40 protein-coding genes (1 of these 40 running past the window's edge) are annotated in these 42,990 nt (G+C 73.9%); 26 read left to right on the top strand and 14 right to left on the bottom strand.

What is annotated here, in order from left to right; genetic code table 11:
• Positions 1–178: 178 nt before the first annotated feature.
• Both ACF07V_RS21450 and ACF07V_RS21445 read right to left on the bottom strand, forming a co-directional pair.
• Entirely contained in the window at positions 179–820 is a 642-nt protein-coding gene (locus ACF07V_RS21450; protein ID WP_392156428.1) for a DedA family protein, read from the bottom strand.
• 46 nt (positions 821–866) lie between these two features.
• Positions 867–1,646: an MBL fold metallo-hydrolase gene (locus ACF07V_RS21445; protein ID WP_392156257.1), complete on the bottom strand. Its 780-nt coding sequence runs from the start codon at positions 1,644–1,646 to the stop codon at positions 867–869.
• A 109-nt stretch (positions 1,647–1,755) separates the two neighbouring features.
• Between ACF07V_RS21445 and ACF07V_RS21440 the strand changes: the two genes are divergently transcribed.
• The 5 genes from ACF07V_RS21440 to ACF07V_RS21420 all read left to right on the top strand — a co-directional run bounded on the left by ACF07V_RS21440 (position 1,756) and on the right by ACF07V_RS21420 (position 6,568).
• Positions 1,756–2,160, top strand: coding sequence for a hypothetical protein (locus tag ACF07V_RS21440; RefSeq protein WP_392156256.1), 405 nt, complete (start codon positions 1,756–1,758; stop codon positions 2,158–2,160).
• A gap of 164 nt (positions 2,161–2,324) precedes the next feature.
• A complete protein-coding gene (locus ACF07V_RS21435) occupies positions 2,325–4,439 on the top strand; it encodes a phage holin family protein (protein ID WP_392156427.1) in 2,115 nt (704 codons plus the stop codon).
• Between the two features lie 65 nt (positions 4,440–4,504).
• Positions 4,505–5,896, top strand: coding sequence for an amino acid permease (locus ACF07V_RS21430; protein ID WP_392156254.1), 1,392 nt, complete (start codon positions 4,505–4,507; stop codon positions 5,894–5,896).
• A gap of 66 nt (positions 5,897–5,962) precedes the next feature.
• On the top strand, positions 5,963–6,340 hold the full coding sequence (locus ACF07V_RS21425; protein WP_392156253.1) for a hypothetical protein: 378 nt from the start codon (positions 5,963–5,965) through the stop codon (positions 6,338–6,340).
• Positions 6,341–6,397: 57 nt separating this feature from the next.
• The gene (locus tag ACF07V_RS21420; RefSeq protein ID WP_392156252.1) at positions 6,398–6,568 is read left to right on the top strand and encodes a hypothetical protein; all 171 of its coding nucleotides are present in this window, start codon (positions 6,398–6,400) and stop codon (positions 6,566–6,568) included.
• A gap of 49 nt (positions 6,569–6,617) precedes the next feature.
• On the opposite strand, the gene ACF07V_RS21415 is transcribed toward ACF07V_RS21420, so the two are convergent.
• Positions 6,618–7,370 carry an IclR family transcriptional regulator gene (locus ACF07V_RS21415; protein WP_392156251.1) on the bottom strand — a complete coding sequence of 251 codons (753 nt, stop codon included), beginning with the start codon at positions 7,368–7,370 and terminating at the stop codon, positions 6,618–6,620.
• Between the two features lie 364 nt (positions 7,371–7,734).
• Positions 7,735–8,889 (bottom strand): low temperature requirement protein A, encoded by a 1,155-nt coding sequence (locus ACF07V_RS21410; protein WP_392156249.1) that lies wholly within the window; start codon positions 8,887–8,889, stop codon positions 7,735–7,737.
• A gap of 280 nt (positions 8,890–9,169) precedes the next feature.
• Here ACF07V_RS21410 and ACF07V_RS21405 point away from each other — a divergent pair, with 280 nt between their 5' ends.
• Positions 9,170–9,586 (top strand): hypothetical protein, encoded by a 417-nt coding sequence (locus tag ACF07V_RS21405; protein WP_392156247.1) that lies wholly within the window; start codon positions 9,170–9,172, stop codon positions 9,584–9,586.
• On the opposite strand, the gene ACF07V_RS21400 is transcribed toward ACF07V_RS21405, so the two are convergent.
• Positions 9,567–10,382 carry a helix-turn-helix domain-containing protein gene (locus ACF07V_RS21400; RefSeq protein ID WP_392156245.1) on the bottom strand — a complete coding sequence of 272 codons (816 nt, stop codon included), beginning with the start codon at positions 10,380–10,382 and terminating at the stop codon, positions 9,567–9,569. The two genes, ACF07V_RS21405 and ACF07V_RS21400, sit on opposite strands and share 20 nt — an antisense overlap.
• A gap of 100 nt (positions 10,383–10,482) precedes the next feature.
• On the opposite strand from ACF07V_RS21400, the gene ACF07V_RS21395 reads away from it, so the two are divergent.
• Positions 10,483–10,788 (top strand): 4a-hydroxytetrahydrobiopterin dehydratase, encoded by a 306-nt coding sequence (locus tag ACF07V_RS21395; RefSeq protein WP_392156243.1) that lies wholly within the window; start codon positions 10,483–10,485, stop codon positions 10,786–10,788.
• A 21-nt stretch (positions 10,789–10,809) separates the two neighbouring features.
• Positions 10,810–11,556, top strand: a complete 747-nt coding sequence (locus tag ACF07V_RS21390) for a class I SAM-dependent methyltransferase (RefSeq protein WP_392156242.1) — start codon at positions 10,810–10,812, stop codon at positions 11,554–11,556.
• Here ACF07V_RS21390 and ACF07V_RS21385 read toward each other — a convergent pair.
• Entirely contained in the window at positions 11,543–12,001 is a 459-nt protein-coding gene (locus ACF07V_RS21385; RefSeq protein WP_392156240.1) for a hypothetical protein, read from the bottom strand. The two genes, ACF07V_RS21390 and ACF07V_RS21385, sit on opposite strands and share 14 nt — an antisense overlap.
• Positions 11,998–12,477, bottom strand: a complete 480-nt coding sequence (locus tag ACF07V_RS21380) for a hypothetical protein (protein ID WP_392156239.1) — start codon at positions 12,475–12,477, stop codon at positions 11,998–12,000. The genes ACF07V_RS21385 and ACF07V_RS21380 overlap by 4 nt, the downstream gene beginning before the upstream one ends.
• A 39-nt stretch (positions 12,478–12,516) precedes the next feature.
• On the opposite strand from ACF07V_RS21380, the gene ACF07V_RS21375 reads away from it, so the two are divergent.
• Positions 12,517–13,467, top strand: coding sequence for a helix-turn-helix transcriptional regulator (locus tag ACF07V_RS21375; RefSeq protein WP_392156237.1), 951 nt, complete (start codon positions 12,517–12,519; stop codon positions 13,465–13,467).
• Between the two features lie 5 nt (positions 13,468–13,472).
• Here the strand turns inward: ACF07V_RS21375 and ACF07V_RS21370 are convergent, their stop codons facing one another.
• Complete coding sequence (locus ACF07V_RS21370; RefSeq protein ID WP_392156235.1) at positions 13,473–14,318, bottom strand: NmrA family transcriptional regulator; 846 nt, start codon at positions 14,316–14,318, stop codon at positions 13,473–13,475.
• A gap of 99 nt (positions 14,319–14,417) precedes the next feature.
• On the opposite strand from ACF07V_RS21370, the gene ACF07V_RS21365 reads away from it, so the two are divergent.
• Both ACF07V_RS21365 and ACF07V_RS21360 read left to right on the top strand, forming a co-directional pair.
• Positions 14,418–15,350, top strand: a complete 933-nt coding sequence (locus tag ACF07V_RS21365; protein ID WP_392156233.1) for an AraC family transcriptional regulator — start codon at positions 14,418–14,420, stop codon at positions 15,348–15,350.
• A gap of 70 nt (positions 15,351–15,420) precedes the next feature.
• Positions 15,421–16,335 (top strand): class I SAM-dependent methyltransferase, encoded by a 915-nt coding sequence (locus ACF07V_RS21360; RefSeq protein ID WP_392156232.1) that lies wholly within the window; start codon positions 15,421–15,423, stop codon positions 16,333–16,335.
• Positions 16,336–16,353: 18 nt separating this feature from the next.
• Here ACF07V_RS21360 and ACF07V_RS21355 read toward each other — a convergent pair whose 3' ends face one another.
• On the bottom strand, positions 16,354–16,818 hold the full coding sequence (locus tag ACF07V_RS21355; protein WP_392156230.1) for an RICIN domain-containing protein: 465 nt from the start codon (positions 16,816–16,818) through the stop codon (positions 16,354–16,356).
• A 153-nt stretch (positions 16,819–16,971) separates the two neighbouring features.
• Between ACF07V_RS21355 and ACF07V_RS21350 the strand changes: the two genes are divergently transcribed.
• The gene (locus ACF07V_RS21350; RefSeq protein ID WP_392156229.1) at positions 16,972–18,246 is read left to right on the top strand and encodes an SUKH-4 family immunity protein; all 1,275 of its coding nucleotides are present in this window, start codon (positions 16,972–16,974) and stop codon (positions 18,244–18,246) included.
• A gap of 167 nt (positions 18,247–18,413) precedes the next feature.
• On the opposite strand, the gene ACF07V_RS21345 is transcribed toward ACF07V_RS21350, so the two are convergent.
• Together ACF07V_RS21345 and ACF07V_RS21340 are read right to left on the bottom strand one after the other, a co-directional pair.
• Positions 18,414–19,208 (bottom strand): aldo/keto reductase, encoded by a 795-nt coding sequence (locus tag ACF07V_RS21345; protein ID WP_392156425.1) that lies wholly within the window; start codon positions 19,206–19,208, stop codon positions 18,414–18,416.
• 169 nt (positions 19,209–19,377) lie between these two features.
• Complete coding sequence (locus ACF07V_RS21340; protein WP_392156227.1) at positions 19,378–22,509, bottom strand: tetratricopeptide repeat protein; 3,132 nt, start codon at positions 22,507–22,509, stop codon at positions 19,378–19,380.
• 146 nt (positions 22,510–22,655) lie between these two features.
• Here ACF07V_RS21340 and ACF07V_RS21335 point away from each other — a divergent pair, with 146 nt between their 5' ends.
• Positions 22,656–23,561, top strand: a complete 906-nt coding sequence (locus tag ACF07V_RS21335; protein ID WP_392156226.1) for a hypothetical protein — start codon at positions 22,656–22,658, stop codon at positions 23,559–23,561.
• Positions 23,562–23,707: 146 nt separating this feature from the next.
• On the opposite strand, the gene ACF07V_RS21330 is transcribed toward ACF07V_RS21335, so the two are convergent.
• A complete protein-coding gene (locus ACF07V_RS21330) occupies positions 23,708–25,531 on the bottom strand; it encodes an AMP-dependent synthetase/ligase (RefSeq protein WP_392156225.1) in 1,824 nt (607 codons plus the stop codon).
• A 495-nt stretch (positions 25,532–26,026) separates the two neighbouring features.
• Positions 26,027–26,893, bottom strand: a complete 867-nt coding sequence (locus tag ACF07V_RS21325; protein WP_392156223.1) for a LysR substrate-binding domain-containing protein — start codon at positions 26,891–26,893, stop codon at positions 26,027–26,029.
• A gap of 113 nt (positions 26,894–27,006) precedes the next feature.
• Between ACF07V_RS21325 and ACF07V_RS21320 the strand changes: the two genes are divergently transcribed.
• The 3 genes from ACF07V_RS21320 (at position 27,007) to ACF07V_RS21310 (ending at position 29,457) form a co-directional block, all read left to right on the top strand.
• A complete protein-coding gene (locus ACF07V_RS21320) occupies positions 27,007–28,077 on the top strand; it encodes a bile acid:sodium symporter family protein (protein ID WP_392156221.1) in 1,071 nt (356 codons plus the stop codon).
• A 478-nt stretch (positions 28,078–28,555) separates the two neighbouring features.
• A complete protein-coding gene (locus ACF07V_RS21315; RefSeq protein WP_392156220.1) occupies positions 28,556–29,077 on the top strand; it encodes an isochorismatase family protein in 522 nt (173 codons plus the stop codon).
• Positions 29,074–29,457 carry a (2Fe-2S) ferredoxin domain-containing protein gene (locus ACF07V_RS21310; protein ID WP_392156219.1) on the top strand — a complete coding sequence of 128 codons (384 nt, stop codon included), beginning with the start codon at positions 29,074–29,076 and terminating at the stop codon, positions 29,455–29,457. The genes ACF07V_RS21315 and ACF07V_RS21310 overlap by 4 nt, the downstream gene beginning before the upstream one ends.
• On the opposite strand, the gene fdhD is transcribed toward ACF07V_RS21310, so the two are convergent.
• The gene (gene fdhD / locus ACF07V_RS21305) at positions 29,454–30,290 is read right to left on the bottom strand and encodes a formate dehydrogenase accessory sulfurtransferase FdhD (protein ID WP_392156217.1); all 837 of its coding nucleotides are present in this window, start codon (positions 30,288–30,290) and stop codon (positions 29,454–29,456) included. The genes ACF07V_RS21310 and fdhD overlap by 4 nt on opposite strands.
• Before the next feature lie 236 nt (positions 30,291–30,526).
• Here fdhD and ACF07V_RS21300 point away from each other — a divergent pair, with 236 nt between their 5' ends.
• From ACF07V_RS21300 to ACF07V_RS21255, 10 genes are all read left to right on the top strand, one after another.
• Positions 30,527–31,471: a beta-ketoacyl-ACP synthase III gene (locus ACF07V_RS21300; RefSeq protein WP_392156216.1), complete on the top strand. Its 945-nt coding sequence runs from the start codon at positions 30,527–30,529 to the stop codon at positions 31,469–31,471.
• A gap of 394 nt (positions 31,472–31,865) precedes the next feature.
• The gene (locus ACF07V_RS21295) at positions 31,866–32,420 is read left to right on the top strand and encodes a hypothetical protein (protein ID WP_392156215.1); all 555 of its coding nucleotides are present in this window, start codon (positions 31,866–31,868) and stop codon (positions 32,418–32,420) included.
• A gap of 94 nt (positions 32,421–32,514) precedes the next feature.
• Positions 32,515–33,225 (top strand): class F sortase, encoded by a 711-nt coding sequence (locus ACF07V_RS21290; protein ID WP_392156213.1) that lies wholly within the window; start codon positions 32,515–32,517, stop codon positions 33,223–33,225.
• 159 nt (positions 33,226–33,384) lie between these two features.
• A complete protein-coding gene (locus ACF07V_RS21285) occupies positions 33,385–34,566 on the top strand; it encodes an ROK family protein (RefSeq protein ID WP_392156212.1) in 1,182 nt (393 codons plus the stop codon).
• 496 nt (positions 34,567–35,062) lie between these two features.
• Positions 35,063–36,550 (top strand): sugar ABC transporter ATP-binding protein, encoded by a 1,488-nt coding sequence (locus ACF07V_RS21280; RefSeq protein ID WP_392156424.1) that lies wholly within the window; start codon positions 35,063–35,065, stop codon positions 36,548–36,550.
• On the top strand, positions 36,547–37,548 hold the full coding sequence (locus ACF07V_RS21275; RefSeq protein ID WP_392156211.1) for an ABC transporter permease: 1,002 nt from the start codon (positions 36,547–36,549) through the stop codon (positions 37,546–37,548). Before ACF07V_RS21280 ends, ACF07V_RS21275 begins: the two co-directional genes overlap by 4 nt.
• A gap of 135 nt (positions 37,549–37,683) precedes the next feature.
• Positions 37,684–38,721 (top strand): substrate-binding domain-containing protein, encoded by a 1,038-nt coding sequence (locus ACF07V_RS21270; protein ID WP_392156209.1) that lies wholly within the window; start codon positions 37,684–37,686, stop codon positions 38,719–38,721.
• A gap of 41 nt (positions 38,722–38,762) precedes the next feature.
• Positions 38,763–39,947 carry a Gfo/Idh/MocA family protein gene (locus tag ACF07V_RS21265; RefSeq protein ID WP_392156207.1) on the top strand — a complete coding sequence of 395 codons (1,185 nt, stop codon included), beginning with the start codon at positions 38,763–38,765 and terminating at the stop codon, positions 39,945–39,947.
• A gap of 1 nt (position 39,948) precedes the next feature.
• Positions 39,949–40,953, top strand: coding sequence for a sugar phosphate isomerase/epimerase family protein (locus ACF07V_RS21260; RefSeq protein ID WP_392156206.1), 1,005 nt, complete (start codon positions 39,949–39,951; stop codon positions 40,951–40,953).
• A 197-nt stretch (positions 40,954–41,150) separates the two neighbouring features.
• Positions 41,151–42,990: the 5' portion of a ThuA domain-containing protein gene (locus ACF07V_RS21255; protein ID WP_392156205.1), read on the top strand. It continues 1,886 nt past the right edge of the window; only the first 1,840 of its 3,726 coding nucleotides appear in the window; its start codon is at positions 41,151–41,153; its stop codon lies beyond the right edge, outside the window.

Raw genomic sequence — 42,990 nt, 5'->3', positions numbered from 1 at the left:
GTGCTCGTGCCCTGACGCGCCGGTCGGCGTCTCGCGGGTGCTCGTGCCCTGACGCGCCGGTCGGCGTCTCGCGGGTGCTCGTGCCCTGACGCGCCGGTCGGCGTCTCGCGGGTGCTCGTGCCCTGACGCGCCGGTCAGCGTCTCGCGGGTGCTCGTGCCCCGACGCGCCGGTCGCGTCTCACCGGTGCTCGTGCCCCGACGCCGCCTCACGGGGAGTGCCCCGCAGTCGCCGCCACAGCGCCGGGACCGCGCTGATCAGCAGCGTCAGGCCCACGGCCGCGAGCACTCCCTGCCAGGGCTCCGGGAAGAGCGAACCGCCCAGGATCCCGATCAGCTGGTACGTCGCCGCCCACGCCAGACACGCCGCCGCGTCCCCCCGGACGAAGCGGCGCAGCGGCATCTCCGCGAGCAGGCACGCCAGCATCACCGGGATCCGCCCCGCCGGCACGAGCCGGGACAGCACGAGCACCGACACCTGGTGCGTGTCGAGCCGCTCCTGCGCGTGCGCGAGCCGGTCCGGCGTCACCCGGGACCGCAGCGCGGCGAGCCACCGCGAGCCGTTGCGGGAACGGACCCCGCGCTGCCCGAGCCAGTACAGGGCCGTGTCGCCGAGCAGCGCGGCGCCCGCCGACACCAGGAAGACGAAGAGCAGCGAGAACGGCGAGGACTGGTGGAAGGCGACCACCGCCGCCGAACTGACGATCGCGCCCGTCGGCACGACCGGCACCAGCGCGCCGAGCGCCACGAGCAGGAACAGCGAGGGATAGCCGACCGCCTGCTGCGTCGACTCCGGCGGCAGCTCGCGCACCGCCGTGACCATGCCGGTGAGACCACCGATCACCGGGCGCCCTCCCGCAGCTCTCCGGTCACCGCGCGACCTCCGGCCGCACCCGGTCGCCGTGGCCGAGGAGGTGGACCGCCACCTTCGGCGCGAGCCGGGCCGCGTGCCGGACGAACTCGTCGCCCGGCGCGTGGAACTCGTGCGGCCGCACCCCGTCGAGCCCGATCGGCCAGTACGTGCCGTAGTGCACCGGCACCGCCGCCGCCGGCGAGAGCGCGGCGAGCGCCTCGGCCGCCCGCCCCGCGTCCAGATGCCCGTGGCCGAGGTAGGGGCCCCAGCCGCCGACCGGCAGCAGGGCCACGTCCACCGGGCCCACCGCGTCCGCCATGCCGTCGAACAGACCGGTGTCCCCGGCGAAGTACGTGCGCGCCTCGCCCTCGACGACGTACCCGAGCGCGGGGGAGCGGTGCGGCCCGACCGGCAGCCGCCGCCCGTCGTGGAGCGCCGGGACGGCCCGGACCGTCACGCCCTCCACCGTCACCGCGTCGCCCGGCTCGACCTCGGTCAGCCGCAGCCCGTTCCTGTCGAGCCTGCGCAGCCCGGGTACGGAGGCGGGCGCGCCGCGCGGCACCAGGATCCGCGTCCCCGGCGGGAGCTGGGCGAGCGAGGGGAGGTGGAGGTGGTCGGCGTGCAGGTGCGAGACGAGGACGGCCTCGGCGCGGGCGGCCTCCGGCGGCGGCAGGGCGCCGCGCCGCCGGCGCAGATGGGCGAGCCGCCGCGCGAACAGCGGATCGGTGAGGAAGCGGACCCCGGAGTCCTCGACCGTGCAGGTCGCGTGACCCCACCAGGTGACCTCCACCGGCATGCCGCCCTTCTGCTCTGCGTCGTCCGTGCTCGTTCCGTAACGAGAGTAAATGTCCGGAGCATGCTCCGGAGGATGTTCGGGCGTCACCTTCCGGCAGTAGGGTCGGCCCATGGACGACGTTCGGGTGGCGGCGATCGCCAGCCTCACCCCGCTCGAAGAGCTGGACAGCGACCCTTTCCTTGTCGACACGCGCGGCCAGCACGCGCTGTGTGCCCGCTGGGCCCAGGACAAGGGGTACGTGCTCGCCCGCCAGCTGTTCTGTTACGGAATCCGCCCGGATCACGCGGAGCTCTGGGCCGACGTGGAGGCCGGGACGGTGGACCTCTTCGTGGCCCCGAGCGAGCGGGTCCTCGCCCGCGCGCTGACCTCCGTGCCGGGCTTCCGCGCCGAGTGCGAGCGGCGCGGTGTGCGGGTGGAGACCGTCGGACTTGACGAACCCCTGTACGACACGGCGGCGAAGGCGGGGGTGCACCGGCGTCTTTCGATGCCCACCGCCGGATACGACGGCTCCTGAGCCCCCTTGCTCACCCCCGGCTCCCGGCGCGCACCTTTCCCGCCCGATCGCGGGCGTTGTGCCACGCTTGAGGCAGGAAACGGGCGAAAGGTGAAGCGGGCGTGGGTGACGGGCGATGGGGTGGCGCCGACCGCTGGCGGTCCGCGGGCAGAGCGGTGTGGCGGATGGTCGCGGTGTGGGCGGTCTCCACGCTCACGATGCTCCTCCTCGCCGGACTCCTCCCCGACTTCCAGCTCCAGTCCGCCAACGGCGACAGCTTCACGAGAACCGCCCTCACCGCCGCCACGGCCGCGGGCGTCTTCGGTCTGCTCGGCGCGCTCGTCTGGCCGGTGATCGTGCGGGCCCTGCTGCTCGTCCCCGCGCTCGTCCTCGGCCTGCTCGTCTTCTTCCTCAACGGCTCGCTGCTGCTCGTCGCGCTCTGGCTGATCCCCGACGGACGCGGCACCGCCGACCCCGAGACCGCCGTCGTGGTGGCCGCCGTCATGTCCGCCGTCGCCTCCGGCACCTCCACGGCCCTCGCCGTCCGCGACGACGCCGCCTACCGGCGCCGGCTCTACCGGCTCACCGGCCGCACCCGCCCCCGCGACCCCGTCGACACGGCGGGGGTGGTGCCCGGCACGGTCTTCCTGCAGCTCGACGGGGTCGGCCACCACGTGCTGCGGGGCGCCGTCGCCGACGGCCTCATGCCGACCGTCGCCGGCTGGCTGGACGCCGGCCACCGGCTCACGCCCTGGCGCACCGACTGGTCCAGCCAGACCGGCGCCAGCCAGCTCGGCATCCTGCACGGATCCAACGAGGACGTGCCCGCCTTCCGCTGGTACGAGAAGGACACCGGCCGGATCATGGTGTCGAACCGCCCGGCGAGCGCCGTCGAGCTCCAGCGCCGGGCCGTGCGCCGCACCGGGGACGGCGGACTCCTCACCGTCGACGGGGCCTCCCGGGGCAACCTCTTCAGCGGCGGCGCCGACCAGCTCGCCCTCGTCCTGTCGATGGCCGCCCGACGGGGCCGCCGCAACCGCTCCAGGGCCGGCTACTTCGCCTACTTCTCCGACCCGGCCAACGCCGTCCGCACCGCCGGATCGCTCGTCACCGAGTGCGTCCGCGAGATGTACCAGTCGACGCGGGCCCTGCTGCGCCGGGAGACCCCGCGGGTCTCGCGCGGTGGCACGTACCCCTTCGTCCGCGCCTTCGCGACGGTCGTCGAGCGGGACGTCGTGGTCTCCGCCGTGATGGGCGACATGCTGGCCGGGCGGACCGCGGTCTACGCCGACCTGGTCGCGTACGACGAGGTGGCGCACCACTCGGGGCCGCACGGCCGGGACACGGACCAGGTCCTCAAGCGCCTCGACCGGGCGATCGCGCTCATCGCCACCGTCGCCGAGCACGCCCCGCGTCCGTACCGGATCGTGCTCCTCTCCGACCACGGGCAGTCCCCGGGCGAGACCTTCGAGTCGGCGTACGGGCTCACGCTCAAGGACCTCGTACGGGCCGGGTGCGGGCTTCCGGTGTCGCGCCGGGTGCGGCGCACCCGCTGGGGACACCCGCGGACGGAGTCCGGGGGCGGGTCGGAGGCGCGGGACGCGGCCAGGGACGCGCTGCGCAACGCGCTGCACCGGCCGGTGGACGAGCGCGGCGAGACGGCGCGGGAGCTGCCCGCCCGGCTCTCCGAGCCGGTGGTCCTCGCCTCGGGGAACCTGGGGCTCGTCTCCTTCCCGGACGTGCCGCACCGGATGACCCGGGAGGAGATCGACCGGCGCCATCCGGCGCTCCTCCGGACCCTCGCGCACCATCCCGGGGTCGGTTTCGTGCTCGTGGCGAGCGCCGAGCACGGTTCCGTGGTGCTCGCCCGCGACGGGGTGGAGGTGCCGGTCGCCGAGCTCGCGGACGACGGGCCGCTCGCGGTCTTCGGGCGGGGCGCGGCGCGGGCGGTGCGGCGCACGGACGGCTTCCCGCACGTCGCGGACATCATGGTCAACTCCATGTACGACCCGGCGACGGGCACGGTGCACGCCTTCGAGGAGCAGATCGGCTCGCACGGCGGTCTCGGCGGGGAGCAGTCGCACGCCTTCCTGCTCTCGCCGCCGGACCTCTCGCCGCCGGTGGGGGAGGGGGAGGAGCTGGTGGGGGCGGAGCAGGTGCACCGGGTGCTGCGGCGCTGGCTGCGAGAGTCCTCGGGTCCTCAGGTGCCGCTGGGGCCGCTGCAGATTTCCCCGTCCGCGAGCTCCTCGGAATCACTTCTTCCGGTTGATGACCCGGTCGCGCAGGACAAAAAGCACTGATTTGGACGCCTGTTCGCGTTACCGGACGATGGTCCGGATTTGCGCGACGGAAGGCGCACCACCCCATGAGCACGGCCACCACAACTCCACAGCGGGACGAGGCACAGCGGGAGGGCGCCCAGCACGCCCGCCGCTTCGGACTCCCCATCGCGACCGCCCTGGTCATGGGCAACATCATCGGCGGCGGAATCTTCCTGCTGCCCGCCTCCGTCGCCCCGTACGGCACCATCAGCCTCGTCGCCTTCGGCGTCCTCACCCTCGGCGCTATCGCCCTCGCCCTCGTCTTCGGACGGCTGGCCCACCGCCTGCCGCAGACCGGCGGCCCGTACGTGTACGCCCGCGCCGCCTTCGGCGACTTCGCCGGCTTCCTCGCCGCCTGGTCGTACTGGATCACCGCCTGGGTCTCCAACGCCGCCCTCGCCGTCGCCGCCGTCGGCTACCTCGACGTCCTCGTCCCCGTCCACGCGTCCAAGCCCGCCACCATCGCCGCCGCCCTGGCCTTCCAGTGGCTGCCCGCGCTCGCCAACCTGGCCGGCACCCGCTACGTCGGCGCGGTCCAGCTCGTCGCGACCGTGCTCAAGTTCGTCCCGCTGATCCTGGTCGCCGTCGGCGGCCTGTTCTTCTTCGACAGCGCCAACCTCGGCCCCTTCCACCCCGGCGACGGCGGCGCGCTCGGCGCGGTCTCCGCCTCCGCCGCGATCCTGCTCTTCAGCTACCTCGGCGTCGAGTCCGCCGCCGTCAGCGCCGGAGAGGTGCGCGACCCCCGCCGCAACGTCGGCCGCGCCACCGTCCTCGGTACCCTCGGCGCCGCCGCGGTCTATCTGCTCGGCACCCTCGCCGTCTTCGGCACCGTCGCCCACGACAGGCTGGTCACCTCCACCGCGCCCTTCTCCGACGCCGTGAACGCCATGTTCGGCGGCTCCTGGGGCGGCGCCGCCGTCGCCTGCATGGCCATGGTCTCCATGCTCGGCGCCCTCAACGGCTGGACCCTGCTCAGCGCCCAGGCCCCCTACGCCGCCGCCCGCGACGGACTCTTCCCGAAGGCCTTCACGGTCAAGCGACGCGGCGTGCCGACCGTCGGCGTCCTCGTCACCGTCGTCCTCGCCTCGCTCCTGACGGTCTACAACTACACGGCCGGCACGAAGGGCGTCTTCGAGATCCTCGTCCTCGTCACCACCTTCACCGCCACCGTGCCCTACCTGCTGTCCACCGCCGCCCAGATCTACTTCCTGCTCTCCGGGCAGACCGAGAAGGTGTCCCGGGCCCGGCTCGCCCGCGACGGCGTCCTCGCCCTCGCCGCCTTCGGCTTCTCCCTCTGGCTCGTCGCCGGCTCCGGCTACGCCGCCGTCTACCAGGGCGTCCTGTTCCTCTTCGCCGGCGTGCTCGTGTACGCGGGGATGGCGGCCCGCAAGCAGCGCCCGGGGGCCCGGGGAGTGAATCCGGAGCTCCAGGCGTAGGCCGCCCGGGCGGATCTCCGGCCGGGCGCGGCGTACCCCCCGTACGGCGGGGCAGTACGGATCACCGTGAGCCCCGCGCGCCAGACGACCGCCGCGCCCGCCGCCCCGGCGGGGCACCGGGCGCGCCCGGACCGCGGCGGGCACCGGTGGATCGCGCTCCTCCTCGTCCTCGCCGCGCTGTTCGGCACCGGGGCCGCCGCGCACCCCGTCGCCGAGACGCGCGCCGCGGCCGCCGCCCCGGCCTCCGACCCGGGCGGCGAGACCCACGACCACGCCGCCCCCGAGGCCGGACTGCCAGGCAGGACCCGGCGTCCCGGCACGGGCCTCCGCCCCGCCGGGACCGGGCCCGCGCCCCGGCCCCACGGCCCGCGCCCGGCCCCTGTGTCCGCTCCCGTACCCGCCCCGCGCGAGGACGCGCTCCGGTGCGTGGTGATGCGCTGCTGAGAGGCCCCGCCTCCCCGCAGTCACCCCCATCACCCCCGCACCACGAGGAGCTTCGCCATGCCCGTCGACCCGTACGCCGTCCTCCAGGCCCTGCTGCGCGCCGAGGCCTCCCGCGCCCGGCGCACCGAACGCACCGCCCCCGAGCCCGTCACCCCGGCACCCGCGCCGGCGCCCGAGCCGCCCGCCCGCCGGGAGGACGGCCTCCGCCGGGAACGCCCCCTGGGCTGACCCCCGGCACCGGCCTCCCGGAGCGCGCCTCCGGGAGGCCGCCGGACCGTCAGGCCAGCACCGTGAAGGCATGGGCCGTCAACGCCCGTTCGAGCCGCACGCGCAGCCGCAGCGCCGTCTCCTCGAGACGGTGCTCCTCGTCCACCGGCAGCGAGAAGCCCACTGCCGAGTGGACCCCGCCGACCGTGATCGGCACGGCCCCGCACACCGTGCCGAGCACGTACTCCTCCCGTTCGATCACCGGCGCGCCCCGGCGGAGCCCGGCCAGCCGGCGCATGAGCGCCTCCTCGTCCGGGACCGTCCGAGGCGTCAGCCGGCTCACCGGCCGCCGCGCCAGATACGCCCGGCGGGCCTCCGGATCCAGCTGGGCGAGGAGACACTGACCGAGCGCGTGCGCGTGCGCGGTGGCGCGGAACTCCACCCACTCCGCGACGGCCGGCCGTTCCGGGGCGTCCACACTCATGACGAACTCGACCTCGCCGTCGTCCATGACCGCGTAGTAGACGGGGGCGTCGAGCTCCTCGCCCAGCACCCGCAGCCACTCCGGCAGCCGGGCGCCGGGCCTGCGGCGCCCCTGGCCCGCGAGCCGGGGCGCGGCGGGTCCGAGCCGGAACGCCCCGCGCTCATGGCGCAGATGGCCGTCGTGGACGAGGGTGCGCAGCAGGTGGTACGTGGTGGCCAGGGGGAGCCCGGCCATCCGCGAGAGGCGCTTGGCGGTGAGTTCGCCGTGCTCGGCGACGAGTTCGAGCAGAGCGAGCGCGCGACGGACGGAACCTATGAGAGTGGGGCTGGTGGGGGCCATGGGGCCAGTGTGACGACGAGCCCGCGCCTGCGGGCCCAACTTCTGGATCTTGTACGTTCAGCCCGCCGGTGCCGGGGCGAAGGCGCACGATCCTCCAGCCCGAGCCCTCTGACCTGCCCTTCCGCCCTGCCCGCCCCGCCCGTCCCGCCCTTCCCGCCCTTCCCGGCCTCCGGCCGACCGCGCCCGCCTCAGGCCGCTTCCACCTCGGGCCGCTTCAGCCTCGGGCCGCGCCCGCCTCGGGCCCCCGCCGCCTCGGGCCCCCGCCGCCTCGGGCCGCCTCCGCCTCAGGCCGCTTCCGCCTCAGGCCGCTTCCGCCTCGGGCCGCTTCCGCCTCGGGCCCCCGCCGCCTCGGGCCGCCTCCGCCTCAGGCCGCTTCCGGCTCGGGTGACGGGACCGCGCCCCGCCTCGTGTGCAGACCCACCAGGACCGTCGCCGTCGCGGCCAGGACCGTCAGGGCCACCAGGGCCGGGACGAGGGCGACCAGCGGGCCCGCCGCCAGGCAGCACGCACCGCCCACGGCCAGGGCGGTCGGCCGTCGGCCGGACATGCGCAGCACGATCGCGGCGGAGCCGAGCAGATAGACGCCGACACCGCCGGTCAGCGACCAGGCCACGGCCCCGTGCAGCGGCTCGGCGAGACCGTAGTGCCCGGTGTCGGCGACCTGCTGGAGGACCTTCTTCATCCCGAGCGCGCAGAGCACCACCCCCGCCACCAGCGGCAGGTGCAGGAACGTGTAGACGTCCCGCGCGAAGCGGGTGCGCTCGTCGCCGTCGAGCCCCGTGAGACGGTGCTCCGCGGCCTCCCCGAGCTGCCGGAAGTACAGCCGCCACAGCCCCGCCGAGAGCAGCAGCCCCGCGGCCGAGGCGCCGAGCACCGCGTACGAGAGCGGAAGGCCGGAGACGCCGACGCCCATCGCCACGATGGACTCGCCCAGGGCGATGATCACGATCAGGCCGTGCCGCTCGGCGAAGTGCCCGGGGGAGTTGACCCGCCAGCCGGAGGAACCGGTGATGTAGATCCCGCCGTAGTCGACGGCCACCGCCCCCAGCCACCACAGGAGCTGGGCCCGGCCGTCGTACGCGCAGCCGATCAGCAGCAGCACGAGCGGCGGCAGCACGGACGACAGGGCCGTGCGCCGCAGGGTGACCCGCAGCGCGGCGTCCCCCGGGCTGGAGAGCCAGTACGAGGTCAGGTGCAGGGTGCGCACCGCGCCGTAGCAGAGCACGAACACCAGCGATGCCGAGAGGCCGTCCGGCTTGTCCGCGAAGACGTCGGGCACGGCCAGGGACACGATCAGGACGACGGCCATCACGGTGACCAGCACGCCGAACAGGGCGCCGGAATCGGCCCGTACGACATTGCCCAGCCAGGCGAAGGCGCACCAGCACCACCACAGCAGCGCGAGCACCACCATCGCGCCCACCATCCGCACCGGCGAGGGCGCGGCCGCCATCAGGGCGGTGACCTGAGTGATCGCATACACGAACACCAGGTCGAAGAAGAGTTCCGCGGGCGTCACCTTGTGATCGTCCCCCGTGGCCACCAAGGCCCGTTCCCTGTTCCACGCCATCCGTGTTCTCCCCCCTCAGGGGCACCGGTTCCGGCCACCCCGGCGCGAAGACTACCCACCCCGGGGGAGCGGCGGCCCGGCCGCCCGCGAACCGGCATTACCCAGGAGGTAATCGACCCCCTCCGCGCCGCCCGGCATGCTCATGGACACCGGAACCCGGGCGGCGCACTCCGCCCGGGCTCCGGGCCCACCACCAGCACCAACGTCCCCTTCTGGAGGGTGATCCGTCATGTCCCAGACCCTGCTCGCCGGCCTCGCCCGCACCACCCGGCCCCAGTCCGCGGTGCGCCGCTTCCTCGCCCTCGACGCCGTCGTCACCGGGGCCAACGGGATCGCCTACCTCGCCGCCTCCGGTCCCCTCGGCGAACTCCTCGGCGTCGACGCGGGACTCCTCGTCGAACTCGGCCTCTTCCTCACCGTGTTCGCCGCGGGCGTCGGCCTGCTCGCGAGCCGCCCGCAGCCCCCGGCGCTCGCCGTCAAGCTCGTCGTCGACGCCAACGTCCTCTGGGCCGTCCTCAGCGTCGTCGCCCTGGTCGCCTGGCTGGAGCCGACCACCGCCGGCCTGCTGTGGACCCCGATGCAGGCCGCGACGGTCGCCGGTTTCGCCGGACTCCAGTGGGCCGCCCTCAGGGCTGTCGCGCGGTGAGCGAACGCAGGTACGCGACCGTCTCCGGGTCGGCCGGGAGGAACGTCTCGATGGCCAGCTCGGCGACGGTCACGTCCATCGGCGTGTTGAACGTCGAGATCGACGACACGAACGACAGCACACGCCCGTCGTGCTCGATCCGCAGCGGCAGCGCGAAGTACGGGTACGGCTCCGCGTCCGGCCGGTCCTCCGGGTCGACCCGCTCGGGCAGCGGATAGGCCGCCACCTCCTCGTACAGCTCCCGCAGCGGCTCCGAACGGGCCAGCGCGATCTGACGCTCCATCTGCGCCAGGAGGTGGCCCCGCCACTCCCGCAGGTTCCGGATCCGGGGCGCCAGGCCCTCCGGGTGCAGGGTGAGCCGCATGGCGTTCATCGGCGGCGTCAGCAGATGCGGCGGAAGCCCGCCGAGCAGGAGCTCGATGCCCCGGTTCGCCGCCACCACGGTGTAGGTGCCGTCGACCACGAGCGCCGGATACGGCTCGTACCCGTCGAGCAGCTGCTGGATGCCCCACCGCAGTGTCTCCAGGCGCGGCGCGTCCAGCGGCGACTCCGCGTACCGAGGCGCGTATCCCGCCGCCAGCAGCAGCGCGTTCCGCTCGCGCACCGGCACCTCCAGGTGCTCGGCCAGCTTCAGGACCATGTCCTCGCTCGGTCGGGAGCGGCCCGTCTCCACGAAGGAGATGTGCCGCGCCGAGGAGTCCGCGCGCAGCGCCAGCTCCAGCTGGCTCAGTCGCCGCTGCTCGCGCCAGCCGCGCAGCAGCGGCCCCACCCCCGTGTCGCTCACGACAGTCGTCATGGCCAGACGGTATCCCAGAGGGGGACGCCGGGTAGCTTTCCCCCGGGGCCCCTGTCCGTCACCCCGTCACCCGCACCACCCGACCGGAGGGAGCACCGCCGTGCCCACACAGCCGCTGTCGCAGAAGGAGATCGAGGACCGCCTGAGGGAGCTCCCCGGCTGGTCCGTCGACGCGGACCGGCTCACCCGGACCTACCGGCTCGGCGACCACTTCGCGGCGACCGCGCTCGTCGTCCACGTGGCCCAGATCCAGCAGGAGCTCGGCCACCACTCCGACCTCACCCTCGGCTACAACACGGTCGCCCTCGCCGTGAACACCCACTCCGCGGGCGGCGCCGTCACCGAGAAGGACTTCGAACTCGCCGACCGCGTCGAACGGATCGCCCCCGGCCACGGCGCGAACTGACCCTTCGTTAGGCTCACGGGCATGGCGGAGACCGTGCTCGACTACGAGGCCGAGGCAGCGCACTACGACCGGACCCGCGGCGGGGTGCCGCGCGCCGAGGCGGCCGCCGGGGCCGTACTGAGCCTCGTGCCGCCCGGCGCCCGCACGCTGCTCGACCTCGCCTGCGGCACCGGCCTCGTCACCGAACGCCTCGCCCGGCCCGGTCTGCGCGTCTACGGGGCCGACGCCGCCCACGCCATGGTGCGGGTCGCGGCCGGCCGGGCCCCCGGCCGCGCCGTACGCGCCGACGCCCGGCGGCTGCCGCTGCCCGACGCCTCCCTGGACGCCGTCACCGCCGTCTGGCTGCTGCACCTCGTGCCCTTCGCCGCGGACATCGTCGCCGAGGCGGCCCGGGTGCTCCGCCCCGGCGGTGTCCTCGTCGCCACCGTCGACAAGGACGCCGCCCACGACGTCGGCAGCGACATCGACGCGGTCCTCCGCCCGTACCGCTGGACCGAGACGGCCTCCGACCGCGCCGATCTCGTCACCGCCGCCGCGGCCGCCCACGGCCTCGACCCCGCCCCCGGCGCCCGCTTCACCGGCCACGGACAGGGCGCCACCCCGCGCGACACCGTCCGGAAGCTGCGCGCCGGATACTTCGCCTCCTGGTTCGACGGCGACCCGGCGGCCACCGAGACGCTCGCCGCCGAGCTGTCCGCCCTCCCGGACCAGGACCGCCCCCGAGCCGACCCCCGGTACCGGCTCGCGAGCTTCGTCAGGCGCGGCTGAACTCCATCACCCAGTTCGTCACCCACGCGTCGGTGTCCACGGCCGCGAACGCCTGCTCCCAGCGGGCCGTGTCCGCCGTGATCCCCGACCACCGGAACCGTACGCGGACCGGCCGCCCCTCGTAGGCGTCGGTGCCGTGGAACTCGCCCGTCCCGTCCTCGGCGAACCGGCCCCGGACCGGCGGGTCCAGCCTCCCCGTACGGCTGTTGGACCAGTTCAGCGTCCACTCGCCGGTCTCCGGCTCGTACAGCCGCAGCGTCAGCCCGCTGAACCCCTCGGAGGGGAAGACGATCTCGTCGACGTGCGCCCGGCCGTCCCAGAACAGCGAGCCGGTCGTGTGCCCCTCGAACTCCTTCCACCCGCTCTCCGCGTCGAGGAAGTCGGTGAGACGGCGGTTGCGGACCCGCCACCGCCCGTCGAGGAAGGCGAAGCCGTCGGCGGTCACGCGCGGCCTCCCGTCGTGCCGGAGGGCAGCGCGTCGCCGAGATAGCCGGCGAGGTCGGGGGTGTCCGGCGTCAGCATGTGCCGTACCCAGGCGTCCCGTTCGTGCCCGAGCGGCACCAACTCCCACACACAGCCGATCCACGACCGGTCGACCCGGACGAAGTGCGTCGGATCCGTGTCGGGGCAGTCCAGGGCGGGCTGGCCGGCCGCCCCGCCGCCGAAGTGCAGCACGTTGTCCCACACCCAGCTGTACACGTTGAGGTACGCGCCGCTGTCACCGCCCCGGTGCAGCACCACGAAACCCGCCGCCGGCGTGCCGTCCAGCGGCGGAAGCAGCTCGGGAAGCAGCGCGTACGCAGCCTTCTCCACCTCCGGTTCGATGCCCTCGGCGGCGGAGGTGACGTGGTAGCGCTTGAGGTGCCGCCCGGCGATCTCGACCGGCGGCAGCGCGAGGAGATTCTTCTCTGCGAAAGCCATGGCTGGACTCTAGGAACCCTTCACTGACACCTTGTGTCAGTGAAGTCCAGCCGTCTCCTCTCGATCCTCCTGCTGCTCCAGACCGGCGGCCGGATGACCGCCGGCCGGCTCGCCGAGGAGCTCGGGGTCTCCGTCCGCACCGTCTACCGCGACGTCGAGGCGCTGCACGCCGCCGGCGTGCCCCTCTACGGCGACGCCGGGCACCGCGGCGGCTACCGGCTCCTGCCCGGCAGCCGCACCCGTCTCACCGACCTCTTCGCCCGCGAGGCCGAGGCGCTGGTCCTCGCCGGCATGCCCGGGGCCGCCGAAGGACTCGGACTCGGCCCGCACTTCGCCGACGCCCAGCTGAAACTGCGCGCCGCCCTCCCGGCCGCCCTGCGCGAGCACGTCGACCGGCTGCGGGGCCGCTTCCACATCGACGCGCCCGGCTGGTACGACGAGGGCGACGAGGCCCCCTTCCTGCCGGAGGTCGCCGACGCGGTCCGCACCGGACGCGTCCTGGAGGTCCGCTACCGGCGCTGGAAGGAGCCGACGGACGTCGACCGGCGCCTGGAGCCGTACGGTCTCGTCCTCAAGGCGGGCCGCTGGTACCTGATCGCCGGGCCCGGACCGCGCACCTACCGCGTCGACCAGATCCTCGCCCTCACCGTCACCGACGAGGAGGCCACCGTCCCGGAGGGCTTCGACCTCGCCGCGCACTGGCGTGCCGGCCAGGAGGACTTCCACCGGCGGCTCCACCAGGGCGAGGCCCTCGTACGGATCTCCCCCCGCGGCGCCGCGCGCCTCACCGGCGCCGCCGCCCGGGCCCTCGCCGCCACCGGCACCCCCGAACCCGACGGCTGGACGCGCGCCACCCTCCCCGTGGAGACGCCCGAACACGCGCACGACACCTTCCTCGGGCTCGGCGCGGAGGTGGAGGTCCTCGCACCCGAGGACCTCCGCGACCGCATCGCCGCGACCGTACGGACCCTGGCCGCGCGGTACGCCTGAACCCCTCAGGCCCGCGGCCCGCCCCAGGTCTCCGCCGCGAACTCGGCGAAGGAGCGAGGCTCACGGCCCAGGATCCGCTTCACCCCGTCCGTCGCCGAGGCGTTGTGCCCGTCGAGGAGCGTCGCGAACAACGCCGCCAGCCACTCCGCCTCCGGGGCCGGAAGCCCGAACCCGCCGAGCAGACCGGCGTATTCGGCCTCGGAGACCGCCTGGTACACCACCGGGCGGCCCGAGGCGCGGGAGATCTCCGCCGCCACCTCCGCGAAGCCCACCGGCCGGGGGCCCGTCACCTCGTGCACCCGGCCCGCGTGCCCGTCCGCCGTCAGGGTCTCGACGACGACGTCCGCCAGGTCGTCCGCGTCGATGAACGGCTCCGCCGTGTCACCGGCGGGAAAGACGACCGCGCCCTCCGCGACGCCCTCCGCCATCAGCCCCTCGGAGAAGTTCTGCGCGAAGAACGAGGCCCGTACGACGGTCAGTTCGGCCCCGGGCGCCGCCGCCCGCAGGGCCTCCTCCGCCTGGACCGCCACCGGCTCCCCGCGACCGGAGAGGAGGGTGAGCCGCCGCACGCCGTTCTCCTCGGCCAGCCGGCCGAAGGTCTCCATCGCCTCGATCACCCCGGGGGCGGACAGGTCCGGGTAGTAGGCCACGTACGCGGCGTCCGCGCCCCGCAGCGCGGGCCCCCACGTCTCCGGGGCCTCCCAGTCGAAGGCGGTCGTCCCCCTCCGGGACCCCGCCCGGACGGTCAGGCCGCGGGCCGCCAGCCGCTCGGCCACCCGCCGCCCGGTCTTGCCGGTGGCGCTCGTCACCAGGACCGTCGTGTTCTGCGTGTCGTTCGTCTGCGTCGTCATGGCTCAAGACTCCCGCCCCGGGCGCCGCCCGCCCATGCTGCACAGTCTCACCTGCCTACGCCTGCGTCTCAGGCCCCCGACGCCCTACCCTTGCGGACCATGGACGCACTCGCCGGACTCCTCGACGGGCCACGCGCCAAGGGCGCCTTCCTGCTCCGCATGATCATGGAGCCGCCGTGGTCCGTACGCATCGAGGACGAGGCCCCGATCTGCCTCATGTGCGTCACCGACGGCGAGGCCTGGATCGTCCGCGACACCGGCGACCCCGTCCTGCTGCGCCCGGGGGAGATCGCCGTCATCCGCGGTCCCGAGCCGTACACCGTCGCCCACGCCCCCGACGCCCCGGCGCAGGCCGTGGTCGGCCCCGACGGCGTATGCGCCACCCTGTCCGGGGTGCCGCTCGCCCAGTCCATGAGCCTCGGCGTCCGCACCTGGGGCAACGCCCCGGACGGCGGCACCACCGTCCTCGTCGGCACCTACCTGATGGACGGCGAGGTCGGCCGCAGGCTCCTCGACGCCCTGCCGGGCCTGGTGCACCTGCCCGCCGACCTGTGGAACTGCCCCCTCATGCCCTTCCTCGACGAGGAGATCTCCCGCGACGAACCCGGCCAGAGCGTCGTCCTCGACCGGCTCCTCGACCTGCTGCTCATCGCCGCCGTCCGCGCCTGGTTCTCCCGGCCCGGGGCCGAGGCACCCGCCTGGTACCGCGCGATGGGCGACCCGGTGGTCGGCCGGGCGCTCCGGCTGCTCCACAACGACCCCGCCCACCCGTGGACCGTCGCCTCGCTCGCCGCGAAGTCGGGCGTGTCCCGGGCCGCGCTCGCCCGCCGGTTCACCGAACTCGTCGGGGAGCCCCCGATGGCGTACCTCACCGGGTGGCGGCTCGCGTTCGCCGCCGATCTGCTCCGCGAGACCGACGCCACGGTCGAGTCCGTCGCCCGGCAGGTCGGCTACAGCGGTGCGTTCGCCCTGAGCGCCGCCTTCAAACGCGTACGGGGCATCAGCCCGCAGGAACACCGGAGCGGCGCCTGAAACAGACCGGGACTTTGCCGGACCGGCAACATTTCTCGCGCCCCGGGCCGTCCCGCCGCACCCTGGAGCCATGAGCCAGCATCGCGAGTCCCACCACGGCCACCAGCACGGCGCCGGTCACGGCCACCGTCACCACGACCACACCCACCTCGACTGGAACGAGTTGGCTCCGCTCCTGGAGCGGCAGGCCGAGATCGCGAGCCCCGCCTACGCGGAGGCCGCCGCCTGGCTGGGCACCCTCGCGCCCGTGCAGGGCGTCCGCCGGGTCCTCGACGTCGGCAGCGGCCCCGGGGTCGTGACGAGCCTCCTCGCCGAGGCCTTCCCGGCCGCCGAGACGGTCGCCGTCGACGGCTCCCCCGAACTCCTCGCCCGCGCCCGGGCCCGTGCCGAGGCCCGCGGCCTCGGCGCCCGGGTCTCCACCCTCCACGCCGAACTCCCCGAAGGGATCGGCACCCTGGGGCCGGCCGACCTCGTCTGGGCGGGCAACTCCCTGCACCACATCGGCGACCAGGGCGCCGCGCTCGCCGAGTTCGCAGACCTCCTGAACCCCGGCGGTCTGATGGTCCTCGTCGAGGGCGGTCTGCCCACCCGGCACCTGCCCTGGCACATCGGGATGGGCCGCCCCGGCTTCGAGGCCCGGCTCGACGCCGCCCACGCCGACTGGTTCGGCGAGATGCGCGCCGAGCTCCCGGGCTCCAAGGACGAGCCGGACGACTGGCGGGCCCTGCTCGCCGGCGCCGGACTCACCCCCTCCGGCACCCGGACCTTCCTCACCGACGTCCCCGCGCCGGTGTCCCCGGTCGTCCGGGAGCTGGCCGTCGCCCACTACGAGCGCCTCCGGGACGGCCTCGGCGCCGTCCTGGACGCGGACGACAAGGCGACCCTCGACCGGCTCCTCGACCCGGCCGACGAACTGTCCCTGCACCACCGCACGGACCTGTTCCACCTCACCGCCCGCACCGTCCACACCGCCCGCAAGGGCTGACCCGCACCGGGCCCGGCGTCAGGACACCGGCTCCAGCCGCCACCACTGGAACGGCGAGTCGGTGTCCTCCCACTGCCGGACGTTCCCCCCGTCCTCCGTCGACGCGTCGGCGACCTCGAGGAGGAGGCCGCTGACGAAGCTCACCAGGGCCACCGTCCCCGGCGACTGGAGGTCCTGCTCGATGATCCACTCCTGCGCGCCGAAGTTGTTGGCCCGCCACTGCTGGATGCCTGCGCCGTTCTCCGTGGACGCGTTCGCGACGTCGAGCCGTTTGCCGCTGGCCGCGTTGACCAGGTGGTGGAGCCCGCCGCCGTTCGGCACGGGCGCGATGTGCCAGTGCTGTCCGGGAGTCCCGTTCCCGGTGCCCTGCTGCACCTTCGCGCCGCTGCGGCTCGACCCCTGGTACACCTCCAGGAGCAGCCCGCTGGCCACGTTCCGCACCCGGTAGAGGCCCTCCCTGACGGGCTCCGGGGCACCGCTCACCGTACCGACTCCTTCTCCTCGCCCGGCAGTTGCACCGCGCGGCCGACACCGCCGCGCGCACCCCTCGGGGGCCGTCTCCGACTCTACGTCCCGGGTACGACAACGGCCCCGGGCCGCCGCCCCGCCCGGTGCGGCGGCTGACAGGATGGGCCGGTGACCGATCCCGATCTCCGTACCCTGCTCGACGACCCCGCCGAGGTCCTGCGCCACGACCGCGCCGAGCTCCGTGCCCGTCTCGACGCCCTGCCGGAGGAGCACGGCGGCGTAGGCCGCGAGGTGTTCACCCAGGCCGAGGCGGTGTTCGGGAGCACCCCGGTGACCTCCGCCGAGTTCGCCTCCTGGCTGCACTTCGCCGCGACCGTCCTCGGCCACCGTGAGTACGCCGAGCGGGTCGCGGCCGCCGAACCCGGGCTGCCGTGGCGGACGGTGTGGGCCTGGTGGCGGCCGGTCGGCGCCCACGAGGCCGCGCCGAACCTCAGCGGCGACCGCTCCGCCGAGGTGTACGAGGCCGACGGCACGCCGCTCCTGAAGGTCTGGGCCCTGTGGTGCGAGGACACCTGGTTCGACCTCGCCACCGGCCGGCGCCGGCCCGCCCCCGCCGAGGGCACGGCCGAACCGTACGAGGAGACCGAGCCGGACGGGCCCTGGCTGTTCGACGGCGACGAGGGGTCCTGGGCGCTGCGCGGCCCGGACGCCTGGGAGGAGCCGATCCCGCTGGACGGCGGCCGCTACGTCTTCCTCGACGCCCGCGGAGTGGCCGTGGTGGAGCAGAACGACACGGCCCTCGCCGACTGGCCCACGGGCGGGGCCGACTGCTCCGGACCGGCACCGGCGGACGGCGGTCCGTGGTTCCGGCCCGGCACGAGGAACGCGGCCGGGCCGCTCACCGCGGACCGGCTCGACGAGGTCTTCGGCCCCGCCTGGGTCCTCCGCGTCCCGGCGGCCGGCCTGCCCGCCGCCCTCACGCACGCGCCGACCAGGACGCTGCTCGCCGAGGCAGGACTGCCCCGCCACTGGGCGGCCGGCGTCACGTCCTTCGCGCTCGCCGCCGAGCCGCTGGGCCCGGGCCCCGAGGGCATGCTGCGCGTCGGCGAGTTCGACCTCGGGTACTGCGACCCCGGGGAGGTCTTCGTCCACCCCGGGACCGGTGCCGTCGGCATGCGCCAGCCGGACGGCAGCCACGGCCCCGGCGGCGACGAGGTCTTCCCGCTCGTCCGGGACCTGGAGTCCTTCGTCCGGTTCCTGGAGGGCGTCCGCCGTCACATGGGCGCCTGCTGGGACCCGTACCCGGGGGAGGACGGGGTGAAGGCGTTCCTCCGGGCGATGGACGAGGTCGACGCCGGGGCACTGGCCGACGGCGCTCCCGGCGCCGAGGCGTGGGAGCACCTCTTCGCCTCGATCACCGAGCTCGGCGTGGACGGCTACTGAGCCGGCGCACCGCCGAAGGGCCCCCGTGCGCGGCTACCGCCGCGACGCACGGCTGCCCAGCCGGCGCACCGCCGAAGGGGCCCCGTGCGCGGCTACCGCCGCGACGCACGGCTGCCCAGCCGGCGCACCGCCGAAGCGGCGCGCCGGCGCCACCCCCTCCGACTCCTTCAGGCGCCGACGTTGAACTCCGCCGGGTTCGGGCCCAGCCGGCGGCTCTCGTCGAGGGCGGCGATCGCCGCGAGGTCCTCGGCGTCCAGCTCGAAGCCGAAGACGTCGATGTTCTCCCGGATCCGCGAGGGGGTGACCGACTTCGGGATCACCACGTTCCCCAGCTGGAGGTGCCAGCGCAGCACCACCTGGGCCGGCGTCCGGCCGTGCTTGCGGCCGATCGCGACGATCGCCGGCACCTCCAGGAGGCCCTTGCCGGAGCCGAGCGGCGACCACGCCTCGGTCGCGATGCCGTACCTGGCGTGCGCCGCGCGCGACTCCGCCTGCGCGAGCTGCGGGTGCAGCTCGATCTGGTTGACGGCGGGCACGACCGAGGTCTCGCCGATCAGCCGCTCCAGGTGCTCCGGGAGGAAGTTGGAGACGCCGATCGCCCGGGCGCGCCCGTCCGCGAGGATCTTCTCGAACGCCCGGTACGTGTCGACGTACGCGTCCTTCGCCGGCACCGGCCAGTGGATCAGGTACAGGTCGACGTAGTCGAGGCCCAGCTTGTCGAGGGAGGCGTCGAAGGCACGCAGCGTCGAGTCGTGGCCCTGCTCGCTGTTCCACAGCTTCGTGGTGACGAACAGCTCCTCACGGGCGATCCCCGACGCGGCGACGGCACGGCCGGTGCCCCGCTCGTTCCCGTAGATCGCGGCGGTGTCGATCGAGCGGTACCCGGCCTCCAGGGCCGTCGTCACGGCCGCCGTCGCCTCGTCGTCCGGCACCTGCCAGACACCGAAGCCCAGCTGCGGCATGCTCACGCCGTTGTTCAGGCTGACCGAGGGAACGCTGTTGTCCGTGCTCACGTGGGGTGGATCCTTACGTCGTCGTCACTGGCTGTACGGAGGTACTCCCATGGTCAACGGGCGAGCGGCCGTACGCATTCCGGCGGACCGGTCCGCTCTCCGGGGCGCCGGCGCCGGCTCACCCCTCCGTGAGCCGCGCCAGCTCCGCCCGGGCCGTCCGTGTGGCCGGGTTCTCCTCCCCGAGAACCCGCGCCCGGTCGGCGCACACCTCGCGGAGGAGCGCCACCGCCTCCTCCGTCGCGCCGAGTCGCGCGAGGATCCGGGCCCGCCCGAACCGGGTCGTGATCACTTCGGGGTGGTCCGGGTTCCCGTACCGGGCCAGACGCTCCTCGAGGAGACGGTCCAGCTCCCCGAGCGCCGCCGCCGGATCACCCAGCTCGGCCTTGAGCATGACGAGGTTGTAGCGGGTGATCATGACGGCGGGATGGGTCGCGCCCAGTGCCTCCCGCTGGTCCACGAGGAGCTCCTCGTGCAGGGTCCGGGAGGCCACCGCGTCGCCCAGTTCCCAGGTGAAGCGCGCGGTGTTCAGCCGGACCAGGAAGGTGTTCGGGTGGTACCGGCCGCGGACCCGGGTGGCCAGCGGCAGCAGTTCGCGGTACCCGTCCAGCGCCTCCTGCTGCCGCCCCGACTCGCCCAGGAACCTGCAGATGTTCATCCGGCTGAAGACGATCTGTTCGTGCTCCTCGCCGAAGACCGCGATCCGGTCCCGCAGCAGCGTGGCGTGGAGGGACAGGCTGCGCTCGTGGTCGCCGAGGGCGCCGTGCCAGTACGCGATGTAGTGGCGCTCCTCGAAGACGGCCGTATCCGTGGGCTCCAGGACCCGCTCCAGGTCCGGCAGCAGCTCCTGGTGCATCCGCAGCGCCTGCTCGCCCGCGCCCGCACGGCCCGTCCAGTACGCGATGTGGTGACGGGTGTGCAGGGTGCGCGGGTCGTCCGCGCCGAGCACGCGCCGCTGGTCGGCGAGGACCTCCCGGTGCAGCTCCAGGGCCCGCGCGAAGTCGCCGTTCTCGCCCGCCGCGTACGCCAGCCTGCCCCGGGTCTCCAGCACCTCGGGGGAGTCCGCCCCGTACACCCGCAGCTGGTCGGGGAGGAGCTCGGCGTGGAGTTCGGCACTGCGGCGGTACGCCCCCGCCTTGCTGGTCCAGTAGGCGGCCCGGGCCCGCGCGCGCAGGGTCACCGGCGTGTCCGCGCCCAGCTGCTCCCGCAGCCGCTCCGCCCAGCCCGCCCAGCGCGCCCGGTTCACCGCCGCCTCGGGCGCCGGACGCAGCTCCAGGGAGTCCAGCAACCGGTCGTACAGCGGCCCGGCCTCCTCGCCTCCGACGGCCGTCGCCAGGTGCCAGAGGTGTTCGGGTTCCGCCTGCTCGGCGTAGCGGTGCAGGGCGTCGTCGCGATCGTGCCGTTCCATGGGAGCCATGATCTCCAATGCGTCGCGGAGCGCGCGATGTCCCTCCGCCACCGACTGCCGGCCGGCGACGTACTCGATCAGCGAGGAGTGGTGGATGCCGAACAGTTCGGTGCCGGCCGGGTCCGGCGCCCGGCCCACCAGTCCCACCAGCATGTCCACCACGCGCCCGCACGCCTCCTCGTCGGCGGGGCGCCCCGGCCGGCCGGCCGCGTGGGCGAGCAGGGGGCTCGGCAGCGTCGTCCCGAGCCCGGCGGCGGCGAGGACGAGCAGCACCCGGTCCAGCAGCCTCGGGTCGCCGTCCCGGGCCTCGCGCATCGGGGCGAGGACCGCGTCGTAGACGACCCGGACGCCCTTGCCCACCATCCGCGCCACCGAGGTGTGGTGCTCGGCCAGGACACTGGTGAGCTGCCAGTTCCCCGCCGTGCTGTCGAGGAGCACGCGCTGGACGTCCGCCGACACCTGCCGGGCGTCCAGGAAGGTCCGCAGGCTCCGGGCCTCGGGAGCGGCCGGTTCCACCCGCTCCCACGCCGGGGGCAGCGGCACTCCTTCCCGTACGGTGGCGACCAGGCCGAACCAGTCGGGTGCCGCGTCGCACAGCGCCGTCAGCTCCGCGAGCAGTTCGGCCCGGCTCGTCGCGACGGTCACCTGCTCGATGCCGTCGACCACGATCCGCACGGGCTCGCGCGGACCCATGAGCGAGAGCGGGCCGCCGAGCAGGGCGACCGTGCGCGGCAGCAGCGACCGTTCGCCCTCGGGCACCCGCGCCGTGTAGGAGTCCACCGCTTCGGTGAAGCCCGGCAGATGGTCGTGGAGCTGGTCGGCGATCTGCTCGACGTAGGCGCCGGAGGCCCACCGTCCGTCGGTGAGCTGGACGACCGCGCACACGGCCGGAGCGGTCTCCGCCTCGCCCGGCGGCAGCAGTTCGGTGCGGCTCAGCGCCGTGGCGAGCGTCGTCTTCCCGGTGCCCATGTGGCCCACCACCGCCACGCTCCGGTGAAGCCGCGCCAGCCGCACCAGCCCCGCCAGCTCCCGCGGTGGCTGGAAATGGCGCAGCGCCGGCATCAGGCTCCTCCGGTCAGGCGAGGCGGCCAGCACGCTCAGGAAGGGGTCGTGCGCCACGTTCAGTGCGATCCAGGCGGGATCCGGGCGGCGGCCCGCGGCGCCGCGTCCGTCGAAGGACGCGACCTGCGGAACCTGACGCCGGAGCATGCCGTACACGACGTCCCGGACGTCGGCGGTCCGCAGCTCGGGGTCGAGCCGGATGTCGCCGTTCCGGATGACCCGGTTGAGCGCGCCCGAGAACTGGAGACCGTACGAGACCTGGTCGTCCGAGGAGGTGAGGTGGTCGATCCGGCGCCCTCTCGTCATGGCGGGGGTGTACCAGCCCTTCACCGCCTCAAGCAGTGAACGCCCGGAGCGGCAGGCGTCGATCAGGACGGTCAGCTCCAGCACGCCCCCGTGCCGCAGGGACCGGGAGCCCACCTCCCCCACGAGGTCGAAGGCGGTCTCGACCCCGGGGTTGCGCGGAGAGGTGCGCACGGGGAACAGGAACGGGCCGGAATCGGGCGCGTGCCCGTGCCCCAGGAAGGCGAGGACCAGCGAGGCCTCGGCGGCCGAAGCGTCCTCGAACGCCTCGTCCAGGGCGGCGGTCACCTCGTCCACCGACTCGGGGTTCAGCAGCAGCCCGTCGCCGCGGGCGGGCACGCAGGCCCCGCGAGCCGGGTCGAGGAGCAGGTCCCGCAGTTCGCCGGCGTGCGCCTCCAACAGGGTCAGGCGGTCCTCGTCCTTCTGTTCCAGGACGTCCCAGTGGGAGGCGATCACCAGTGCTCTGCGCTCATCGTTCACCCGCACATTGTCCGGATGACGACACGTCAGCGTCAGGCGATATAAGGACAGATGATCGTGGCTCAGGAACCGACCGCCCCCGGCCGGCGTTGAGCGGAAAGAGGCGGAAGCACGCCGCTCGGACGTTCGGACAGACGGGGAGACACATGGCAGAGCTCGTCATGGTGCACGGCATCGGACCGGCGGAGCAGACCGGTGAGCAGCTCCGCGAGGAGTGGACGCGCACCCTCGTGCGCACGCTGCGGAAGGAGAGTCGCGAGGAGGTCGCGGACCGCCTCGACGCCGGTGCGGTCTCGGTCGGCATGGCGTACTACCGACATCTGTACGCGCCGTACGTGCCGCGGGACGACTTCGAGGTGCGGCTCCCCGCGCAGATCGAGGCCACCGGCACCGAGGTGGGCCTCGACATCGCCGACAACATCGTCCGGCACGCCTCCAAGCCCCGGGACGTCGACGAGGCGGCCTACGCGCTGGAGGAGCTGAACGCCGAGGTCGGCCCCGAGCAGGGCCCGCTGGCGCCGCTGCGGATGACGGTGGCGCTGCTCTCCCGGCTCGGACCCGTCGCCCGGTCCGGCTTCGCCGCGGTGGCCAGCACGGGCGCCTTCCACCTCGGCCAGGTGGCGGCGTACCTGGAGGACGAGCGGGTCCGCGAGGGTGCCATCGAGGCGGTGCTCTCCCAGGTGACGCCCGACACCAAGGCGGTCCTGGCCCACTCGCTGGGCACGGTCGTCGCCTACGAGGCCCTGCACCGGCTCGACGGCCCGCTGCCGCTGCTCGTGACCTTCGGTTCGCCGCTCGGGCTGCGTTCGATCCTCAAGGGGCGGCTTCGGCCGCAGCCGTTGCGTTCCCCGGCCCACCTCAAGCGCTGGGTGAACGTGGCCGACGGGGACGACTTCATCGTGGCCACGCTGCGGCTGCGCAAGCTCTTCCCCGAGGACGACGCGGTGCTGGAGCGCACCCGGACGGTCAAGAACCGGAACTTCGACCCGCACGGTGCCACCGAGTACCTCAGCCGGTGGGAGACGGTGGAGCCGCTCGCCGACCTGCTCTGACCGGTCGGGCGACGGCGGGGGGCCGGTCGGGCGCCCGATGGGGCGTGCGCCGGTTGCGCCGGGTGGGGCGTGCGCCGGTTGCGCCGGGTGGGGCCTGCGTCGGTCGCGTCGGTCGGGGCGTGCGCCGGTCGTGGTGGGCGGGGCCGTCAGCCGTACAGGGCCGCGACCTCCGCCGCGTACGCCCGTTCGATCGCCTTCCGCTTCAGCTTCAGCGAAGGGGTGAGCAGCCCGTGCTCCTCGCTGAACGGATGCGCCAGGATCCGGAACGTCCGGATCGACTCCGCCTGCGAGACCAGCGTGTTCGCCGCCACCACCCCGCGCCGGAGCTCCGTCTCCAGGGCCGGGTCGCGCACCAGCTCCGCAGGGGAGAGCGGCGCCCGCCCCTGCATCGCGAGCCAGTGCTCCACCGCCTCCTGGTCGACCGTCACGAGGGCGGCGATGTACGGACGGTCGTTGCCGACCACGATGCACTGGGCGATCAGCGGATGCGCCCGCACCCGCTCCTCCAGGGCGGTGGGGGAGACGCTCTTGCCGCCGGAGGTCACCAGGATCTCCTTCTTCCGCCCGGTGATCGTGAGGTAGCCGTCCGCGTCGAGGGCGCCGATGTCCCCGGTGGCCAGCCAGCCGTCGTTGAGGACGGCGGCCGTCGCCTCCGGGGCGTTCAGATAGCCGGAGAAGACCTGGCCGCCGTGGAGCCACACCTCGCCGTCCTCGGCGATGTGGACCGTCGTCCCCGGGACCGGCTGGCCCACGGTGCCGTACTTGGTCCGCCCGGGCGGGTTCGCCGTCGCGGCGGCCGAGGACTCGGTCAGCCCGTACCCCTCGAAGACCGTGATCCCCGCGCCCGCGAAGAACAGCCCCTGCCGGCGGTCCATCGCCGAACCGCCCGACATCGCGTGCCGCACCCGCCCGCCCAGGGCCGCCCGCACCTTGACGTACACCGTCTTCTCGAAGAACTGGTGCTGCACCCGCAGCGCCGCCGACGGCCCGGGACCGGTCCCGAAGGCCTTCTGCTCCAGCGCCTCCGCGTACGCGACCGCCACCTCCACCGCCTTGTCGAAGGGGCCCGCCTTCCCCTCGCTCTCCGCCTTGCGGCGGGCCGCGTGGAAGACCTTCTCGAAGACGTACGGCACGGCGAGCACGAAACTCGGCCGGAACGCCACCAGGTCCGGGAGCAGCTCGGCCGCCGCCATCACCGGCTGGTGTCCCAGCTTCACCCCGCCCCGGACCGCCGCGACCTCCACCATCCGCCCGAAGACGTGCGCGAGCGGCAGGAACAGCAGCGTCGAGGCCTGCTCGTCGGGGCGCGAGCGGAAGACCGGCTCCCAGCGGCCCATCACCATGTCCGTCTCGAACATCAGGTTCGCGTGGGTGATCACACAGCCCTTGGGACGGCCGGTCGTCCCCGAGGTGTAGATGACCGTCGCGATCGTCTCCGGGGTGACCGCCCGCCGGTGCCGGTGCACGACCTCCTCGTCGATCTCCGTGCCCGCCGCCGTCAGCTCGCCCACCGCGTCCGCGTCCAGCTGCCACAGCCGCTGGAGCCGTGGCAGCCGGTCGATCACCGAGCCGATCGTCATCGCGTGGTCCTCGTGCTCCACCACGCAGGCCGTGACCTCGGCGTCGTGCAGCATCCAGAAGACCTGCTCGGCGGAGGACGTCGGATAGACCGGCACGGGCTGCGCGCCCAGCGTCCACAGGGCGAAGTCGAAGAGCGTCCACTCGTACCGGGTCCGGGCCATGATCGCGACCCGGTCGCCGAACCGCACGCCCTCCGCGATCAGCCCCTTCGCGAGCCCCAGGACCTCGTCCCGGAACCGCGCGGCGGTCACGTCGTGCCACTGTCCGTCCGGGCCCTTGCGGCCGAAGGCGATCCGGTCCGGCTCGGCGAGGCCGCGATCGAACACCGCGTCCGCCAGACCGCCGACCTGAGGCGCCGCCTCGACGGGCGGCACGGTGAACTCGCGCACTGACCTGCTCCTCGACGGCTCGTGGCTGGAAAAGCCCGTTGTCGCACTCCGTACGGCGCCGGTGACGGTACCCCACGCGACCGGCCGGGGGGAGGGCCTTCACCAAGCCGGGACATTCCGCGTTCACACAGGTCAGGGCCGGTGAGGCGGCCAAGTCAGGGGTGTCCCGGGCTTGTTACTGACCGGACGGTACGCCCTCCGGGGGTGAATCTCCACGGAATCTGTACCGCCCGCTCACGCCCCCGACTCCGAAGCACCCCAGTGGCGGCTTCTCGACGCACGGGAGCCCCGCGCCCACCGGGGGCGGGGCAAGCGGTTACCCCGGGCGCGGCAAGCGGTTACCGTCGGTTCGGTTCGGAGCGGTTCGGAGTGGCTCGGTCGGCACGGAGCGGTTCGGAGTGGCTCGGTCCGCACGGAGCGGCCGGTTCGGCGTGGCCGTGCGGCGCGGGCGGTTCAGCGCGGCCGGTCCGCCGTGGCCGGATCAGCGCCGCCGGATCAGCGTGGCCGGTGCAGTCGGTCGCCGCCCGCCAGGATCGCCTCCGCCAGGGCGTCCGCCGCCTCCTGGGTCTCCCCGCCCCGGCGCCCCTTGCGCAGCACGAAGCCCACGTCCCCGAGTTCCGGGAGCCCCGCGCGGGCCGGCACCTGGACAAGACCCGGCGGCACGAGGCCCCGTGTGTGCGCCATCACCCCGAGCCCCGCGCGGGCCGCCGCCACGTTCGCGCTCAGGCTGGAACTCGTGCAGGCGATCCGCCACGCCCTGCCCTGCGCCTCCAGGGCCTCCAGCGCCCGCGCCCGGGTGATCCCCGGCGGCGGGTACAGGATCAGCGGCACCGGTCGGTCCGGATCGAGCCGCAGCCCCGGCGCACCGATCCAGACGAGCGTGTCCTCCCAGACGAGCCGACCCTCGCTCTCCGCCCCGCGCCGCTTGGCCAGGATCAGATCCAGCCGGCCGGCGGCGAGCCGGGCCTGGAGCGTCCCGGACAGTTCGACCGTCAGCTCCAGGTCGACCTCGGGATGCTCGCGCCGGAAGGACTCCAGGATCTCCGGCAGCCGGGTCGTCACGAAGTCCTCCGAGGCGCCGAACCGCAGCCGCCCCCGCAGCCGCGTCCCGCCGAAGAAGGCCGCCGCCCGCTCGTGCGCCTGGAGGATCGTGCGCGCGAAACCGAGCATCGCCTCGCCGTCCTCCGTCAGCTCCACGCGATGCGTGTCCCGGGCGAAGAGCGGCCGGCCCGTCGCCTCCTCCAGGCGCCGCACATGCTGGCTGACGGTCGACTGACGCAGTCCGAGACGGTCGGCGGCCCGCGTGAAGCTCAGCGTCTGGGCCACGGCGAGGAAGGTGCGCAGCTGGGTGGGCTCGTACATCCCCCGACGTTATCGCGTTCCGTGATGACAGTCAGAGCACTGTGCGGGATTCCCGATCACCGCGCCGTGGAGCAGGATGGACGGGCGCGATCCCCGTAGGAGCACTGGAGCCCATGACCCCCCGCACGTCCGGCCGCACCGCACGCCGCCCCCTTCGCCTGCCCTCGTGGCTGCCCGTCGACGGCTACGTCCTCGCGCTGCTCGGTACGGTCGCCCTCGCCGCGCTCCTCCCCGCCTCCGGCACCGCCGCGACGGTCACGGAAGGCGCGTCGACCGGGGCCGTCGCCCTGCTCTTCTTCCTCTACGGGGCCCGGCTCTCCACCCGCGAGGCCCTCGACGGCCTCAAGCACTGGCGGCTCCACCTCGCCGTCCTCGGCTGCACCTTCCTGCTCTTCCCGCTCCTCGGCCTCGCCGCGCGCGGCCTCGTGCCCGGCGTCCTCACCCCCCAGCTCTACAGCGGCTTCCTCTTCCTCTGTCTGGTGCCGTCCACCATCCAGTCCTCCATCGCGTTCACCTCGATCGCCCGGGGCAACGTGCCCGCCGCGATCTGCGCGGGCTCGTTCTCCTCGCTCGCCGGCATCGTCCTCACCCCTCTGCTCGCCGCCCTGCTCCTCGGCAACAGTGCGGGCGGCCTCTCCGCCGACGCACTCCTCAAGATCGTGCTCCAGCTGCTGGTGCCCTTCCTGGCCGGGCAGTTCCTGCGCCGCTGGGTCGGCGGCTTCCTCCTCCGCCACAAGAAGGCCCTCGGCTACGTCGACCGGGGCTCGATCCTCCTCGTCGTCTACACCGCCTTCAGCCAGGGCATGGTCGCCGGCATCTGGCACCTGGTGACCCCCGCGCGGCTCGGCGCGCTGCTCGCCGTCGAGGTCGTGCTCCTCGCGGTGATGCTGGGCCTGACCTGGTACGGGGCCCGGCGCCTCGGCTTCGACCGGGCCGACCGGATCGCGATCCAGTTCGCCGGCTCCAAGAAGAGCCTCGCGGCCGGGCTGCCGATGGCGAGCGTCCTCTTCGGCCCGCATGCCTCCCTCGCGGTGCTCCCGCTGATGCTCTTCCACCAGATGCAGCTGATGGTCTGCGCGGTCATCGCGAAGCGCCGTGCGAGGGACCCCGAGGCCGCCGAGGAGACCGGAACCGCTTCCGCACCCGCACCCGCCGCACCAGGAGTCCCGGCGGCCGGCGCCTGACCCACGTACACCCCTGTCGAGGGAACGTTCCGTCGACAGGCGCGGGCACGAGGCCGACACCCGACGCGGTGCACCCGCTGGCGCGGCGGACACCCGACCCCGTACGTCTGTTCCCGCGGCCGACACCCGACCCCGTACGCCTCTTGCCGCGGCCGACACCTGACCCCGTACGCCTTTTGCCGCGGCCGACACCTGACCCCGTGCGCCTTTTCCCGCGGGTCGGCGCCCGACCCCGTGCGCCATTTGCCGCGGCCGACACCCGGCCCGGTGCACCCGCTCCCGCGGGTCGGCGCCCGGCCCGGTGCACCCGCTCCCGCGGGTCGGCGCCCGGCCCGGTGCACCCGCTCCCGCTGCCTGCGCCCCGCCCCCCGTACACGCCACTCCCGCCGCCGGCCCCCGCCCCCGTACACCCGCTCCGTCGGCCGGATCACACCCACACCCGGACCGTGATGATCATCCGGGCCGCTACGGTGCTCCCATGCCCTCACTCGATCCCGGCCGCACCGCACTCGTCCTCGTCGACCTGATGGAACGCATCGTCGCGCTGCCCCTCGCCCCCCGTCCCGGCACCGACGTCCTCACCTCCGCCGCCCGGCTCGCCGACACCTTCCGGGCCGCCGGCGCGCCCGTCGTCCACATCCGCGTCGAGCGCCCGAACGTCGACGCCCAGCCGCCCGGCAGCGAACTCGTCCCCGACCTCGTCCAGGACGGCGACCCCGTCGTCGTCAAGCGCACCATCGGCGGCTTCCAGGACACCGGACTCCACGAGCTGCTCGCCGGACTCGGGGCCACCACCCTCGTCCTCGGCGGCATCGCCACCAACCTCGGCGTCGAGTCCACCGCCCGCGCCGCCTGCGACCTGGGCTACGACCTCGTCTTCGCCGAGGACGCCATGTCCGCCCTCACCGCCGACGAGCACCGCGCCTCCGTCGACCTCGACTTCCCGCGCCTCGGCACGGTCGCCCCCGTCTCCGCGATCACCCTGGACGGCCCCGAGTGACCCCGGTCCCGATACGGTACGGGGCCCGCCCCTGCTCCCTGGTCGTCTGCCGCGGCTGCTGCTGCGGCGACGGCCGCAAGAACCCCGGCACCGACCACGCCGGTCAGCTCGCCCGCCTCCGCGAGGCCGCCGCGGCCTCCGGCGGCCGGCTCGCCGTCCGTACCTCCGACTGCCTCGGCCCGTGCGCCCAGGCGAACATCGTCGTGGTCCAGCCCTCCACCGAGGGCCGGCGGCGCGGCGGACGGGCCGCCTGGATCGGCTTCACCCTGGACGAGGACTGCCTCGACGACATCCTCGCCTGGACGGCGGCGGGCGGCCCCGGCATCGCCCCGCCGCCGGACACCCTCGCCCTCCAGATGATCGACCCGCCGAAGAACTAGGGCGCCTTCACGTCGATCCGGTGCTCGCCCGCGTACACGTTCATGTCCGGCCCGCGCAGGAAGCCGATCAGCGTCAGGCCCGTCTCGGCGGCCAGGTCCACGGCGAGCGAGGACGGCGCGGACACCGCGGCGAGCACCGGGATCCCCGCCATCACCGCCTTCTGCGCCAGCTCGAACGAAGCCCGCCCCGACACCAGCAGCACCGCACGCTCCAGCGGCAGCAGGCCCTCCCGCAGCGCCCGCCCGACCAGCTTGTCCACTGCGTTGTGCCGGCCCACGTCCTCCCGTACGTCGAGCAGTTCGCCGTCCTCCGCGAACAGCGCCGCCGCGTGCAGCCCGCCGGTCGAGTCGAACACCCGCTGCGCCGCCCGCAGCCGCTCCGGGAGCACCGAGAGCAGCTCGGGAGCGATCCGCAGCGGGGGAGTGTCGGCGATCGGGAAACGGGCCGTGGTGCGGACCGCGTCCAGACTCGCCTTGCCGCACAGCCCGCACGAGGACGTCGTGTAGACGTTCCGCTCCAGAGTGATGTCCGGGACCGTCACACCCGGGGCCAGCTGCACGTCCACCACGTTGTACGTGTTCCGGCCGTCCTCCGTGGCGCCCGCGCAGTACACGATGTTCCGCACGTCCGACGCCGCCGCGAGAACCCCCTCGCTCACCAGGAAACCCGCCGCGAGCGCGAAGTCGTCGCCCGGCGTGCGCATGGTGATCGCGATCGGCCGCCCGTTCAGCCGGATCTCCAGCGGCTCCTCCGCCACCAGGGTGTCGGGCCGCGTGTTGACCGCACCGCCCCGGATCCGCAGGACACGCCGTCGCTCGGTGACCCGTCCCATCGTGACCGCACTCGATTCTCTCCGCAGGGAAGGCCGGGAAGGCCCTGACCGCCCCATTCTCCGCCACGCCCCACCACCGCGGGCGCACCCGCGGACCCGGTACTCCCCGGCCCGTTGTCACGGTCGGCCAAGCGATTCGGGGGAATGTTGGTGGTTTACGTCACCTGTTACTGATCAGTCGCTGGCAAGACTGGGGGATCCTGCCGGACGAACGAACCACCTAGGGGGTCCCGAGTATGACGGGCACTCGCATTGCCGCGCTCGGGCACTACCAGCCCGCCAAGGTGCTGACCAACCACGACCTCGCCGAGCTCGTCGACACGAGCGACGAGTGGATCCTCAGCCGGGTCGGCATCCGCACCCGGCACGTCGCCGGGCCCGACGAGCCCGTCGACGAGCTCGCCGCCCACGCGGCCGGCAAGGCCCTCGCCACCGCCGGCCTCACCGCGGGCGACATCGACCTCGTCCTCGTCGCCACCTCCACCGCGATCGACCGCTCGCCCAACACCGCCGCCCGGGTCGCCGCCCGCCTCGGCATGGGCTCGCCCGCCACCATGGACCTCAACGTGGTGTGCGCCGGTTTCACCCACGCGCTCGCCACCGCCGACCACGCGGTCCGGGCCGGGGCGGCCCGCCGCGCCCTCGTCATCGGCGCCGACAAGATGACCGAGATCACCGACTGGACCGACCGCACCACCTGCGTCCTCACGGGTGACGGGGCCGGCGCCGCGATCGTCGAGGCCACCGAGACCGACACCGGCGCCATCGGCCCGGTCCTCTGGGGCTCGGTCCCGGAGATGGGCCACGCCGTCCGCATCGAGGGCACCCCGCCCCGCTTCGCCCAGGAGGGCCAGTCCGTCTACCGCTGGGCCACCCAGCAGCTGCCCGCCCTCGCCCGGCAGACCTGCGAGCGCTCCGGCATCGCCCCCGAGGACCTCGCGGGCGTCGTCCTGCACCAGGCCAACCTGCGGATCATCGAGCCGCTCGCCGCGAAGATCGGCGCCGTGAACGCGATCGTCGCCCGGGACGTCGTCGACTCCGGCAACACCTCGGCCGCCTCCATCCCGCTCGCCCTGGCCAAGCTGGTCGAACGCGGCGAACTGCCGTCCGGCGCCCCGGTCCTGCTCTTCGGCTTCGGCGGCAACCTGTCGTACGCGGGCCAGGTCGTACGGGTGCCGTAGGGGCCGGGCTTCCGGGCCCTGGGCCTCGGGCTCCGGGCTCTCGGGTCCCGGGCTTCCGGGCCCTGGGCCTCGGGGTCCGCGCTCTCGGGTCCTGGGCTTCCGGGCCCTGGGCCTAGGGCTCCGGGCTCTCGGGTCCTGGGCTTCCAGGCCCTGTGCCCCGGGCCCCCGGGCCCCTGGCTTCCGGCCCCCGCCTTCCGGCCCCGGGCCCTCGGGGCTCCGGGCCCTCAGGCCCCCCGGATCCCGTCGGCCGTCCCCGGCGGTAGCGTGACCCGTTCGGCGGAGACCGGTGGCGGCGGGCCAGGCGCGGACCTAGCTTCGATCGCGGTGAGGGTCGTCCCTTTCCGGCCGTGGAATCGCTCCGCGTCCGAGCCCTCGCGTGATCTGGAGGACCGCCATGCGCGCGATACGTGCCGCTTCCGCCGCCCTGCTCAGCGCCGTCGCCGTCGTGTCGGTCGCGCCCCTGGCCCTGGCCGGGGACGGCAACAACAACATCACGTCGTTCGGCTTCGCCGTCACCCCCGCGACGATCGCCCCCGGTGGCACCGTCACCCTCACGTCCGAGGGCTGCGAAGTGCCGTCCGTGACCGTCACCTCCACCGTGTTCGAGACCGTGACCCTCAACGAGGGCCGCCCCGGCACCGCGACCGTGGACGTCGACGCCAAGGCCGGCAGCCAGGTCGAGATCACCTTCGACTGCAAGGGCGAGCGGGGCACCACCCAGCTCACCATCGCCCAGGGCGGCGACACCGGCGGCGACACCGAGCGCGACACCGGCACGCACACCGGAGCCCACAAGGGCGTGAAGGCCGGCTACGGAACCGCCGCCGCCTCCGGCGCCGACACCGACGGACTCGGCACCACCGAAGTGGTCACGGGCGTGCTGCTCATCGCCGGAGCGCTCGGCGCCGCCGTCGTGCTCACCCGCCGCCGCGCCGACGGCCGCGCCTGACGGCCGGGACCCCGGGGGCCCGAAACGGCCCCTCCGCCCCGGTGTGACGAGGTCCGGGGCGGAGGGGCGCCAGTACATGAGGAGGAGTGCGGACGTGGGGCGTGCGGACGGCACGGGAGACCCGGACGGATCGGGCGGCCCCGACGGCACGGCGCAGCCGGACCGCACCGGACGGCGCGGCGCCTGGGGCGTCGTCGCCGTCGTCCTCCTGGTCGGCGTGCACCTCGTGCGCGGCGGTACGGGGGAGCTCCAGGGCGCCGGCCCGCCGCAGCCCCTCGCCGCGGCCGCGCCCGACGGGACCCGCGCCGGCCTCGCCGCCCTCGCCCCCGCGTCCGTACCCGCTCCGCTGCCCGCCTCGCCGCCGGTCCGGGTCCGCGTCCCCGCCGTCCGTATCGACGCCCCCGTCACCGAGGTCGGACTCGACGCCGACGGCTGGATCGAGGCCCCGCCGCCCGAGGACGACCGGCTCGCGGGCTGGTTCACCGGCGCGGTCACCCCCGGCGAGCGCGGCACCGCCGTCGTCGTCGGCCATGTCGACACCCCGAACGGCCGGGCCGTCTTCTACGACCTCGGCGCCCTCGCCAAGGGACACCGCGTCGAGATCGCCCGCCGCGACGGCAGGACCGCCGTCTTCGCCGTGTACGGGGTCGAGGTCGTCCCCAAGGAGGGCTTCCCCGCCGAGCGGGTCTACGGCGACGCCGGCGTCCCCGAACTGCGCCTGATCACCTGCGGCGGCACCTTCACGGAGGAGAACGGCTACGCCGGCAACGTGGTGGTCTCGGCCCGCCTGGTCGAGGTGCGCTGACCCTCCTCTTCTCCCCGCCCGCACCCTCCTTTGTCCCCAACCGGGAAAAAGTCGGGGTGGATTCCTGCGCAACTTCTTCCCACTCCGGTACGCCGCTGCTACGTTCCCCTCGAAAGCCCGAACACGAGCGTGTGCGAGAGGGAGGGGCGCGTGAGGCGCATGACGGCACGACCTGCCAACCGGCACCAGGCGCGACTCCTGCGGCTGTTGCGCGACGGAGGACCCAACTCCCGCGCACAGCTGGGAGACCAGATCGACCTCTCGCGCTCCAAGCTCGCCGTCGAGGTCGACCGGCTCCTGGAGACCGGCCTCGTCGTCGCCGACGGCCTCGCCGCCTCCCGCGGCGGACGCCGCTCGCACAACATCCGCCTCGCGCCCGAACTCCGCTTCCTCGGCATCGACATCGGCGCCACGTCCATCGACGTGGCCGTCACCAACGCCGAGTTGGAGGTGCTCGGGCACCTCAACCACCCCATGGACGTCCGCGAGGGCCCCGTCGCCGTCTTCGAACAGGCCCTGTCGATGGCGGCGAAGCTCCGCTCCACGGGCGTCGCGGAAGGATTCGACGGCGCCGGCATCGGCGTCCCCGGACCCGTCCGCTTCCCCGAGGGCGTCCCCGTCGCACCCCCGATCATGCCCGGCTGGGACGGCTTCCCCGTACGGGAGGCCCTCAGCCAGGAGCTCGGCTGCCCCGTCATGGTCGACAACGACGTGAACCTCATGGCCATGGGGGAGCAGCACGCCGGCGTCGCCCGTTCCGTCGGCGACTTCCTCTGCGTCAAGATCGGCACCGGCATCGGCTGCGGCATCGTCGTCGGCGGCGAGGTCTACCGCGGTACGACGGGCAGCGCCGGCGACATCGGGCACATCCAGGTCGAACCCGAGGGCCGCCCCTGCGCCTGCGGCAACAACGGCTGCCTGGAGGCCCATTTCAGCGGCGCCGCCCTGGCCCGCGACGCCGAGGAGGCGGCGCGCGCCGGCCGCTCGGAGGAGCTCGCCGCCCGTCTCGCGGCGGCCGGACACCTCACCGGCGCCGACGTCGCCGCGGCCGCCGCCGCGGGCGACGCCACCTCACTCGCCCTCATCCGCGAGGGCGGCAACCGGGTCGGGCAGGTCATCGCCGGACTCGTCAGCTTCTTCAACCCCGGTCTGGTGGTGATCGGCGGCGGCGTCACCGGCCTCGGTCACAACCTCCTCGCCAGTGTCCGCACCCAGGTCTACCGGCAGTCCCTGCCCCTGGCCACCGGCAACCTCCCCATCGTCCTGGGCGAGCTGGGCCAGACCGCCGGCGTCACCGGCGCAGCCCGCCTCATCAGCGACCACCTCTTCTCCCCTGCGTAACGCGTCCGTGTGATGCGCCGGCGCCGCCGGCGGTCCATGGGCACGCGTTCCTCCCCCGGACTCTGCTTGGGGGACCCCCAGGGCGGAACGGGTGGGCACAGACCGCCCCCGGTCTGCACCCGCCCGGCCACTCCGTACCTTGCCCCCGCCCGGCCACTCCGCACCCTGCACCCGCCCGGCCACTCCGTACCTTGCACCCGCCCGGCCACTCCGTACCTTGCACCCGCCCGGCCACTCCGTACCTTGCACCCGCCCGGCCACTCCGTACCTTGCCCCCGCCCGGCCACTCCGTACCTTGCACCCGCCCGGCCACCCCGCACCCTGCACCCGCCCGGCCACCCCGTACCTTGCACCCGCCCGGCCACCCCGTACCCCGCCCCCGCCCGGCCACCCCGCACCCCCACTCGTCCAGGCACCACCCGCACCCGCCCGACGGCCACCCGCATCCGCCGAGGGAACCCCCGCCATGCCCCAAGAACACCCACCCCTGCTCACCATGTCCGGAATCACCAAGTCCTTCCCCGGCGTCCGCGCCCTGGACGGCGTGGACCTTGACGTCACCCCCGGCGAAGTCCACTGCCTCCTCGGCCAGAACGGCGCCGGCAAATCCACCCTCATCAAGGTCCTCGCCGGCGCCCACCAGCCCGACGACGGCCGCATCACCTGGAACGGCGAACCCGTCCGACTCCGCTCCCCGAGCGCCGCCGTCCGCCTCGGCATCGCCACCATCTACCAGGAGCTCGACCTCGTCGAAGGCCTCACCGTCGCCGAGAACGTCCACCTCGGACACGAACCCACCACCGCCGGCTTCGTCCGCACCCGCGCCGCCCGAGCCACCACCACCGCGCTCCTGAAACGCCTCGGCCACCCCGAGATCGACCCCGCCCGCCGCGTCGGCGAACTCTCCGCCGCCCAGTGGCAGATCGTCTCCATGGCCCGCGCCCTCTCCCACGACGTCCGTCTCATCGTCATGGACGAACCCTCCGCCGCCCTCGACCCCGACGAGGTCGACAACCTCTTCCGGATCGTCGCCGACCTCACCGCCGCCGGTGTCGCCGTCGTCTACATCTCCCACCGACTGGAGGAGATCCGCCGCATCGGCGACCGCGTCACCGTCCTCAAGGACGGCCGGGCCGTCGCCCGCGGACTGCCCGCCGCGACCACCCCCACCCGGGACGTCGTCGCCCTCATGACCGGCCGGGACGTCCCGTACGTCTTCCCGGAGAGGCGCGACCGGCCCCCCACCGCCGAACCCGTCCTCCGTGTCCAAGGCCTCGCCAGGAAAGGGGAGTTCGAGGCCCTGGACCTCGAACTGCGCCCCGGGGAGATCGTCGGCCTCGCCGGACTCGTCGGCTCCGGACGGTCCGAGATCCTGGAGACCGTCTACGGGGCGCGCAGACCCACCGCCGGCCGGGTCCTCGTCGACGGGCGGCCCCTGCGGCCCGGCAGCGTCCCCGCCGCCGTCCGCGCCGGCCTCGGCCTCGCCCCCGAGGAACGCAAGGCCCAGGGCCTGCTCCTCCTCGAATCCGTCACCCGCAACGTCTCCGTCTCCTCCCTCGCCCGCTTCTCCCGGGCCGGCTGGATCGACCGCACCGCCGAACGCGAGACGGCCAGGACCGCGACCCGCGAGCTGTCCCTCCGCCCCGACCACCCCGAGGCCCGCGTCCGCACCCTCTCCGGCGGCAACCAGCAGAAGGCGGTCCTCGCCCGCTGGCTGCTCCGCGGCTGCCGCGTCCTCCTCCTCGACGAACCCACCCGCGGTGTCGACGTCGGCGCCCGGGCCGAGCTGTACGCCGTCATCCGCCGCCTCGCCGACGACGGCCTCGCCGTCCTCCTCGTCTCCAGCGAGGTCCCCGAAGTCCTCGGCCTCGCCGACCGCGTCCTGGTCCTGCGCGAGGGCCGGGTCGTCCACGAGGCGCCCGCCCGCGACCTCGACGAACACCGCGTACTCGACCTCGTGATGGAAGGGAGTCCGACGGCATGACGCTCACCACCCCGGCCGGGGCACCGGCCAGGGAAGGCCGCCGGCGCGCGCTCGGTCTCAAGGCCGACGTCCGCAACCTGTCCCTGCTCGGCGTCCTCGCCGCCCTGGTCGCCGTCGGCGGCTTCACCCGGCCCGCCGAGTTCCTCGCCACCTCCAATCTCCAGCTCGTCCTGACACAGGCGTCCGTCATCGGCGTCGTCACCGTCGGCATGACCTTCGTCATCACCAGCGGCGGCATCGACCTCTCCGTCGGCGCGATCGTCGCCCTGGCCTCCGTCTGGGCCACCACCCTCGCCACCCAGGAGTTCGGCTTCGCCGGCATCCTCTTCACGGCGGTGGCCGTCGGGCTCGGCTGCGGACTCGTGAACGGCGTCCTCGTCGCGTACGGCGGGATGGTCCCCTTCATCGCCACCCTCGCGATGCTCGCCTCCGCCCGCGGTCTCGCCCTGCAGATCACCGACGGCAAGACGCAGATCGTCACCGTCCCGTCCGTCCTCGACCTCGGCGTCCCCGACGCCTACGTCCTCGGGATCCCGCCGCTCGTCCTCGTCTTCGCCGCCGTCACCGCCGCCGGCTGGCTCCTGCTCAACCGCACCACCTTCGGCCGCCGCACGATCGCCGTGGGAGGCAACCCCGAGGCCGCCCGCCTCGCCGGCATCGACGTCCGCCGCCAGCGCCTCTCCCTCTACCTGCTCTCCGGCCTGTGCTGCGGCATCGCCGCCTTCCTCCTGATCGTCCTCGCGGGATCGGGCCAGAACACCAACGGCAACCTGTACGAACTCGACGCCATCGCCGCCGCGATCATCGGCGGCACCCTCCTCAGCGGCGGTCGCGGCACCATCGTCGGCTCCGTCCTGGGCGTCCTCGTCTTCACCACCATCACCAACATCTTCGCCCTCAACAACCTGCAGAGCGACGTCCAGCAGATCGCCAAGGGCGCGATCATCGTCGCCGCCGTCCTGGTCCAGCGCCGCACGGTCCGCGACGGCGACGCCTGACCCCCGGGCAGCCCCGGCAGCCCCCCGCCTTCCTCCCCGCGGCAGTCCTCCCCGCGGTAGTCCCCCGGTAGTCCCCCCCCCGTACTCCCCCCGTACTCCCCCCGGTACTCCTTCCCCTCGAAGGGTTGATCCGCCATGCCCGAAACCAGCCGCAGACACCTCCTCCTCGGCAGCGCCGCCGTCTCCGCCGGCGCCCTCCTCACCGCCTGCACCAGCAACGAACCCAAGAACCAGGCGCCGGTCGCGAGCGCCGCCCCCGCCGACGGCGACAAGCCCGGCACCCCCGTCACCATCGGCTTCGCCGGCCCGCAGGCCGACCACGGCTGGCTCAACGCGATCAACGAGAACGCCGAACGGCGCGCCAAGAAGTACGCCGACGTCACCCTGGAGATCACCGAGGGCTCCAACGACACCGCCGCCCAGATCGGCCAGGTCCAGACCCTCATCAACAAGAAGGTCGACGTCCTCGTCGTCCTCCCCGCCGACGGCAAGGCCCTCACCCAGGTCGGCCTCCAGGCCATGAAGGCCGGCATCCCCGTCGTCAACCTCGACAGGATCTTCGCCTCCCCGCAGGCCTACCGCTGCTGGATCGGCGGCGACAACTACGGCATGGGCCTCAACGCCGGCCGCTTCATCGGCGAACAGCTCAAGGACAAGCCGAACGCCACCGTCGTCGAACTCGCCGGCATGGACAGCCTGGAACTCACCAAGCAGCGCACCCAGGGCTTCGACGACGCCCTCAAGAACTACCCCAACATCCGTAAGGTTGCCCGCCAGGCCGCCGACTTCACCGTCGAGTCCGGCCAGGCCAAGATGGCCCAACTCCTCCAGGCCCAGCCGAAGTTCGACGCCCTGTGGAACCACGACGACGACCAGGGCGTCGGCGCGCTCCGCGCCATCGCCCAGGCCGGCCGCAAGGACTTCCTCATGGTCGGCGGCGCCGGAGCCAAATCCGCCATGGACGCCATCAAGGCCGACGACAGCGTCCTCAAGGCCACCGTCCTCTACCCGCCGACCATGGCCGCCTCCGCGATCGACCTCGCCCGCGCCCTCGGCCAGAAGAAGGGGATCGGCGGCATGGCCGAGCTGGAGATCCCCGCCTCGATCACCCTCTACTCGGCCGTCGTCACCAAGGAGAACGTCGACGAGTACCTGCCCACCGGCTTCAACTGACCACCGACGCCGGCACGCACGACCCCACGGGAGGAACGCAGATGGAAGAGACGCTTGGCGTCGGGATGGTCGGATACGCCTTCATGGGCGCCGCCCATTCGCAGGGCTGGCGCACCGCTAGACGGGCCTTCGACCTCCCGTTGCGGCCGGTGCTCGCCGCCGTCGCGGGTCGGGACGCCACCGCCGTGCGGGCCGCGGCCGAACGGCACGGCTGGGCGGCGGCGGAGACCGACTGGCGGGCCCTCGTCGCCCGGGACGACGTCCAGCTCGTCGACGTGTGCACGCCGGGCGACAGCCACGCGGAGATCGCTATCGCCGCCCTGGAGGCGGGCAAGCACGTGCTGTGCGAGAAGCCGCTCGCCAACACGGTCGCCGAGGCCGAGCTCATGGCGGCCGCCGCGGAGGCGGCCGCGGCCCGCGGGCAGGTCGCCATGGTCGGCTTCAACTACCGCCGCGTGCCCGCCCTTTCGTACGCCCGACAGCTGATCGCCGAGGGCCGGCTCGGCGCCCTGCGGCACGTCCGGGTCACCTACCTCCAGGACTGGCTCGTCGATCCCGGCTTCCCGCTGACCTGGCGCCTCGAGCGCGAGCACGCCGGGTCGGGGGCGCTCGGGGACCTCGGGGCGCACGCCGTGGACCTCGCCCAGTACCTGGCGGGGGAGCTCCTGGTCGGCGTGTCGGCGCTGACCGAGACCTTCGTACGGGAGCGGCCGCTGCTCGCCGGGGTCGCGGGCGGGCTGTCGGCGGGCCCGGGCTCCGGCGCGTACGGGGCCGTGACGGTCGACGACGCGGCCCTGTTCACCGGGCGGCTCGCCTCCGGGGCGCTCGCGTCCTTCGAGGCGACCCGGATGGCGGCCGGCCGCAAGAACGCGCTGCGCCTGGAGATCAACGGCGAGAAGGGCTCGCTCGCCTTCGACCTGGAGCGGCTCAACGAACTGTCCTTCCACGACCACACCGAGCCCGCCGTCTCCGCCGGTTTCCGCCGCATCCTCGTGACCGAACCCGGCCACCCCTACCTGGAGGGCTGGTGGCCGCCCGGCCACGGGCTCGGCTACGAGCACACCTTCGTCCACCAGGCCCGCGACCTGGTCCTCGCCGTCGCCTCCGGGACCGCCCCGACGCCGTCCTTCGCGGACGGCCTCCAGGTCCAGCGGGTGCTGGCCGCGGTCGAGGAGAGCGCGGAGCGGAACGCCGTCTACACCCCCGTACCCCGACAGGAGCCGTGACGTGCCACGACCCTTCACCCTCTTCACCGGCCAATGGGCCGACCTGCCCCTGGAGGAGGTCTGCCGGCTCGCCCGCGACTTCGGCTACGACGGCCTCGAACTCGCCTGCTGGGGCGACCACTTCGAGGTCGACAAGGCCCTCGCCGACCCCGCGTACGTCAAGGGCAGGCGCGAACTCCTCGACGCGTACGGCCTGAAGTGCTGGGCGGTCTCCAACCATCTGGTGGGGCAGGCCGTCTGCGACCATCCGATCGACGAACGCCACCGGGCGATCGTGCCCGCCCGGATCTGGGGCGACGGCGACGCCGAGGGGGTGCGGCGGCGGGCCGCGCGCGAGCTCGCGGACACCGCGCGGGCCGCGGCGGCGCTCGGCGTCGACACCGTCGTCGGCTTCACCGGCTCGTCGATCTGGCACCTGGTGGCGATGTTCCCGCCGGTCCCCGAGCGCATGATCGAGCGCGGCTTCGAGGACTTCGCCGAACGGTGGAACCCCGTCCTCGACGTCTTCGACGCCGAGGGCGTGCGCTTCGCCCACGAGGTGCACCCCAGCGAGATCGCGTACGACTACTGGACCACCCAGCGTGCCCTGGACGCCGTCGGCCGACGGCCCGCCTTCGGGCTCAACTTCGACCCGAGCCACTTCGTCTGGCAGGACCTCGACCCCGTCGGTTTCCTGTGGGACTTCCGCGACCGGATCTACCACGTGGACTGCAAGGAGGCCCGCAAACGGCTCGACGGCCGCAACGGGCGGCTCGGCTCGCATCTGCCCTGGGGGGACCCCCGGCGCGGCTGGGACTTCGTCTCCGCCGGGCACGGCGACGTGCCCTGGGAGGACGTCTTCCGGATGCTGCGGTCCATCGGCTACGGCGGTCCGGTCTCCGTGGAGTGGGAGGACGCCGGCATGGACCGGCTGACCGGCGCGCCCGAGGCGCTCGCCTTCCTCAGGCGGTACGACTTCGACCCTCCCGCGGCCTCCTTCGACGCCGCCTTCGGGGGCGGTGACTGAGGCCCCCCGCTTCCACCGCGGGAGGCTTTGTCCTCTCACGGTGGAAAGTTCGATCGAAGCGTGCACAAGGGGTTCCCGGAGTGGACGAACCTCGCTACGGTCCCTGATGTGTACATGGCGTAACTGGCCCATTCGACCAGCGTGACGGCGCACGCCGGTCCCCGGACACCCGCACACCCCCAATCCGGAGGACATCCGTGCACAGACAACGACTCCGAGCCAGGAAGACCCTCGCCCTCCTCACCGTCGGACTCCTCGCCCTCGCCGCCCCCCAAGGCCTCGCGGCGGAGACTGACCCCACCGCCCCCACCGCCCCTACCGCCCCCGCCGCCTCCACAGCCTCCACCGCCTCCACCGAGGAGTTCCAGCAGGTCACCCTCGCCAAGGGCGGCGAGGAAGTCGGCGAACCCATGTCCCTCGCCGTACTCCCCGACCGCAGCGTCCTGCACACCGACCGCGGCGGCGAACTCCGCCGCACCGACGCCGCCGGCAACACCACCGTCATCGGCACCGTCCCCGTCTACTCCCACGACGAGGAAGGCCTCCAGGGCATCGGCCTCGACCCCGACTTCGCCCGGAACAGAGCCATCTACCTCTACTACGCCCCGCCCCTGGACACCCCCGCCGGCGACGCCCCCAACGACGGCACCCCGGCCCAGTTCGCCCCGTACGACGGCGTCAACCGCCTCTCCCGCTTCACGCTGAACACCGACTTCACCCTCGACAACAGCAGCGAGAAGAAGGTCCTCGACATCCCCGCCACCCGCGGCATCTGCTGCCACGTCGGCGGCGACATCGACTTCGACGCCCAGGGCAACCTCTACCTGTCGACCGGCGACGACTCCAACCCCTTCGCCTCCGACGGCTTCACCCCCATGGACGAGCGCCCCGGCCGCAACCCCGCCTTCGACGCCCGCCGCACCTCCGGCAACACCAACGACCTCCGCGGCAAGATCCTCCGCATCAAGGTCGCCGACGACGGCAGCTACACCGTCCCCGACGGCAACCTCTTCGCCCCCGGCACCGCCAAGACCCGGCCCGAGATCTACGCCATGGGCTTCCGCAACCCCTTCCGCTTCAGCGTCGACAAGGCCACCGGCGTCCTGTACGTCGGCGACTACGGCCCCGACGCCGGCGCCGCCGACCCCAAGCGCGGCCCCGCGGGACAGGTCGAGTTCGCCCGCGTCACCAAGCCCGGCAACTTCGGCTGGCCCTTCTGCACCGGCAAGAACGACCCCTACGTCGCCTACGACTTCGCCACCGGAACCTCCGGCGCCACCTTCGACTGCGGCGCACTGAAGAACGAATCCCCGTACAACACCGGACTCGTCGACCTGCCCCCGGCCGAACCCGCGTGGATCCCCTACAACGGCGGCTCCGTACCCGAGTTCGGCTCCGGCTCCGAATCACCCATGGGCGGACCCGTCTACCACTACGACCCCGCCAACACCTCCCCGGTCAAGTTCCCGGAGTCGTACGACGGCGACTTCTTCGCCGGAGAATTCGGCCGCCGCTGGATCAAGCGCATCGACCAGGACACCGACGGCACCGTCCGCTCCATCAACCCGGTCCCCTGGACCGGCACCCAGATCATGGACATGGCCTTCGGCCCCGACGGCGCCCTCTACGTCCTCGACTACGGCACCGCCTGGTTCGGCGGCGACCACAACTCCGGCCTCTACCGCATCGAGAACGCCACCGGCGGCCACTCACCCGTCGCCGAAGCGAGCGCCGACAAGACCTCCGGCACCGCACCCCTCAAGGTCGCCCTCTCCTCCGCCGGCACCACCGACGCCGACGGCGACCCCCTCACCTACAGCTGGGACTTCGGCGACGGCACCACCTCCACCACCGCCAACCCCACCCACACCTACCGCACCAACGGCACCTTTGTGGCGACCGTGACCGCCCAGGACACCACCGGCCGCACCGGATCCGCCTCCGTCCACCTCACCGTCGGCAACACCGCACCCAAGGTCAACCTCCAACTCCCCGCCGACGGCGCCCTCTTCACCTTCGGCGACGACATCCCCTTCA

The organism is Streptomyces sp. NPDC015661, assembly GCF_043077765.1.
GTDB lineage: Bacteria > Actinomycetota > Actinomycetes > Streptomycetales > Streptomycetaceae > Streptomyces.
Note: the sequence above shows the minus strand (reverse complement) of the source record. Positions and strands in the feature narration are given on the sequence as shown.

What these genes read in the sequence shown, in the direction of transcription:
- ACF07V_RS21450 (WP_392156428.1), bottom strand. Translation starts at nt 820, where the DNA reads ATGGTCACGGCGGTGCGCGAGCTGCCGCCGGAGTCGACGCAGCAGGCG.
- ACF07V_RS21445 (WP_392156257.1), bottom strand. Translation starts at nt 1,646, where the DNA reads ATGCCGGTGGAGGTCACCTGGTGGGGTCACGCGACCTGCACGGTCGAG.
- ACF07V_RS21440 (WP_392156256.1), top strand. Translation starts at nt 1,756, where the DNA reads ATGGACGACGTTCGGGTGGCGGCGATCGCCAGCCTCACCCCGCTCGAA.
- ACF07V_RS21435 (WP_392156427.1), top strand. Translation starts at nt 2,325, where the DNA reads ATGGTCGCGGTGTGGGCGGTCTCCACGCTCACGATGCTCCTCCTCGCC.
- ACF07V_RS21430 (WP_392156254.1), top strand. Translation starts at nt 4,505, where the DNA reads ATGAGCACGGCCACCACAACTCCACAGCGGGACGAGGCACAGCGGGAG.
- ACF07V_RS21420 (WP_392156252.1), top strand. Translation starts at nt 6,398, where the DNA reads ATGCCCGTCGACCCGTACGCCGTCCTCCAGGCCCTGCTGCGCGCCGAG.
- ACF07V_RS21415 (WP_392156251.1), bottom strand. Translation starts at nt 7,370, where the DNA reads ATGGCCCCCACCAGCCCCACTCTCATAGGTTCCGTCCGTCGCGCGCTC.
- ACF07V_RS21405 (WP_392156247.1), top strand. Translation starts at nt 9,170, where the DNA reads ATGTCCCAGACCCTGCTCGCCGGCCTCGCCCGCACCACCCGGCCCCAG.
- ACF07V_RS21400 (WP_392156245.1), bottom strand. Translation starts at nt 10,382, where the DNA reads ATGACGACTGTCGTGAGCGACACGGGGGTGGGGCCGCTGCTGCGCGGC.
- ACF07V_RS21390 (WP_392156242.1), top strand. Translation starts at nt 10,810, where the DNA reads ATGGCGGAGACCGTGCTCGACTACGAGGCCGAGGCAGCGCACTACGAC.
- ACF07V_RS21380 (WP_392156239.1), bottom strand. Translation starts at nt 12,477, where the DNA reads ATGGCTTTCGCAGAGAAGAATCTCCTCGCGCTGCCGCCGGTCGAGATC.
- ACF07V_RS21370 (WP_392156235.1), bottom strand. Translation starts at nt 14,318, where the DNA reads ATGACGACGCAGACGAACGACACGCAGAACACGACGGTCCTGGTGACG.
- ACF07V_RS21365 (WP_392156233.1), top strand. Translation starts at nt 14,418, where the DNA reads ATGGACGCACTCGCCGGACTCCTCGACGGGCCACGCGCCAAGGGCGCC.
- ACF07V_RS21360 (WP_392156232.1), top strand. Translation starts at nt 15,421, where the DNA reads ATGAGCCAGCATCGCGAGTCCCACCACGGCCACCAGCACGGCGCCGGT.
- ACF07V_RS21345 (WP_392156425.1), bottom strand. Translation starts at nt 19,208, where the DNA reads ATGCCGCAGCTGGGCTTCGGTGTCTGGCAGGTGCCGGACGACGAGGCG.
- ACF07V_RS21335 (WP_392156226.1), top strand. Translation starts at nt 22,656, where the DNA reads ATGGCAGAGCTCGTCATGGTGCACGGCATCGGACCGGCGGAGCAGACC.
- ACF07V_RS21325 (WP_392156223.1), bottom strand. Translation starts at nt 26,893, where the DNA reads ATGTACGAGCCCACCCAGCTGCGCACCTTCCTCGCCGTGGCCCAGACG.
- ACF07V_RS21320 (WP_392156221.1), top strand. Translation starts at nt 27,007, where the DNA reads ATGACCCCCCGCACGTCCGGCCGCACCGCACGCCGCCCCCTTCGCCTG.
- ACF07V_RS21315 (WP_392156220.1), top strand. Translation starts at nt 28,556, where the DNA reads ATGCCCTCACTCGATCCCGGCCGCACCGCACTCGTCCTCGTCGACCTG.
- fdhD (WP_392156217.1), bottom strand. Translation starts at nt 30,290, where the DNA reads ATGGGACGGGTCACCGAGCGACGGCGTGTCCTGCGGATCCGGGGCGGT.
- ACF07V_RS21300 (WP_392156216.1), top strand. Translation starts at nt 30,527, where the DNA reads ATGACGGGCACTCGCATTGCCGCGCTCGGGCACTACCAGCCCGCCAAG.
- ACF07V_RS21295 (WP_392156215.1), top strand. Translation starts at nt 31,866, where the DNA reads ATGCGCGCGATACGTGCCGCTTCCGCCGCCCTGCTCAGCGCCGTCGCC.
- ACF07V_RS21285 (WP_392156212.1), top strand. Translation starts at nt 33,385, where the DNA reads ATGACGGCACGACCTGCCAACCGGCACCAGGCGCGACTCCTGCGGCTG.
- ACF07V_RS21280 (WP_392156424.1), top strand. Translation starts at nt 35,063, where the DNA reads ATGTCCGGAATCACCAAGTCCTTCCCCGGCGTCCGCGCCCTGGACGGC.
- ACF07V_RS21275 (WP_392156211.1), top strand. Translation starts at nt 36,547, where the DNA reads ATGACGCTCACCACCCCGGCCGGGGCACCGGCCAGGGAAGGCCGCCGG.
- ACF07V_RS21270 (WP_392156209.1), top strand. Translation starts at nt 37,684, where the DNA reads ATGCCCGAAACCAGCCGCAGACACCTCCTCCTCGGCAGCGCCGCCGTC.
- ACF07V_RS21265 (WP_392156207.1), top strand. Translation starts at nt 38,763, where the DNA reads ATGGAAGAGACGCTTGGCGTCGGGATGGTCGGATACGCCTTCATGGGC.